Annotated in this window: 57 protein-coding genes; 29 read left to right on the top strand and 28 right to left on the bottom strand. The window is 65.5% G+C overall.

What is annotated here, in order from left to right:
* The first annotated feature begins 95 nt into the window (after nucleotides 1–95).
* The 6 genes from VXJ37_RS02715 (at nucleotide 96) to VXJ37_RS02690 (ending at nucleotide 4830) form a co-directional block, all read left to right on the top strand.
* Nucleotides 96–797, top strand: a complete 702-nt coding sequence (locus tag VXJ37_RS02715) for a hypothetical protein (protein ID WP_331321531.1) — start codon at nucleotides 96–98, stop codon at nucleotides 795–797.
* A 592-nt stretch (nucleotides 798–1389) separates the two neighbouring features.
* Nucleotides 1390–2046 (top strand): hypothetical protein, encoded by a 657-nt coding sequence (locus VXJ37_RS02710; protein WP_331321530.1) that lies wholly within the window; start codon nucleotides 1390–1392, stop codon nucleotides 2044–2046.
* Nucleotides 2047–2093: 47 nt separating this feature from the next.
* Nucleotides 2094–2483 carry a hypothetical protein gene (locus VXJ37_RS02705; RefSeq protein ID WP_331321529.1) on the top strand — a complete coding sequence of 130 codons (390 nt, stop codon included), beginning with the start codon at nucleotides 2094–2096 and terminating at the stop codon, nucleotides 2481–2483.
* Between the two features lie 229 nt (nucleotides 2484–2712).
* Nucleotides 2713–3105, top strand: a complete 393-nt coding sequence (locus VXJ37_RS02700) for a nuclear transport factor 2 family protein (RefSeq protein ID WP_331321528.1) — start codon at nucleotides 2713–2715, stop codon at nucleotides 3103–3105.
* Nucleotides 3106–3288: 183 nt separating this feature from the next.
* Nucleotides 3289–3726: a VOC family protein gene (locus tag VXJ37_RS02695; RefSeq protein WP_331321527.1), complete on the top strand. Its 438-nt coding sequence runs from the start codon at nucleotides 3289–3291 to the stop codon at nucleotides 3724–3726.
* Between the two features lie 90 nt (nucleotides 3727–3816).
* On the top strand, nucleotides 3817–4830 hold the full coding sequence (locus VXJ37_RS02690; RefSeq protein ID WP_331321526.1) for a DUF808 domain-containing protein: 1014 nt from the start codon (nucleotides 3817–3819) through the stop codon (nucleotides 4828–4830).
* Nucleotides 4831–4858: 28 nt separating this feature from the next.
* On the opposite strand, the gene VXJ37_RS02685 is transcribed toward VXJ37_RS02690, so the two are convergent.
* Nucleotides 4859–5923, bottom strand: a complete 1065-nt coding sequence (locus VXJ37_RS02685) for a spore photoproduct lyase family protein (protein WP_331321525.1) — start codon at nucleotides 5921–5923, stop codon at nucleotides 4859–4861.
* 208 nt (nucleotides 5924–6131) lie between these two features.
* On the opposite strand from VXJ37_RS02685, the gene abc-f reads away from it, so the two are divergent.
* Nucleotides 6132–7730 carry a ribosomal protection-like ABC-F family protein gene (gene abc-f, locus VXJ37_RS02680; protein ID WP_331321524.1) on the top strand — a complete coding sequence of 533 codons (1599 nt, stop codon included), beginning with the start codon at nucleotides 6132–6134 and terminating at the stop codon, nucleotides 7728–7730.
* Here the strand turns inward: abc-f and VXJ37_RS02675 are convergent.
* From VXJ37_RS02675 to VXJ37_RS02660, 4 genes are read right to left on the bottom strand one after another with little or no spacing between them, the layout of a single operon-like run.
* The gene (locus VXJ37_RS02675; protein WP_331321523.1) at nucleotides 7727–8200 is read right to left on the bottom strand and encodes a YbaK/EbsC family protein; all 474 of its coding nucleotides are present in this window, start codon (nucleotides 8198–8200) and stop codon (nucleotides 7727–7729) included. The genes abc-f and VXJ37_RS02675 overlap by 4 nt on opposite strands.
* 3 nt (nucleotides 8201–8203) lie before the next feature.
* Nucleotides 8204–9082 carry an SURF1 family cytochrome oxidase biogenesis protein gene (locus VXJ37_RS02670; protein WP_331321522.1) on the bottom strand — a complete coding sequence of 293 codons (879 nt, stop codon included), beginning with the start codon at nucleotides 9080–9082 and terminating at the stop codon, nucleotides 8204–8206.
* Nucleotides 9083–9346, bottom strand: a complete 264-nt coding sequence (locus VXJ37_RS02665) for a hypothetical protein (RefSeq protein WP_331321521.1) — start codon at nucleotides 9344–9346, stop codon at nucleotides 9083–9085.
* Nucleotides 9343–9774, bottom strand: a complete 432-nt coding sequence (locus VXJ37_RS02660; protein ID WP_331321520.1) for a DUF3099 domain-containing protein — start codon at nucleotides 9772–9774, stop codon at nucleotides 9343–9345. Before VXJ37_RS02660 ends, VXJ37_RS02665 begins: the two co-directional genes overlap by 4 nt.
* Before the next feature lie 153 nt (nucleotides 9775–9927).
* Here VXJ37_RS02660 and VXJ37_RS02655 point away from each other — a divergent pair, with 153 nt between their 5' ends.
* Nucleotides 9928–10653, top strand: a complete 726-nt coding sequence (locus VXJ37_RS02655; RefSeq protein ID WP_331321519.1) for a beta-ketoacyl-ACP reductase — start codon at nucleotides 9928–9930, stop codon at nucleotides 10651–10653.
* Between the two features lie 140 nt (nucleotides 10654–10793).
* Entirely contained in the window at nucleotides 10794–11558 is a 765-nt protein-coding gene (locus VXJ37_RS02650; RefSeq protein ID WP_331321518.1) for an SDR family oxidoreductase, read from the top strand.
* A gap of 76 nt (nucleotides 11559–11634) precedes the next feature.
* Here VXJ37_RS02650 and serB read toward each other — a convergent pair whose 3' ends face one another.
* Entirely contained in the window at nucleotides 11635–12528 is an 894-nt protein-coding gene (gene serB / locus VXJ37_RS02645) for a phosphoserine phosphatase SerB (protein ID WP_331321517.1), read from the bottom strand.
* 125 nt (nucleotides 12529–12653) lie between these two features.
* On the opposite strand from serB, the gene VXJ37_RS02640 reads away from it, so the two are divergent.
* The 5 genes from VXJ37_RS02640 (at nucleotide 12654) to VXJ37_RS02620 (ending at nucleotide 16690) form a co-directional block, all read left to right on the top strand.
* Entirely contained in the window at nucleotides 12654–13439 is a 786-nt protein-coding gene (locus VXJ37_RS02640; RefSeq protein ID WP_331321516.1) for an ABC transporter ATP-binding protein, read from the top strand.
* Nucleotides 13440–13459: 20 nt separating this feature from the next.
* Nucleotides 13460–14245 (top strand): sulfite exporter TauE/SafE family protein, encoded by a 786-nt coding sequence (locus VXJ37_RS02635; protein WP_331321515.1) that lies wholly within the window; start codon nucleotides 13460–13462, stop codon nucleotides 14243–14245.
* Nucleotides 14246–14252: 7 nt separating this feature from the next.
* Nucleotides 14253–15062: a TrmH family RNA methyltransferase gene (locus tag VXJ37_RS02630; protein ID WP_331321514.1), complete on the top strand. Its 810-nt coding sequence runs from the start codon at nucleotides 14253–14255 to the stop codon at nucleotides 15060–15062.
* Between the two features lie 175 nt (nucleotides 15063–15237).
* Entirely contained in the window at nucleotides 15238–15495 is a 258-nt protein-coding gene (locus VXJ37_RS02625) for a type B 50S ribosomal protein L31 (RefSeq protein WP_018761303.1), read from the top strand.
* Between the two features lie 97 nt (nucleotides 15496–15592).
* Nucleotides 15593–16690, top strand: a complete 1098-nt coding sequence (locus VXJ37_RS02620) for a lipoate--protein ligase family protein (RefSeq protein ID WP_331321513.1) — start codon at nucleotides 15593–15595, stop codon at nucleotides 16688–16690.
* Between the two features lie 90 nt (nucleotides 16691–16780).
* On the opposite strand, the gene pepN is transcribed toward VXJ37_RS02620, so the two are convergent.
* Together pepN and VXJ37_RS02610 are read right to left on the bottom strand one after the other, a co-directional pair.
* Nucleotides 16781–19438, bottom strand: coding sequence for an aminopeptidase N (pepN, locus tag VXJ37_RS02615; protein ID WP_331321512.1), 2658 nt, complete (start codon nucleotides 19436–19438; stop codon nucleotides 16781–16783).
* Between the two features lie 33 nt (nucleotides 19439–19471).
* Nucleotides 19472–20530, bottom strand: a complete 1059-nt coding sequence (locus VXJ37_RS02610; protein ID WP_331321511.1) for a YeiH family protein — start codon at nucleotides 20528–20530, stop codon at nucleotides 19472–19474.
* Nucleotides 20531–20643: 113 nt separating this feature from the next.
* Here VXJ37_RS02610 and VXJ37_RS02605 point away from each other — a divergent pair, with 113 nt between their 5' ends.
* Genes VXJ37_RS02605 through VXJ37_RS02595 form a run of 3 tightly spaced genes read left to right on the top strand, consistent with a single transcriptional unit; the run spans nucleotide 20644 to nucleotide 24035 of the window.
* Nucleotides 20644–22200 carry a circularly permuted type 2 ATP-grasp protein gene (locus tag VXJ37_RS02605; protein WP_141941304.1) on the top strand — a complete coding sequence of 519 codons (1557 nt, stop codon included), beginning with the start codon at nucleotides 20644–20646 and terminating at the stop codon, nucleotides 22198–22200.
* A gap of 60 nt (nucleotides 22201–22260) precedes the next feature.
* Nucleotides 22261–23187, top strand: a complete 927-nt coding sequence (locus VXJ37_RS02600) for an alpha-E domain-containing protein (protein WP_141941306.1) — start codon at nucleotides 22261–22263, stop codon at nucleotides 23185–23187.
* A complete protein-coding gene (locus VXJ37_RS02595; protein WP_141941308.1) occupies nucleotides 23184–24035 on the top strand; it encodes a transglutaminase family protein in 852 nt (283 codons plus the stop codon). The genes VXJ37_RS02600 and VXJ37_RS02595 overlap by 4 nt, the downstream gene beginning before the upstream one ends.
* 65 nt (nucleotides 24036–24100) lie before the next feature.
* Here VXJ37_RS02595 and VXJ37_RS02590 read toward each other — a convergent pair whose 3' ends face one another.
* From VXJ37_RS02590 to glgC, 3 genes are all read right to left on the bottom strand, one after another.
* Nucleotides 24101–24571, bottom strand: a complete 471-nt coding sequence (locus VXJ37_RS02590) for a pyridoxamine 5'-phosphate oxidase family protein (protein ID WP_331321510.1) — start codon at nucleotides 24569–24571, stop codon at nucleotides 24101–24103.
* Between the two features lie 18 nt (nucleotides 24572–24589).
* Nucleotides 24590–26041: an SDR family NAD(P)-dependent oxidoreductase gene (locus VXJ37_RS02585; protein WP_331321509.1), complete on the bottom strand. Its 1452-nt coding sequence runs from the start codon at nucleotides 26039–26041 to the stop codon at nucleotides 24590–24592.
* 87 nt (nucleotides 26042–26128) lie between these two features.
* Complete coding sequence (glgC, locus tag VXJ37_RS02580) at nucleotides 26129–27538, bottom strand: glucose-1-phosphate adenylyltransferase (RefSeq protein ID WP_331321508.1); 1410 nt, start codon at nucleotides 27536–27538, stop codon at nucleotides 26129–26131.
* Between the two features lie 102 nt (nucleotides 27539–27640).
* Between glgC and glgA the strand changes: the two genes are divergently transcribed.
* A complete protein-coding gene (gene glgA / locus VXJ37_RS02575; RefSeq protein ID WP_331321507.1) occupies nucleotides 27641–28846 on the top strand; it encodes a glycogen synthase in 1206 nt (401 codons plus the stop codon).
* Nucleotides 28847–28952: 106 nt separating this feature from the next.
* On the opposite strand, the gene VXJ37_RS02570 is transcribed toward glgA, so the two are convergent.
* Complete coding sequence (locus VXJ37_RS02570; RefSeq protein WP_331321506.1) at nucleotides 28953–31067, bottom strand: acyl-CoA dehydrogenase family protein; 2115 nt, start codon at nucleotides 31065–31067, stop codon at nucleotides 28953–28955.
* Between the two features lies 1 nt (nucleotide 31068).
* The gene (locus VXJ37_RS02565) at nucleotides 31069–31836 is read right to left on the bottom strand and encodes a TetR/AcrR family transcriptional regulator (protein WP_440589769.1); all 768 of its coding nucleotides are present in this window, start codon (nucleotides 31834–31836) and stop codon (nucleotides 31069–31071) included.
* Nucleotides 31837–31855: 19 nt separating this feature from the next.
* On the opposite strand from VXJ37_RS02565, the gene VXJ37_RS02560 reads away from it, so the two are divergent.
* Genes VXJ37_RS02560 through VXJ37_RS02550 form a run of 3 tightly spaced genes read left to right on the top strand, consistent with a single transcriptional unit; the run spans nucleotide 31856 to nucleotide 35468 of the window.
* The gene (locus VXJ37_RS02560) at nucleotides 31856–33211 is read left to right on the top strand and encodes an acetyl-CoA C-acetyltransferase (RefSeq protein ID WP_331321504.1); all 1356 of its coding nucleotides are present in this window, start codon (nucleotides 31856–31858) and stop codon (nucleotides 33209–33211) included.
* A gap of 8 nt (nucleotides 33212–33219) precedes the next feature.
* Nucleotides 33220–34560, top strand: a complete 1341-nt coding sequence (locus VXJ37_RS02555; protein ID WP_331321503.1) for a 3-oxoacyl-ACP reductase — start codon at nucleotides 33220–33222, stop codon at nucleotides 34558–34560.
* Entirely contained in the window at nucleotides 34557–35468 is a 912-nt protein-coding gene (locus VXJ37_RS02550; protein ID WP_331321502.1) for a MaoC family dehydratase, read from the top strand. The genes VXJ37_RS02555 and VXJ37_RS02550 overlap by 4 nt, the downstream gene beginning before the upstream one ends.
* Before the next feature lie 22 nt (nucleotides 35469–35490).
* Here the strand turns inward: VXJ37_RS02550 and VXJ37_RS02545 are convergent, their stop codons facing one another.
* From VXJ37_RS02545 to VXJ37_RS02525, 5 genes are all read right to left on the bottom strand, one after another.
* Nucleotides 35491–36543, bottom strand: a complete 1053-nt coding sequence (locus VXJ37_RS02545; RefSeq protein ID WP_331321501.1) for an FUSC family protein — start codon at nucleotides 36541–36543, stop codon at nucleotides 35491–35493.
* 93 nt (nucleotides 36544–36636) lie between these two features.
* A complete protein-coding gene (locus tag VXJ37_RS02540) occupies nucleotides 36637–37746 on the bottom strand; it encodes a serine hydrolase domain-containing protein (protein WP_331321500.1) in 1110 nt (369 codons plus the stop codon).
* Nucleotides 37747–37792: 46 nt separating this feature from the next.
* On the bottom strand, nucleotides 37793–38875 hold the full coding sequence (locus VXJ37_RS02535) for a glutathione S-transferase family protein (RefSeq protein WP_331321499.1): 1083 nt from the start codon (nucleotides 38873–38875) through the stop codon (nucleotides 37793–37795).
* A gap of 29 nt (nucleotides 38876–38904) precedes the next feature.
* Nucleotides 38905–39645, bottom strand: coding sequence for a M50 family metallopeptidase (locus VXJ37_RS02530; protein ID WP_331321498.1), 741 nt, complete (start codon nucleotides 39643–39645; stop codon nucleotides 38905–38907).
* Nucleotides 39646–39808: 163 nt separating this feature from the next.
* Nucleotides 39809–40111, bottom strand: coding sequence for a DUF4193 domain-containing protein (locus VXJ37_RS02525; RefSeq protein WP_018761323.1), 303 nt, complete (start codon nucleotides 40109–40111; stop codon nucleotides 39809–39811).
* 205 nt (nucleotides 40112–40316) lie between these two features.
* On the opposite strand from VXJ37_RS02525, the gene VXJ37_RS02520 reads away from it, so the two are divergent.
* The 4 genes from VXJ37_RS02520 to VXJ37_RS02505 all read left to right on the top strand — a co-directional run bounded on the left by VXJ37_RS02520 (nucleotide 40317) and on the right by VXJ37_RS02505 (nucleotide 43074).
* Nucleotides 40317–41459 carry a glycosyltransferase family 9 protein gene (locus tag VXJ37_RS02520; protein ID WP_331321497.1) on the top strand — a complete coding sequence of 381 codons (1143 nt, stop codon included), beginning with the start codon at nucleotides 40317–40319 and terminating at the stop codon, nucleotides 41457–41459.
* A complete protein-coding gene (locus tag VXJ37_RS02515) occupies nucleotides 41456–42424 on the top strand; it encodes a glycosyltransferase family 9 protein (protein ID WP_331321496.1) in 969 nt (322 codons plus the stop codon). The genes VXJ37_RS02520 and VXJ37_RS02515 overlap by 4 nt, the downstream gene beginning before the upstream one ends.
* Before the next feature lie 74 nt (nucleotides 42425–42498).
* Nucleotides 42499–42729, top strand: coding sequence for a hypothetical protein (locus VXJ37_RS02510; RefSeq protein ID WP_331321495.1), 231 nt, complete (start codon nucleotides 42499–42501; stop codon nucleotides 42727–42729).
* Between the two features lie 153 nt (nucleotides 42730–42882).
* Nucleotides 42883–43074, top strand: a complete 192-nt coding sequence (locus VXJ37_RS02505; RefSeq protein WP_331321494.1) for a three-helix bundle dimerization domain-containing protein — start codon at nucleotides 42883–42885, stop codon at nucleotides 43072–43074.
* A gap of 14 nt (nucleotides 43075–43088) precedes the next feature.
* Here the strand turns inward: VXJ37_RS02505 and VXJ37_RS02500 are convergent, their stop codons facing one another.
* The 3 genes from VXJ37_RS02500 to VXJ37_RS02490 form a co-directional block, all read right to left on the bottom strand.
* Nucleotides 43089–44114, bottom strand: a complete 1026-nt coding sequence (locus VXJ37_RS02500) for an NADPH:quinone reductase (RefSeq protein ID WP_331321811.1) — start codon at nucleotides 44112–44114, stop codon at nucleotides 43089–43091.
* 150 nt (nucleotides 44115–44264) lie between these two features.
* A complete protein-coding gene (locus VXJ37_RS02495) occupies nucleotides 44265–44540 on the bottom strand; it encodes a hypothetical protein (protein ID WP_331321493.1) in 276 nt (91 codons plus the stop codon).
* Between the two features lie 106 nt (nucleotides 44541–44646).
* Nucleotides 44647–46254: a phospholipase D family protein gene (locus VXJ37_RS02490; RefSeq protein ID WP_331321492.1), complete on the bottom strand. Its 1608-nt coding sequence runs from the start codon at nucleotides 46252–46254 to the stop codon at nucleotides 44647–44649.
* 125 nt (nucleotides 46255–46379) lie between these two features.
* Between VXJ37_RS02490 and VXJ37_RS02485 the strand changes: the two genes are divergently transcribed.
* Nucleotides 46380–46841 carry a GatB/YqeY domain-containing protein gene (locus VXJ37_RS02485; protein ID WP_331321491.1) on the top strand — a complete coding sequence of 154 codons (462 nt, stop codon included), beginning with the start codon at nucleotides 46380–46382 and terminating at the stop codon, nucleotides 46839–46841.
* 59 nt (nucleotides 46842–46900) lie between these two features.
* On the opposite strand, the gene VXJ37_RS02480 is transcribed toward VXJ37_RS02485, so the two are convergent.
* Both VXJ37_RS02480 and VXJ37_RS02475 read right to left on the bottom strand, forming a co-directional pair.
* The gene (locus VXJ37_RS02480) at nucleotides 46901–47623 is read right to left on the bottom strand and encodes an alpha/beta hydrolase (RefSeq protein ID WP_331321490.1); all 723 of its coding nucleotides are present in this window, start codon (nucleotides 47621–47623) and stop codon (nucleotides 46901–46903) included.
* Nucleotides 47624–47728: 105 nt separating this feature from the next.
* Nucleotides 47729–47902, bottom strand: a complete 174-nt coding sequence (locus VXJ37_RS02475; protein WP_141941346.1) for a CsbD family protein — start codon at nucleotides 47900–47902, stop codon at nucleotides 47729–47731.
* A gap of 1126 nt (nucleotides 47903–49028) precedes the next feature.
* On the opposite strand from VXJ37_RS02475, the gene VXJ37_RS02470 reads away from it, so the two are divergent.
* Both VXJ37_RS02470 and VXJ37_RS02465 read left to right on the top strand, forming a co-directional pair.
* Nucleotides 49029–49409 carry a DUF7793 family protein gene (locus tag VXJ37_RS02470; protein ID WP_331321489.1) on the top strand — a complete coding sequence of 127 codons (381 nt, stop codon included), beginning with the start codon at nucleotides 49029–49031 and terminating at the stop codon, nucleotides 49407–49409.
* Nucleotides 49410–49693: 284 nt separating this feature from the next.
* Nucleotides 49694–50161: a hypothetical protein gene (locus tag VXJ37_RS02465; RefSeq protein ID WP_331321488.1), complete on the top strand. Its 468-nt coding sequence runs from the start codon at nucleotides 49694–49696 to the stop codon at nucleotides 50159–50161.
* Nucleotides 50162–50255: 94 nt separating this feature from the next.
* Here VXJ37_RS02465 and VXJ37_RS02460 read toward each other — a convergent pair whose 3' ends face one another.
* The 4 genes from VXJ37_RS02460 to VXJ37_RS02445 form a co-directional block, all read right to left on the bottom strand.
* Nucleotides 50256–50780 (bottom strand): redoxin domain-containing protein, encoded by a 525-nt coding sequence (locus tag VXJ37_RS02460; RefSeq protein ID WP_331321487.1) that lies wholly within the window; start codon nucleotides 50778–50780, stop codon nucleotides 50256–50258.
* Nucleotides 50781–50819: 39 nt separating this feature from the next.
* The gene (locus VXJ37_RS02455) at nucleotides 50820–51923 is read right to left on the bottom strand and encodes an NADH:flavin oxidoreductase (RefSeq protein WP_331321486.1); all 1104 of its coding nucleotides are present in this window, start codon (nucleotides 51921–51923) and stop codon (nucleotides 50820–50822) included.
* A 135-nt stretch (nucleotides 51924–52058) separates the two neighbouring features.
* Nucleotides 52059–52739, bottom strand: coding sequence for a haloacid dehalogenase type II (locus tag VXJ37_RS02450; protein WP_331321485.1), 681 nt, complete (start codon nucleotides 52737–52739; stop codon nucleotides 52059–52061).
* Between the two features lie 10 nt (nucleotides 52740–52749).
* Nucleotides 52750–53094 (bottom strand): hypothetical protein, encoded by a 345-nt coding sequence (locus VXJ37_RS02445; protein WP_331321484.1) that lies wholly within the window; start codon nucleotides 53092–53094, stop codon nucleotides 52750–52752.
* Nucleotides 53095–53359: 265 nt separating this feature from the next.
* Here VXJ37_RS02445 and VXJ37_RS02440 point away from each other — a divergent pair, with 265 nt between their 5' ends.
* Nucleotides 53360–53665, top strand: coding sequence for a hypothetical protein (locus VXJ37_RS02440; RefSeq protein ID WP_331321483.1), 306 nt, complete (start codon nucleotides 53360–53362; stop codon nucleotides 53663–53665).
* 59 nt (nucleotides 53666–53724) lie between these two features.
* On the opposite strand, the gene VXJ37_RS02435 is transcribed toward VXJ37_RS02440, so the two are convergent.
* Entirely contained in the window at nucleotides 53725–54363 is a 639-nt protein-coding gene (locus tag VXJ37_RS02435; RefSeq protein WP_331321482.1) for a PAS and ANTAR domain-containing protein, read from the bottom strand.
* Nucleotides 54364–55070 lie beyond the last annotated feature (707 nt).

The following is a 55070-nucleotide window of genomic DNA, read 5'->3' as shown; positions in this document are numbered from 1 at the left end:
GTAAGGGATCCTTTACCGGGCGCTGCCTCACTGCAGCACAGTTGTCATGTATGGCAAGGCTTCCGGGACGCGTTCAAGCCAGTAAAGTGCGATTCATGACATCGGGGGATGCTGTACCAGGCCTTGCTCGCCGGCCATGGGCGTTCGCCGGGGTGTGCGTGATGATCGCTTCGCTGACGCTGCTGGTGTTTGGACTGTCCCAGGTGCCCGTGATGCAGCTACTGCCCTGGTATGTGGACGCATATCTCCTGATCGGTGCGTGCATCTTCGTCCCGACCAGGAGGCTTCCGTCGCTGCGACAGGCCGCGGCATTCCTGCTGCCTGGTGCCCTGCTCGTGGTCCTGGCGTTGTTGAACATCGGCCTCTGGGCCGGCGGCTGGCTGCTTGGACTGCCGGCCTGGGGGCTGCTGCTGAGCCGATGGACACCGGCGAACCCACTCCCCGTGCTGCAGGTCCTGAAGCTCTTGGGCCTGCTGGTGCTCGGCCTGCTCATCTTCGCGTTCAACGTGATCTTCGTGGTCTTCAGCCCTGGATTATTCGTACTGCCTATCATCCCCTTGGTTCGGCTGGTCTACCCCGAGTACCGCGCCCGGCCGTTCCAGGCCGGCATGGAGGTTCTGCTGGGGCTCGCGGTGGTGGTGCTTGCCTTTGCAATTCCCACCCCAGAGGGATCTTGGTCGTCGTCCTGGATTTACGCGGGAGGGGCCGCGACAGCTGGACTCATGATCGCATTTTGGGCCCGCGGGCTCCCGCGCCGCTCCAAGCGCCTACAGCTCAACAACGGAGCCATCGTCTAACCACTGCCCATCCCTATCGGATCTCATCCGCGCCCGGTAAAGGATCCCCCAATGTACGCTGCGGCAATGCGAACCGAGTGGAACGCAAGGAGCCACGGCTCGGAGTTTGCGAGACGCGGCAGCTTGCGTCAGCGACTTTGGGGCTGTCCAGAATCCGAGCTTCAGGGTTAAGCTCGCGGAATGAAGCTCCGGGGGCTACTTCTGATTGCGATTGGTGTTCTGGCGGTTGCCGTGGCCCTGGGTGTGTTGGTACGGGGTGGCGTAAGCGTTGTCTGCCCCGCGGTTGGGTACTCCTACCAAGGCGACCTGGAGTTGGTGTTTACACATGATCCAGCGTTGGTTTCGGCCTGCTTCGGGGAGAGCTGCACCCCGGCCGCAGTAGTGAGGAACCCGGACGGCAGGTGGCTGGTGCCCCAAGCAGGGCCTTACCTCGTGCCGCCCGTCAGTGTCACCTCTGTCTTCGTGGACGCTGTGGACAGTTCAGGCCTCCGTATTGCACGCGTGCTATCGGTAGAAACAGAGACGACGGGCGAGCACCCTTACGGCCCCGAATGTGGCGGCCCCTGGCGGTTCAAACCAGTTCAGGTGCCGCTTGGGTGACAACCCGTGGCCTTACTGGGCTTACAGCGAGTCCAACGAGCGCTGGACAGTGGCCATGCGGCGAGCCGAAGGCGTCCAGGACAACGGTCTCGGTGAGGCCATAAAGACGTATTACATCCGCTACCTCCCGCTTGGACTGGCCCTCTCAGTGGCTGTGGGGGCAGCAATTGGAGCCCTGATTTTTCCCGATACTGCAGACAAAGGACCTATCCTCCTGGCACTTGGGATTTCACTTGCCGCATGCACTGCCTTGATTGGCGGACTGGTCTACAACACGAAGAAGGTTGTACCGGCTGTGCAGTTCGGAAGGATCGACGTACTGCTCTCATTGGAGAGCGACGAACGAAAGCGCATCCGCCAGCAGATCGCGGGAAAAGCATCAATAGATACGGAGCACCTTCCGGTCGTCAGGGCCGCTGCGGTACAACTCCGCAAGAAGGTTGCCACCCAGCTACTGTTGCAACCGATGATCCCGCTCTTCTTCATTCCTCAAGCCGTAAATTTCGCTAGACGTGGAGATGGCCCGTTCGGGTGGTTCATGACCATCGGCGCGGCAGTATTGGTCCTGGGCCTTGGGTTCCTAGCCCGTGACTTTCGACGTGCGGGCCGTTTCTTGGCGACAACTGGCGAGCAAGCCCGGCCAAGCTGACGCGCCGCGCTGACCAGGCCGGGGCGTTCCTGCTACCCGGATCCCTGTTGTTCCTCTTGGCGGTGCTGAACCTGGGTTCTTGGGCAGGCGGGTGGCTGCTTGGCCTGCCGGCATGGGGGCTGCTGCTGAGCCAGTGGTCGCCGGAGAACCCACTCAGGGTGGTCGCGGTTCTCAAATTCCTGGGCCTTCTCGTTCTTCGCGTCGCGATCTTCACTTTCAACGGGATTTACCCGTTCCCCAGCCTGGGACTGTTCCTGCTCCCGGTTATTCCCCTGGTCCGCCTCGTCTACTCTGAGTATCGAGTCAGGCCGCTGCAGATCGCAGTGGAGGTGCTCGTGGGCATCGTCACCGTTGCGGCGGCTTTCGGGATTCCGACCACTGACGGCTCGTGGTCCTCACCTTGGACTCTTGCTGGCGGGGCGCCACCGTCGGACTGATGGTCGTGGCTGCATGGGCATGGCCCTCCATCCCCTCCCGCGGGATTGCTGCGCTGCTTCCGCCGGAACCAGAGCGACGACGACTGAACCTGGGCCGAAACACCCACCCCTAACGGGCCGCAGCCCGATAAGTAGGGGGAATGCAGGGGGCCGGCGCCCCTCGACTGCGCCACCGCCTGGTCCTATTCTGGCCCCGCAAGAACCCGACAAGACGGACGGAGGGTCCGACATGGGAGCACAGGAAGATGCCGCACTGATACGGCGCGGCTACGAGGCGTTCATCGCGGCAGATATGGACACCCTGAAGGATCTGTTCACGGAGGACGCGGTCTGGCATACGGGCGGAACCGGCGCCCTGTCCGGAGACAAGAAGGGCAGGGACGCAATCCTCGGCTACTTCGGCGAGCTCATGTCGCGATCGCAGGGAACTCTCAAGCTGACCCTGGAGGACGTAGCTGTGGGTGAAAGGTACGTCATCGGCCTGCAGTCCAATCAGGCACAGCGCGACGGCAAGTCCCTTGACCAGCACACGGTCATCGCATTTACCGTCTCGGGCGGAAAGGTTGTCGAAGCGCTGGAGATGGCAGAGGACACGGCAAAATCATCCGAGTTCTGGTCGTGACGCCCGGCAGTAGAAGGGGCCCCGCCCATGGTCGCCCCACGTCTTGCGAGCCATAACGTAAGTATCTTTCCTGTCGCTGCAACCGAAGGCGGCCGGGCGCTTCAGGATCGTGGAATGGTCGGCTACCCTTAATTCCTCTTCATCCGAAGTGGTCGGGGCCCCGCTCTTGATAGCGTGTGGGACATGCCGATCAAACTCGAGAACGTAGGCATTGCCGTCAGCGACCTGGAAGCGACGATCGCCTTCTTCACCGATCTGGGGCTTACCGTCCTGGGCAGGGAGACCGTCAGCGGAGGCTGGGCCGACACCGCCGTCGGCCTCGACGGCAACCACGCCAAAATTGCCTTGCTCCAGACCCCGGACGGCAACGGCCGCCTTGAACTCTTCGAGTACATCCACCCTGAGGCAATCCCGACAGAGCCCACCCGTCCCAACGAGATCGGCATGCACCGTGTTGCCTTCTCAGTGGACAACATCGACCAGGCACTGGAGATCGCGGCACGGCACGGCTGCCACCCGCTTCGGGGCGTGGCAACCTACGGGGATGTCTATAAACTCACATACCTCCGCGGCCCGAGCGGCATCATCGTGATGCTCGCCCAAGAGCTGACCAGAGGCTGATACCGTCCTGCCATATACTCCGAAGATGCCACTCTCGCACCCACCCAGCCATACCCAGCGCCCCGCTCCCACCCAGCGCGGAGGCCAAAAATGAGCGGCGGCCTCGTCGCCCTCCTGGATGACGTAGCAGCCCTCGCCCGCATCGCCGCCGCCTCGGTGGACGACGTCGCGGCCGGAGCCGCCAAGGCAGGGGCCAAGGCCGCAGGCGTCGTGATCGACGACGCCGCCGTCACCCCGCAGTACGTATCCGGCTCGGACCCGTCCCGCGAACTGCCGATGATCAAGAAGATCTTCTGGGGCTCCATCCGGAACAAGCTCCTCATCATCCTTCCGGCCCTTCTGCTCATCAGCGCCTTCGTCCCCTGGATCATCCCGTTCATCCTCATGCTCGGGGGCACGTACCTCTGCTACGAGGGCGCAGAGAAGGTCTGGCACAAACTCCGCGGCGGCCACCATGAGCCTGAGGAAGCGCCGGCCGTGGAACGCGGGCACGACGCGGAAGCCAAGGTAGTCAAGGGCGCCATCACCACGGACTTCATCCTGTCCTGCGAGATCATGGTCATATCGATGAACGAGGTGGCTACAGAGTCCATCTGGGTCCGCGCCTTGATCCTGGTCCTGGTGGCCTTCGCCATCACTGTGCTCGTGTACGGCGCCGTCGCACTCATCGTCAAGACGGACGACATCGGCGTCCACCTGGCCGCCAAGGACTCTCCCCGCGCCAAGCGTTTCGGTCATCTGCTGGTCAGGGGAATGCCGGCCGTGCTCGCTGCGATTACGTTCGTGGGGACCATCGCCATGCTGTGGGTGGGCGGCCACATCATGGTGCAGGGGGTTCACGACCTTGGCTGGCACGCACCCTATGACCTGATCCATGCCCTTGAGCACCCGGTGGCCGGCGTTGCGGTGGTGGGCGGCTTCCTGGCCTGGCTGGTCGACACCCTGTGCTCGGCAGTTATCGGGCTCGCCTGGGGACTCGTCGTCCTGGCCATCGTGGGTCCGCTGCTGAAGGTGCTGCCCTTCGGCAAGCCGAAAGGCGCCCCCAAGGAGGCAGCCACTCCGGCAGGGAACGGCGGGCCCCGGCCCGCAAAGACCGACAGCTGACAGCAACCGGCCGCATCCGTTGCGCCTCTCAGAAGGCGTAGCGGATGCGGCAGTACGGCGCGACGTCCTGGATCAGGGCGGTCAGCTGCCGTACATAGGCCGCCTTGGCCCGTGACCGGTAGCGGACATTGTTGAAGCCGTTGGACGAGGTCTTCGACTCCTGAAGGTCGGGGCGCCACAGGACGTTCTCGGCCTGGGGGTGCCATCCCAGGTTGACTTCGTGAAGCTGCTCATTGTGGGTAAGAAAGATAACCTCGGCCGCAAGCTGTTCCTTGGCGGCCGGTGTCAGGGCCGCGTCGAGCTGGCGCAGAAGTTCCTCCCAGTCCGTGAGCCAGGTGTCGGTGATGATGACGGGGGAGAAGTTCACGTGGACCTCGTAACCGGCCTCCACGAAGTCATTGATCGCGTCCATCCGCTCCGCCACGGGGGAGGTCCGCACGTCCACTGTCTTCGCGAGGTCCGCGGGCATGAGCGAGAAGCGGATCCTGGTGTGGCCACCGTGGTTCCACTCCAGCATCGCTGGATTGATGAACTTGGTGGCGAAGGACAGCTTCGCGTTGGGCAGTTCCCGGAACAGCGTGACAAGTTCCTCAACGTTGTCGCTGACCAGGGCGTCCAACGAGCAGTCGCTGTTTTCGCCGATGTCATAGACCCAGAGTTCGGGGTCGCACTGGTTGGGTTCGAGCTTAATCCCCTGCCGGGTGGCGTGCCGCTCCACCGCCCCGGCGATCTGGTCGATGTTGGCGAACACCGTGACCGGGTTGCTGTAGCCCTTGTGCCGGGGAACGTAGCAATAGGCGCAGGCCATGGCGCATCCGTTGGCCGTGGACGGCGCGATGAAGTCCGCGGACCTGCCGTTTGGCTTGACGGTCAGCGATTTCTTGACTCCGAGGACCAGCGCCTCAGTTTTGATGCGGGACCAGCGCGGCACGTTGGTTTCGTCCCCGTGCAGGTCAGGGATGTTCCAGTGGTTTTCCACCGGCACGACGTCGGCGTCCGGCCAGCGTGCCACGATCTCCCGTCCGCGGGGCAGCTCCAGCGCGGCAGGCTGGGCGTAGATGCGCCGGATCTGGAGCAGCCGATCGAATTCCATGCCCTCATTGTCCTTGAACACATGGCGCCGCAGCGCCCAGTTAAGCCCACGGCATCCGCCGAAATCATCCAGGGGTGCCGTTGAAAGATGGGCAGCCTGCCGGACGGTAGACTGGACTGTGCCGTTCTCACGGCCACTCTGCCCCAGCGTCCCTTCGCACACCGTGCGCGGACTGTGGCGTTCCCTGTTGTGAAAGGCCTTACCTGTTGTGATTACTGTCCAGGATCTTGAACTGCGCGCCGGTGCCCGGCTCCTGATGGACCAGGTGAGCTTCCGCATCGACAAAGGGGACAAGATCGGCCTGGTGGGCCGGAACGGAGCGGGTAAAACCACGCTGACCCGCGTCCTGGCAGGCGAAGGCCTTCCCGCCGCCGGCAAGGTGACCCGCAGCGGGGAAATCGGCTACCTGCCCCAGGACCCGCGTACTCCGGACATGGAGCAGCTCGCACGTGACCGCATCCTGTCCGCCCGCGGCCTGGACGTCGTCGTGGGCAAACTCCGCAAGGCGCACGATGAAATGGCCAGCGAGGACGCGGAAGTCCAGCGCAAGGCCATGGGCCGGTACGACAGGCTCGAATCCGAATTCCTCGCAGCCGGCGGGTACGCGGCAGAGGCCGAGGCTGCCTCCATCTGCTCCAACCTGGCCCTCCCGGACCGCCTGCTGAACCAGCCGCTCAAAACGCTGTCAGGCGGCCAGCGCCGCCGTGTGGAGCTGGCACGCATCCTGTATTCCGATGCCGAGACGATGCTCCTCGACGAGCCCACCAACCACCTCGACGCCGATTCCATCGCCTGGCTGCGTGACTTCCTGAAGAACCACCAGGGCGGGCTGATCGTCATCAGCCACGACACCGACCTGCTGGAAGCCACCGTCAACAAGGTGTTCCTGCTGGACGCCAACCGCGCCCAGATCGACTTCTACAACATGGACTGGAAGCGCTACCTCCAGCAGCGGGAAACCGACGAGCGCGCCCGCAAGCGCGAACGCGCCAACGCCGAAAAGAAGGCCCAGGTCCTCATGGACCAGGCCAACAAGATGCGGGCGAAGGCCACCAAGGCCGTGGCGGCGCAGAACATGGCCAAGCGTGCCGAGCGCCTGCTCAGCGGCCTGGAAGCAGTCCGGGAGCAGGACCGGGTGGCAGCGCTGCGGTTCCCGGACCCTGCGCCCTGCGGCAAGACACCGCTCACCGCGGACGGGCTCAGCAAGTCCTACGGCTCGCTGGAGATCTTTACGGACGTGGACCTGGCCATTGACCGCGGCTCCAAGGTGGTCATCCTGGGACTTAACGGCGCCGGCAAGACCACGCTGCTGCGCATGCTCGCCGGCGTGGACGCCCCTGATACCGGCGAGGTCATCCCCGGCCACGGCCTCAAGGTTGGCTACTACGCCCAGGAACACGAAACCCTGGACCACAACCGCACCGTGCTGGAGAACATGCGCTCCGCAGCGCCCGACATGAAGGACGCCGAGGTCCGCGGCATCCTGGGCTCCTTCCTGTTCTCCGGCGACGACGTGGACAAGCCCGCCGGCGTGCTCTCCGGCGGTGAGAAGACGCGCCTGGCTTTGGCCACCATCGTCGCCTCTAGCGCCAACGTGCTGCTCCTCGACGAGCCCACCAACAACCTGGACCCCGCCAGCCGCGCGGAAATCCTGGGCGCCCTGCGCAACTACACGGGGGCCGTGGTCCTGGTCAGCCACGACGAAGGCGCGGTTGAGGCCCTGAACCCCGAGCGCGTGGTCATGCTTCCCGACGGCGTGGAAGACCTCTGGAACGAGGACTACCTGGACCTGATCACGCTGGCTTAGCGCACCTGCAGTTCCAACGCCCCGGTGATCCTGAGCAGGTCCCGGTACGTGATGCTGAACATCGAGTTGTGGTCACCTGCTCCTGCCCACAGGATCCCGTGGGGCTGCAGGGACTCGTCCAGCAGCGTCCTGATTCTCCTGGGATGCCCTACGGGTGCAACGCCGCCCACCTCCTGGCCGGTGTGTTCCAAAACGAAGGCGGGGCTGGCACGGCGGATCCTGCCGGTGCCGAGCCGTGCCGCCACCAGTGCCGTGTCCACCCGGGCGGCGCCGCTGGCAAGAATCAGCAGGGGCTCGCCGCTAAGGTCGAAGATGAGGCTGTTGGTGATGGCCGCGAGATCGCATTCCAGCGCCTGCGCAGCTGCCGCCGCTGTGGGGACACCGGCCGGAAAAGTCTTCACAGTGTCGCCGATGCCTGCCGCCACCAGGGCAGAACGCACCCGGGCGACCGGGCCGGCGTCGTACTCCATCCCTCAGTACCCCTGCGCGTCCAGGAGGGCGTCTTCCTCTTCCTCAGCCGTCGCCCTTTTGCGCTTGCGCGGGGCAGGCGGCCGACGCCGGGCGGCCGGGACTGCTGAGTGGATGGCGCCGTCCTGCAACTCCTCTTCCTGGTCCTCGGCGTCAATGGCGGCATTGCGTGCCTGTTGCCGGGCAGCGTAGCCGAAACCAACAAACATCAGCACGCCGAAGGCGAACCACTGGAGTGAGTAGGACAGGTGCGTCCCCTCGTCCGTGGACGGCTTGGGGAAGGCGACGGGCATGTCGGCGGCGGGAGGCGTTTCGGAGGCGAGCTGGCCGTAGGCGCCCGTGAGCAGCGGATAGCCCAGCTGCGCGGCGTAGGCAGGGAGGTCAATGGAGGCAAGCTGGCCTTCCGGGGCTCCGCGCTGGAGCTGCGGCTCACCCGGCTTAAGACGCACGACGGCGGTGACCTCACCGGATGGGGGCGCCGGCACGGAGTCGGGGCTGCCGGGGTTCTTGTTGCCGATGGGCAGCCAGCCGCGGTCAATGACCACCGTTTCCCCCGTGTCCAGACGGAAGGGGACCACCACCTCATACCCGGGTTGTCCGTTCAGCGGCCGGTTGCGCACGATCCGGCTGCCGGCAGGATCGTAAGTTCCCTTCAGCTCAACCTGGGTCCACTCCCTGGCCGGATCCATCCGGTTGAACTGGTCGCGTGCCTGCGCGAAAGGGATGGGCGTCGCCGAGTAGTTGGTGACCACGCGGTTGATCTCGGCGAGCGTTTCGGCGCGCCGGTCCATTTGCCACCTGCCAAGGAAGACGCAGGCAGTGGCGAAAATTGCGGCCAGCAGGAGGTAGCCCAGCCACTTGCTGGAAAAAAGGAAACGGTACATTCAGATGTCCTGCTCCAGGCGTTCGCCATCCCCGGCCGCCAGGGGCCGCGTTTCCTTCCAAAGCCCCCGGGTCTGCAGGTAGTCCTCCAGCCACTCGCGGTGGTCGGCGCAGGCCAGCCAGGTCTTGCGCCGCTCGGGCGTGTGGATTTTCGGGTTGTTCCAGAGCAGCTGCCAGGAAGCTGCTGCCCTGCACGCCTTCCGTGAGCAGACGGCCCCGGCTTCAGCTGCGGTGTCTGTTCCTGCCGCGAAGTCAAAAATACTCATGATGCCGGCCGCTCCTCTCCGGGCTTCGCCTCGTCCTCATTCACCAGTTCGCCCTGCAGCACTGCGCTTCCTGCCTCTTCATCTGCCGCCGGGGGAGGCGGGCTTTCAATCTCCGCAAGCGGTGCCGAATCCAGCAGCAGGTCACTGGGCGTCTCCGCCTTGTCGCTGCCGTTGGCAATTACCACGGCGAACCACGGCAGGAAGACAGCGCCCACCACCGGAATGATCTTGAACCACCCATCCACCACGAAAATCAGGATCAGGCACACCATGCGGATACCCATGGCCAGGGCATACTTGATCATCCGCTGCCGCATATCCTCCGAATGCGCGCCCGCGGCGTCCGTGATGCTGTGGACTTCGGTGTCGCCGGAGAACCGGCCCGGTTCTCCAGGCACGGAACGTCCCGCATGGTTTTCAAGGGTCACGGTGAATGATCACGCTCCAAAGGCTTCCCTTAATTCTCGCACCATCGGCAGTGCTGCCCAAACGCGCCGCGGGGCTGCCGCTAAGATCGGAGGCAGCCCACACCACACCCCGCTATCGCGGCGCAGTCCGCCGCAGAATTCCGGAGCCCCTCCATGACTGAAACAGCTTCCGCACCCCGCAGTGTCCTGGTGACCGGCGGCAACCGCGGCATCGGCCTTGCTATTGCCCAGGCGTTCCTGGCCAACGGTGACAAAGTGGCCGTGACCTACCGCAGCGAGAGCCAGCTGCCGGAAGGCATCCTCGGCGTCAAGGCTGACGTCACCGACGAAGCATCGGTGGACGCAGCGTTCAAGGAAGTGGAAGCAGCCCACGGCCCCGTGGAAGTGCTGGTGGCGAACGCCGGCATCACCAAGGACACCCTGCTCCTGCGCATGAGCGAGGACGATTTCACCTCCGTCATCGACACCAACCTCACGGGTGCCTTCCGCGTCATCAAGCGGGCGTCCAAGGGCATGATCCGTCTCCGCAAAGGCCGCGTGGTACTCATCTCCTCGGTCTCGGGCCTGTACGGCGCACCGGGCCAAATCAACTACTCAGCCTCCAAGGCCGGCCTGGTGGGCATCGCCCGGTCACTCACCCGCGAACTTGGTTCCCGCGGCATCACGGCGAACGTGGTGGCTCCCGGCTTCATCAACACGGACATGACCGCCGAACTCCCCGAAGCCACCCAGAAGGACTACCTGGCCAGCATCCCCGCCGGCCGTTTTGCCGAGGCCGCCGAGGTGGCCAGCGTCGTCCGCTGGATCGCCAGCGACGAAGCCGCCTACATCTCCGGTGCCGTCATTCCGGTGGACGGCGGCCTGGGCATGGGCCACTGACCCACCAGGATCCGACCCTGCAGGAAACTAGCCAGGCGGTGCTTATTTGTCGAAGTCGGACAAGGGGTACCCGCGCCGGCCGCTGGCATGATGGATTGCAGACCACAACGTTTTAGATGTTTCGAACAAAGGAAGCTTGCATGGGACTGCTGGACAACAAGACGGCGATCGTCACCGGATCATCGCGGGGCATTGGTGCTGACGTAGCCAGGATCCTGGCCTCGGAGGGTGCCGCCGTCGTAGTCAACTACCGCCAAAAGGCGCCCCGCGCCAACAAGGTGGTGCAGGGGATCGAAGCTGCCGGCGGCCGTGCCGTTGCCGTCGGCGCAGACCTGACCACCCAGGAAGGCGTCCAGGCCCTCGCCAGCGCCGCCATGGAGAACTTCGGGTCCCTGGACCTGCTGGTCCTCAACGCCTCCGGCGGCATGGAGACCGGGATGGGGGAGGACTACGCCCTCAAGCTCAACCGCGACGCCCAGGTGAACATGCTCAACGCTGCCGTGCCCCTGATGAAGGAAGGCTCGCGCGTGGTCTTCGTGACCAGCCACCAGGCCCACTTCATCAACAGCGTCCCCACCATGCCGGCCTACGAGCCGGTGGCCCGCAGCAAGCGCGCCGGCGAGGACGCCCTGCGTGAACTCATCCCCCATCTTGCCGACAAGGGCATCTCCCTGGTGGTCGTCTCCGGCGACATGATCGAGGGCACGGTCACCGCCACTCTGCTGGACCGCTCCACCCCGGGTGCCATCGAGGCGCGCCGCGCCGAGGCAGGAAAGCTCTACTCTGTGGAAGAGTTCGCCCAGGTTGTGGCGGGCATGGCCACGGCCGACGTCGAATCCGGCCACACCGAGTACGCCGGCGGTGCCGACTACTTCGGCAAGGGCGGCCAGGAAGCCTCCAACTAAGCAGCAGCGGGCAACTGGCCCCCTCCGCCGGGAAATCCGGTGGAGGGGGCCAGCTTGTTTTGAGGCGTTGCGGGGGTCAGACCCCGGCGACGTGGCGGACGGCGTCCAGGTACGGCATGTTCAGGGCGGCGTCGGCCACGGCACGGACGGCCGGCTTGGCGTTGAAGGCCACCCCGATGCCTGCAGCACCCAGCATGTCCAGGTCGTTGGCGCCGTCGCCTACAGCCACGGTGTGTTCGAGGGCGATCCCCTCGGCGGCTGCCCACTCGCGCATGTACTTTTCCTTGGCGGCCCTGTCCACGACGGCGCCCAGGACCTTGCCGGTCAGCGCGCCGTCCACGATTTCGAGTTCATTGGCCTGCCAGTAATCCAGGCCCAGCTCCGCGGCGATCGGTTCGAGGATCTGGTTGAAGCCGCCTGACACGACGGCCACGGCGTGGCCGGCGGCCTTGAAGGCGGCCACCAGCTGTCCGGCGCCTTCGCTGAGCTTCACTTCCTTGCGGACGGAATGGACGACGTCGGAAGGCAGCCCCGCGAGCACCGCCACCCGGGCGTGGAGGGACTGGGCGAAGTCCAGTTCACCGCGCATGGCCGCTTCCGTCACGGCCGCGACTTCCTCCCGCTTTCCGGCATACGCGGCCAGGAGTTCGATGACCTCCTGCTGGATCAGGGTGGAGTCCACGTCCATGATCAGCAGCTTCCGCACGGCGGAGCGAAGGCCTGCAGGCACCAGTGCGGTATCAAAACCGCCGACTGCCGCGTCTGCCACGGACCGGCGGAGGGAGGCAAGCCCGGCAGCGGTTGCGTCCGGAAGGGCCAGCTCCAGGACGCGGACCTGGTAACGGTCGTCTCCCGCCTCGGATTCGGACAGCACCTCGGCGCCGTGAGAGGAAAGGACGGAACGCAGCTGCTCCAGGCCGGCGGGGGTTACATTCAGGCCATAGCTGACCGCAGTCACGTTCGAAGTCATGCCTGCAATCTTAGTCAGCAGGGGAGGGCTGGCCTTAATCGATTGCGGGCCCCGGTCGCGATGCCATTAGGGTGCCTTCACACCGGTTATCAGTCATCTTCTGTTTTGTCCTAGTGTCTACTCCTATGAGTGATGTTCTGGAACTGGACTCCGTCAGCGTGGTCCGAGGCAAAAAGACCCTGCTGGACAACGTTGACTGGCAGGTCAATGAGGGTGAACGGTGGGTCATCCTTGGCCCCAACGGCGCAGGCAAGACCACCCTCCTCCAGATCGCGGCGGCCCGGCTGCACCCGAGCAGCGGCACCGCAGGCATCCTCGATGAGGTCCTTGGGCGCGTTGACGTCTTCGAACTTCGGCCGCGGATCGGTCTTTCCTCGGCGGCCCTTGCCACCCAGATTCCCGAACACGAGAACGTCCTCAACGTTGTGGTCACGGCTGCCTACGGTGTCACCGGCCGCTGGCGGGAGGGGTACGAGCGCGACGACGAACGGCGCGCCTTCCGCCTCCTGAACGACTGGGGCATGGGTCCGCTGCTGAACAGGACCTTCGCCACGCTGTCCGAAGGCGAGCGCAAGCGCGTCCAGATTGCCCGCGCGCTCATGACGGACCCGGAACTGCTGCTGCTGGACGAGCCCGGTGCCGGCCTGGACCTGGGCGGCCGTGAAGAACTGGTCCACAAGCTGGGCGAGCTGGCCCGCGACGAGGCGGCCCCGGCCATGGTCCTGGTCACGCACCACCTCGAGGAAGTCCCGCCGGGCTTCACGCACGCCATGCTGCTGCGCGACGGCGGCGTAGTGGCAGCCGGCCCCATCACGGAAGTACTCACCGAGGAACACCTGAGCACCACGTTCGGACTGCCGCTCGCGGTGACCGAGAACGCGGGACGCTATACCGCCACAGCGCGCCGCTAGACCGCGCCCGCACCAGCGCCGTGGAATTCTTCAGCAGCATCATTGTGTTCATCGCCGGCCTGTGGGCCGGCACCATCAACGCGGTGGTGGGTTCAGGGACCCTGGTCACCTTCCCGGTCCTCATCGCCCTGGGCGTCGCCCCCGTTACAGCCTCCATGAGCAACGCCATGGGCCTGGTCTTCGGCACGGGCGCCGGGGCCTTCGGGTATCGCCGCGAGCTGGCCGGCCGGGGGCGGCAGGTCATGCGCCTGCTGCCGGCGTCCGTCCTGGGCGGCATCACCGGCGCGTGGCTGCTGCTGCACCTGCCGGAAAAGGTCTTCCACTATGTGGCGCCCATCCTGCTGGTCCTGGCCATGTTGATGGTCGTGTTCCAGCCGCGGCTGCAGGACTGGGTGCGCAACCGCGAGGCCAACCCCGAACACGCTGTCCGGGACAAGCGCCACGGTGTCCTCCTGGTGGTCCTGGTGTACCTGGCCGGGGTGTACGGCGGCTACTTCGTCGCGGCGCAGGGCATCCTGCTGGTGGGCATCCTGGGGGTATTCCTCACCGGCACCATCCAGAACGCCAATGCCATGAAGAACTTCCTGGTCCTCGGCGTGAATTTGGTCGCCGCCATCTCCTACCTGCTGTTCGCCTTCGACCGTGTCAACTGGCTGGTGGTGCTGCTGATCGCCGTGAGTTCCACCATCGGCGGCCTGATGGGCGCCAAGGTGGGCCGCAAGTTGTCGCCCCGCGTCCTGCGTGCGGTGATCTTCAGCCTGGGCATCGTGGCCCTCGGCGTCATGATCGCCAACCTGCTGCAATAATCACCCGGTGACTTTCCACTACCTCGAATCCGCCGACGACCCCCGGGTCAGCGATTACACCACCCTGACCGACGTGCACCTGCGCAAGCTTCGCGAACCGGCGGAGGGCATGTACATTGCCGAATCGTCGCGGGTACTGCGCCGGGCGCTGGCGGCCGGGCACCAGCCGCGGTCGTTCTTCCTCGCCGAAAAGTGGATGGCAGACCTCGACGACGTCTTCCAGGCGTACCCCGACGTTCCGGCCTTCATCGGTTCGGCTGCCCTGTTGGAGGAAATCACGGGATTCCACCTGCACCGCGGCGCCATGGCGGCCATGCAACGCCCCGCGCCGGTGCCGCTTCCGGACCTCCTGGCCGGGGCCCGCCGCGTGGCGGTGCTGGAGGACATCGTGGACCACACGAACGTGGGCGCCATCTTCCGGTCCGCCGCCGCCTTGGACATCGACGCCGTCCTGGTTTCCCCTCGCTGTGGCGATCCGCTCTACCGCAGGAGCGTCAGGGTCAGCATGGGCACGGTCTTCCAGGTTCCCTGGGCGCGCCTGCAGGACTGGCCGGGCGACCTTAAGGTCCTCAAGGACCACGGCTTCACCGTCGCGGCACTGGAACTGACCCCCGATGCAGAGGATGTCGACGCCGTCGCATCCCGCAACCTGGACAAGCTCGCCTTGGTGCTTGGCACCGAAGGTGCCGGCATGAGTCCGGGGACTCTCGCCGCCGTCGATCTCGCCCTCAAAATCCCCATGCGCAATGGCGTCGATTCACTGAATGTGGCCGCCGCCTCAGCCGTGGCCTTTTGGGAACTGCGGGCGCGCGGCTGACCTGGGCAGGCAGGCGGTAGGCGCCCCGGGTCCGGTTCGTCACGGCACCCCGCATCGGCTATGATTGATAGCTGGTTGTCCTGCTTTTTCAGCTTCGGCTGATGCAACAGCGTCCAGCCATCCCATTCATACCTGGCAGCTGGCAAAATCCAGCTGCGTGAACAAAGGTCCCATTATGAAGTCTGATACCCACCCGAAGTACGAAGCTGTTGTCTTCAACGACCTGGCCTCCGGCACCAAGTTCCTGACCCGCTCCACCGTGTCTTCCTCCAAGACCATCGAGTGGGAAGACGGCAACACCTACCCGGTCATCGACGTCGAAATCTCTTCCGAGTCCCACCCGTTCTACACGGGCAAGCAGCGCATCATGGACTCTGCAGGCCGCGTCGAGCGCTTCAACGCTCGCTTCAAGGGCTTCGGCGGCAAGAAGTAATTCCTTCGCCCAAGCTTGTTACAGAAGGCCCGCACCGTTTCCGGTGCGGGCCTTCTGTGTTAACCGCGCCCGCGCTTTCTGCGGCAGGATGGGAAGCATGACCGAGTCACCCTCTCCTGCCACCAATGCCGCCCGCAACCAGCGCCTCCACGGCGAGTACAAGGTCCCCGGCGGCAAACTGGTGGTGGTGGACCTCGACGTCGTGGACGGCCGCCTGGCGGACGTCTCCCTCAGCGGCGACTTCTTCCTCGAACCGGACGAGGCGCTGGAGGACATCAACGGCGCGCTGGCCGGACTTCCCGAAGGTACGCCGGCCAAGGACCTCGCGGCCGCCGTTACCGCCGCCCTGCCGGCCGGGGCCGTCCTGTTCGGGTTCTCCGCTGACGCCGTGGCCGTCACAGTCCGCCGTGCGCTGGCCAAGGCCACTTCCTGGGCAGACCACGAGTGGAACATCATCGCGCCCACCGTGCTGCCCACGGAAATCAACGTGGCTTTGGACGAGGTGCTCACCGAGGCCGTCGGCGCCGGTGAACGCACCCCCACCCTGCGGTTCTGGGACTGGCAGGAACCTTCGGTGGTGATCGGAAGCTTCCAGTCGGTGCAGAACGAGGTGGATCCCGAGGGCGTGGCCAAGCACGGCATCAACGTGGTGCGGCGCATCAGCGGCGGGGGAGCGATGTTCATGGAGGCCGGCAACTGCATCACCTACTCGCTCTACCTGCCCCAGACCCTCGTGGACGGGCTGAGCTTCGCCGACTCCTACCCGTTCCTCGACGCCTGGGCCATGGCCGCGCTGGAAAAACTCGGCATCAACGCCTTTTACATCCCGCTCAACGACATTGCCACGGACCAGGGAAAGATCGGCGGCGCTGCCCAGAAGCGCCTGGCCAACGGCGGCATGCTGCACCACGTCACCATGAGCTACGACATCGACGCGGACAAAATGGTGGAGGTCCTGCGGATCGGCAAGGAAAAGCTCTCCGACAAAGGCACCCGCAGCGCCAAGAAGCGCGTGGACCCGCTCCGCCGGCAGACCGGCCTGGCCCGCATGGCCATCATCGAAGCGATGATCGAGGTGTTCAGCGAGCGCTACGGGGCAACGCCGTCACAGCTGGCAGGCCACGAGCTGGCTGCCGCCGAGGAACGCGTGGCGGCCAAGTTCGGCACCCGGGAATGGCTCCACCGCGTCCCCTAGTCCCATCGAGTGCTGCGTAATTGTCCTTTTGGCGCCCCAAAACGACGGTTACTCAGCAACCGATGAGTGGGCCCACGCCGGCAGGGTACCCTAGCCGAGCGCAGCGAGGTTAGGGGGCCGGTGGGGAACGACGGCGGCCTGCGCCGTGAGTGCCCGCAGCAGGTGGCTGCGCTGCTCAATGATGATCCGGCGGAGGGCATGCGGGGCGTCCGCGTTGGCGGCAAGCCAGTCATCCGTCCGCAGGACGACGGGGTGGTCCCCGGGGCGGACACCGGGCACCAGGTCCTGGGCGGCAGGGTAGAGGCCCCGGACGATCCGGCTGGCGATTTCGATGCTGCGCGTGTCCCAAACAGTCCGCAGGCAGTCGAAGTAGGGTTCCACGTAGGGCTCCAGGAGCGCCGGCGGGGCTGTGGTGAAGCCGCTGATGGTGGCGGTGAGTAGCTGGTTGGACAATTCGGTCCCGTGGACGGCTGCGTCCCAGGCCGCGGCCTTGACGGCAGGGTCCGGCCGGGATGCCATGGCGGTCGCGTGCCCGGCCCGGCCGGAGGCGGTGGTGTCGCGGGCCAGTTCGGCATCCAGCTCACCAGCGGTGGCCTGGCCATGGGCGGCCAAGGCGTGCCAGAAGTGCCAGCGAAGTTCGGCGTCCACCGCCAGCCCCTCGACGGCGGACGTTCCGTCCAGCAGGCGGCGCAGCCGGGGGAGCAGGGCATCGTCATGCCGGCTCAGGGCGGCAACGGTGCGGGCCCAGGCAAGCTGCTGGTCCGAGCCCGGCGCAGCCTCATCCAGCTGGGCAGCGGCCGCCGCCAGGAAGGATGCACGGACGCTGCCGCGGGTGCCGGCCGCTGTGTAGCGTTCGACGGCGGTCGCAGCGTTGTCGAGGATGTTCAGGAGTACGCCGATGCCCGTCTCCGCCGGGGCGAAGGCGGTCACAGCGTCGACGTACAGGGATGCGGGGCTTTCGCCGTCCCGGGCCGAGTTCCAGAGCGACGTCCAGCAGAGCGCGCGCGCCATGGGGTCTTTGATCCTGTCCAGCGACGACCGGACGGTAGCTTCGGAGACCGGGTCCAGCCGCACCTTGGCGTAGGTGAGGTCGTCGTCGTTGACCAGCAGGAGCGCAGGCCGCGGCTGTCCTGCGAGCTGGGGGAGTTCCGTCCATGCGCCTGCCACGTCGGTTTCGATGCTCCCGGTCCGCACCAGGGCGCCATCGGCGTCGAAACCGTAGGAACCCACCCGCAGGCGGTGGGGGCGCAGTTCGTCCCGTCCAGTGACCGGATCCGTCGCCTCCTGGACGATTGCCGGCCGGCCCAGCACGCCGGCGTCGTCCGCTTCCGTGCTGCCGGAGCCGGTGTCCAGGGACAGCGTTGATATCCCCGAGGTCTGCAGCCACTGGCGGGCCCAGCCTGTCAGCTCCCGGCCGGAGGCGGCATCCAGGGCCGCCAGGAGGTCTGCCAGCGACGTGTTTCCGTAGGCGTGCTTCCGGAAGTACTTCCGTGACCCCGCGATGAAGGCGTCAAAGCCCACGTACGCCACCAGTTGCTTGAGCACCGAGGCACCCTTGGCGTAGGTGATGCCGTCGAAGTTCTGCTTCGCCGCCTCCAGGTCGGGGATGTCGGCCACGATGGGGTGCGTGGTGGGCAGCTGGTCCTGGACGTAGGCCCATGCCTTGCGCTTGTTGGCGAAGTTCACCCACGCGGTGTCCCAGTCCGTGGCCTGGTCCACGCCGAGGGTTCCCATGTAGTCGGCGAACGATTCCTTGAGCCACAGGTCGTCCCACCACTGCATGGTCACGAGGTCCCCGAACCACATATGCGCCATCTCGTGCAGCAGGGTGTTGGCACGCCCCTGGTACTGGGCGTCGGTGGCGCGGGAGGTGAAGACGTAGCTCTCCGTGAAAGTCACCAGTCCCGGGTTCTCCATGGCGCCGAGATTGTATTCGGGCACGAAGGCCTGGTCGTACTTGCCCCACGGGTACGGGAAATCGAAAAGCCGGTTGAAGAAGTCCAGGCCCTTCTTCGTGAGGGTAAACAGCTCTTCTGTGTCGAAGGACGCCGCCATCGACGCCCGGCAGTAGAGGGCCAGCGGCACATCAAGGTGCGTGCCGTCGTCGAGCGTTGCCTGCCAGCGGTCCTCTGCCTTGAAGTAAGGGCCGGCCAGCACCGTGGTGATGTAGGTGGACATGGGCAGCGTTGGGGCGAAGTCCCAGCAGGCCGTGGCGGGGTCGCTGGTGAGCAGGGTGCGCTGCACTTCGGTGCCGTTTGAGGCAACCTGCCAGTGGGCGGGAGCCATGACGTGGAAGGTGAAGGTGGCCTTGAGGTCCGGCTGTTCGAAGTTGGCGAAGACCCGGCGGGCGTCGGCAGGCTCGTACTGGGTGTAGAGGTAGCACTGGCCGTCGGCGGGATCCACGAACCGGTGCATGCCCTCACCGGACCGGCTGTACAGGGCCGTTCCGGTGACGGTGACCTGGTTCTCTGCCCGCAGGTTGTCCAGCCTGATCCGCGCGCCCTCCACCACGTCCTCCACCGGAAGGCCCTTGCCGTTGAGGAACACGCTGTGCACGTCGCTGCCGATGAAGTCCAGGAATGTACTTGCGCCCGGTTCTGCAGTGAAGGTGATGACGCTGCGGCTCGTGTAGCCCGGGACTGCCGGATCCGCAGCCTGCCGCACGTCCAGGGACACGTCGTAGCTGGTGGTGCTGATCAGGGTTGATCGTTCAGCGGCTTCGCGGCGCTGCAGATTCTCATGTGACACCCGGCTATCTAATCACGGTGCCGTTTCATCGGCTCAGCCGGCGATGAGGAACGCCGCGCCCAGGCCCAGTATGGCAATCAGGAGCCAGGAAGCCAGGGCTGCCAGGAGGGCCTGTCCGCCGGTGTGCAGCAGGGTCCGGATCCGCACCGCCGAGCCCAACCCGAACAGCGCGGCACCCAGCAGGATGTCCTGCAGCGTTGCCCCCGCATCGAGCCAGGGCGAGGGCAGCCAGCCCGTGGACCGGAGCGCCACCATGGCCATGAACCCCACGACAAACAGCGGCACTATGGGCGGCATTTTCGATTTGCTTCCATCCGCGGCACCCACGTCACGCGCGCGGACCCGGTGGTGCGCGCCCGCCATCGCGGCCACAGGTGCCAGCAGGAGCACCCGGGTGAGCTTGACGACGACGGCGATCGCCAGGGCGGCGGTTCCGGCGGTTTGCGCCGTGGCCACCACCTGGCCCACGTCATGCACGGACGCCCCGGTCCAGGCGCCGAACACAGCGGTCGAAAGGCCCAGCGGGTGGGCGAGCAGGGGAAGGACCCCGATGGCCAGGGTGCCGCAGAGGGTCACCAGGGCCACGGGCAGGACCGTATCGGCATGCCGGATGCGCCGGACGGCGGCCACGGCGCCGATCGCGGAAGCCCCGCAGATGGAGAACCCGGTGGCCACCAGGAGCGAGGTCACCGGCGGCAGGTGGAAGAGGCGCGAGATGGCGTAGGTCCCCCCGAAACTGGCCGCCACGACGGCCACAATCAGGACAAGGGCCAGCCACCCCAGGTGCAGGACATCCATGATGCTGACCTTCAGGCCCAGAACCACGATCCCGGCACGCATCAAATGTTTCCCCGCGAAATCCAGTCCCGGCCGTGCCCGGCCGCCGGTCCATGTACTGGTGCCGGGGAGGTTGGCCGCAAGGACGCCGAGCACAACGGCAAGGGTCATCGCGGGCAGCGCCGGGACAAGCCCGTGCAGCATGAAGGCGGCCGCGACGGCAGCTGCGGCTGTCACCAGGCCGGGCAGCAGGCGTCCCAACCTGGTCCCGGAACTGCCGGAACCGGGCTCTGGGAGTCTTCTGCTGACGGGCACTCACCTACTGTGCCTGAAAGGCCCAGTAAAGTACGAACCGGGCCATTGGCGCCAACACGCCAGAATGGATGGCAGTAATGAACTCGAAACAAAAAGATGGTTGGCTATTGGACATGTCAGACCTATTCCAGGATTACTCCGAGGCCGCCGGCCGCACCGGAGCCTACGACGAGATGTTCGCCCCGGGGCAACAGGCGAGGGACTCGTACGGGCAGGTGGCGGAGGCACTCCGGAAGCTCTCCTTGGCGGACGTGAGCGCGCGCGCCGATTCCATGGCGCGGACCTTCCTGGACCGCGGCGTCACGTTCGACTACGCGGGCGAGGAGCGGCCCTTTCCGCTCGACATCGTGCCCCGGGTCATCCCCGCAGCTGAATGGGATGTCCTTGAGCGGGGCGTGGCCCAGCGCGTGCGCGCCCTGGAAGCCTTCCTGAACGACGTCTACGACAAGATGACCGTGGTGTCCGACGGCGTGATACCCCGCCAGCTCGTCACCACCAGTGCGCACTTCCACCGGCAGGTCCATGGGTTCGAGCCTGCCGGCGGCGTCCGCGTCCACATCTCGGGCATTGACGTGGTCCGCGACGCAGCAGGGACCTTCCGCGTCCTGGAGGACAACGTCCGCGTCCCCTCAGGAGTCAGCTACGTCCTGGAGAACCGGCGCGCCATGGCCAAGGGCCTTCCTGAAGCCTTCGGCCAGCAGCTCATCCGGCCTGTGGAGGAGTACCCCCGCCGCCTGCTCTCGGCCCTGCGCAAAACCGCACCGGCGGGCGTTGACGATCCCACCGTCGTCGTCCTCACCCCGGGCGTCTTCAACAGCGCCTACTTCGAGCACACCCTCCTTGCCGGCCTCATGGGCGTGGAACTGGTGGAAGGCCGCGACCTCATTTGCCGCGGCAACCGTGTCTACATGCGCACCACCGCCGGTGAGCAGCGCGTGGACGTGATCTACAAGCGGATCGACGACGACTTCCTGGACCCCCTGCAGTTCCGGTCCGACTCCATGCTGGGCTGCCCTGGACTGGTCAACGCCGCCCGCGCCGGCGGAGTCACCATCGCCAACGCGGTGGGCAATGGCGTTGCCGACGACAAACTGGTTTACAGTTACGTCCCTGACCTGATCCGCTACTACCTCAGCGAGGAGCCCATCATCGCCAACGTGGACACCTACCGGCTCGAGGAAAAGGAAGCCCGGGAGTACACCCTGGACAACCTCGCGGAACTGGTGGTCAAACCCGTGGACGGCTCCGGCGGCAAAGGACTGGTCATCGGCCCCGACGCCTCGCCGGACGAACTGGACGCCCTCCGCCAGCGGATCATCGCCGACCCCCGCGGCTGGATCGCCCAGCCCGTCCTGCAGCTGTCCACCGTCCCCACCCTGGCCGGCGACAAGTTCGGCCCCCGGCACGTGGACCTGCGCCCCTTCGCCGTCAACGACGGCGACAACGTCTGGGTGCTCCCCGGCGGCCTCACCCGCGTAGCGCTCAAGGAAGGCTCCCTGATCGTCAACTCCAGCCAGGGCGGTGGCTCCAAAGACACCTGGGTCCTGGCCGATTCGCCGCAGATGCCGGTGGAAACCGTGCCCCGCCAGTCCGTCACGGTCCGCGAGCGGGTCTCCGTGTGGCCGGTGGAAAGCAACTGGCGCGACCGTCAGTCGGAGCAGCAGCAGTGAGCCGCTCCGCCGTCGTGCATGTCTTTTACAACGTTCCGGGCGCGCAGGAGGTAGCCGCGAATGCTTAGCCGAATTGCCGAGTCCCTGTTCTGGATCGGCCGCTACGTGGAGCGGGCGGACGGTACCGCCCGAATCCTCGACGTGCACCTGGAACGCCTGAACCACCTCCCCATGGAGGAGCGCAAAAGCGTGGCCCAGGAACTCCTGGCGGTCATGGGCGCCCGCCCGCAGAGCGAGGACTTTGGGCTGCCCGAACTGCTCCACGCCCTGGCCTACGACAAAACCAGCGCCACGTCCATCGCAGGCTCCCTGGGTGCTGCCCGCGAGAATGCACGCCGTGCGCGTGAGACGGTGTCCTCGGCCCTCTGGGAGAGCCTGAACACCACCTACTACGGCCTGAGCCAGCACCGCAAGGACGTGGTGGGCACTTACCGTTTCTGCAACTGGACCCTGGAGCGTACAGCCATGGTCAGCGGCCTCGCCGACACCACGGTGAGCCACGACGAAAGCTGGCTGTTCCTGGTCCTGGGCCGTTCCCTGGAACGCGCGGACATGACAGCCCGGATGCTCTCCACCCGCGACGTGCTGTCCGCCGGCATGTCCTGGGTCAACATGCTGCGCTGCGCGGGCGCCTACGAATCGTTCCTCCGCACCCGCCGCGCGGCGTTCGGTGACCAGCACGCCGCCGAATTCCTGCTCCTGGACCGGCTGTTTCCGCGGTCCATCGTGTATGCGCTCCGTGACGCCGACGAGTGCCTGGCCAAGCTGGACCCGTCCGCGCAGCGGGTGGGCTTCATCAACGACGCCCGCCGCATTGTGGGACAGGCCAGGACCTTCCTGGAGTTCCACCGGACGGACGACCTCATGTCCGAACTTCCCGAGCACATGGAACGGGTCCAGAAGGCAGTGTCCCAGGCTTCGGACGCCATTTCCCGTAAGTACTTCAATCAGGCGGACGAACTTGCCTGGGTGGGAGAACTGTCATGACCCGGTTGAGCATCGTCCACAGGACGGCCTACAAGTACAACAAGCGGGTGACCCTGTCCTACAACGAGGCGCGGATGACCCCGCTGACCGACTCGCAGCAGGTGGTGTTGGAGTCTGTGGTCAAGGTGTCCCCGTCGCAGGCGGCTGTGAGCACCTACCGGGATTACTGGGGAACCAGGGTCACCGCCTTTGACATGCAGATGCCGCACGAGAACCTTGAGGTGGTCTCCAACATCACCGTGGAGGTGCACCGGGCGGAAAAGATCCCGGCCGAAGCTGACATCGTGGGCTGGGACGACCTGAAGTCCCCGGAGACCCTTGACGCCTTCAGCGACTGGCTGCCGCAGTCCCGGCTCAGCGGCCCGGGCGACGAAGTGCTGGGCATCATCCCGGACGTCGTGGCGGGAAAGAACCCGCACGAGGCAGCCATGGCCATCTTTGCCTGGATGCGCGGTGAAATGACCTACATGTCCGGCTCAACGGCCGTGACCACCAACGCCGAGGAGGCCTGGGGCCAGCGCCAGGGGGTTTGCCAGGACCTGGCGCACCTGGCCATCGGTGCCCTGCGGAGCTGCGGTATCCCGGCGCGCTACGTCTCCGGCTACCTGCACCCGCGGTCAAGCGCCGGAATCGGCGAGACCGTGGCCGGGCAGTCGCACGCGTGGCTTGAGTGGTGGGACGGGGACTGGCGCAGCTGGGACCCCACCAACCACAAGCCCGCCGGCGACTTCCACGTCACGGTGGCCAGGGGCCGGGACTACCGGGATGTATCCCCGCTGAAAGGCATTCTGTCCGGTGGCGGCGGGTCCGCGCTGAAAGTCAGCGTGGAGATCACCCAGCTCGCCTGACACGGCGGCTTCCCCGGCCGTCATGGCCGGGGAAAACGCCAGCCGGCCAGCTGGGGTCCAGGTGCCTACTCCGGGGCCGTCCGGGCTGAGCTGTTGATCTGGGTCCACCAGGTCATGGGATCGGTGACTTTGAAGCGGCGCCCCGTCACCGAGTCCGGGGTGATGCGCACAAATGCGTCTTTCCGTCCGGACTGCCAGGGGAAGAGGTACAGGCGGGAGGTCTCCAGCACCTCTTCGGTGCTCTTGACCAGGGCGGCTGTGCCCTTCACCACCACGCTCCACGCCAGCCCGGTATCGGGGTCCACGCCGTCCGCTTCGATGGCGACGGCGGCATCGCCGCCGGTTGCTGCGGACAGTTTGGTTCCCTGTGCCGTCCGGAAGACCAGCGTGCCGCCGTCCACCGTGTAGTTGACCGGGAAGATATCCGGACGGCCGTCAGCCAGCACGGCCCGTCTCCCCACGGACACCGTCCGAAGCAGGGCCCAGCATTCGTGGTGTTCGAGGTTCTGCACTTGGCTTGATGACTCGTTGCTCATGCCGTGAGCATACGCCCATCACCAGGGGCTGGGCTTGTAATCCTTCAGGAAGACACCGTACTGGTCCTCGCCCTGTTCACCCATGACGATCGGATCGTAGACCCGGGCTGCCCCGTCCACCAGGTCAAGGGGTGCGTGGAAGCCTTCCTCCATGAGGCGGACCTTGGTGAAGTGCGGGCGTTCGTCCGTGATCCAGCCCGTGTCTACGGCGGTCATCAGGATGCCGTCGGTGTCCAGCATCTCCCGGGCGCTGGTGCGGGTCATCATGTTCAGCGCCGCCTTGGCCATGTTGGTGTGCGGGTGCCCCGGGCCCTTGTAGGCCCGGGAGAACTGGCCCTCCATGGCGGAGACGTTCACGATGTACTTGCGCCGGGCAGTGGAGCGCCGCATGGCATCGCGGAGCCGGCTGACCAGCAGGAACGGCGCGGTGACATTGCAAAGCTGGACCTCGAGCATTTCGAGCGGATCGACTTCGTCCACTACCTGGGTCCAGCTGTTGATGGTGGCCAGGTCCGGCACCAGGCCGCCGGCGTCGATCGCAGTGCCCGTGGCGATGCGTTCCAGGGATGCGGACCCGGTGGACAGCGCCAGTGAGGTGATGGCGTCACCGGCCAGGACCGGGTGGTCGGTGACACTGCCGGCAAGGGCCAGCGGGTGCTTGTCGTGCGCGTGGCCGAAGGTCAGGAGCTCGGGGCCGCCGTTGGCCTGTTCCAGTGCCGCGGGGAGGGGTTCGTCCTCCGCGTCCACCAGCGGTTTGTAGGCGTTGCCCGAACGGCGCACGGTCTGCGCGGCGTTGTTGATGATGATGTCCAGGGGGCCGGCCTCATTGAGTGAGTCGGTCAGGGCCATCACCTGGGCGGGGTCACGCAGGTCGATCCCCACGATCCGGAGCCGGTGCAGCCACTCGCCACTGTCCTCCATGGCAGCGAACCGGCGGGCCGCATCTTTGGGGAACCGGGTAGTGATGGTGGTGTGGGCACCGTCCCGCAGTAACCGGAGGGCGATGTACATCCCGATCTTGGCGCGGCCGCCGGTGAGCAGCGCCCGACGCCCCGTCAGGTCGGTCCGGGCATCGCGCTTGCTGTGGCTGAACGCGGCGCATTCCGGGCACAGCTGGTGGTAAAACGCGTCCACCTGGGTGTAATGCTGCTTGCAGATGTAGCAGGGGCGGGAGCGGATGAGGTGGCCGGCGACCTTGCCGGTGGCAGACGGTGCGAGCTTGTTGCCGCGGGTCTCGTCGTCGATCCGGTCCGGCGCGGCGGTGGCTGTCTGGGCGATGACGGCGCGGTCGGCCTCGGCGATGGTATCGCGCTTGGTGACGCGGCGGTGGCGCTTGACGGCCTTGAACATCTTTCCGGTGGCGCGGCGCACCGAGATGTAGTCCGGGTGCTCCTCGTCGTACGCGTGGATGGTGTTCAGGACCTTGAGGCAGGCCTGGATGTCCTCAGGGGTCAGATCGGGGGAGCTCATTGGGAAAATTTTACCGTGAACGCCGCAGGCCGGGACACCATGAGTGGTGTCCCGGCCTGCGGATGCCATAGAGGTCCGTGGTCCGGGTCAGGAGATTCGGGCTCCGGGTGTCGCTTCAGCCGCTGCGGCAGCATGTGTGTCTGCCACCTTGTCCACCGTGTCCCGCACGTCCGGGTACTGGTCCGCGGCAGCCTTTACGGCGGCCGGCAACTGGCTCAGGTGCCGTGCGGCAAGCTGGCGTTCCTCGTCCCCGGGTTCCGGTACTTCCTGCCCCTTGGCAAGGACAGTGATGCCGGACTCGGTGACCTTGAAGCCGCGGGCCCGGTCAAGATCCGCGTCAAGGCCGATGGCCGCACCGGCGGGAACTTTGACGTTTTTGTCCAGGATGGCCCGGTTGACGACGGCGCCTTCGCCGACCTGCACCTTGTCCATCAGGACCGAGTCGATGACCCGGGCACTGGTGGCGACGTAGACGTCGTTGGACAGTACCGAGCCCTCCACAACGCCGCCGGAAATCACCACGCCGTTGGCCACGATGGAGTCCAGGGCCGTGCCCACCGTGTTGTTCTGGCCCCGCACGAACTTGGCCGGCGGCGAGATGCTCTGGCGGGTGTAGATGGGCCACTCGGAGTTGTACAGGTTGAAGACCGGCAGCGGCGAAATGAGGTCCATGTGGGCGTCGTAGAAGGAATCGATGGTGCCTACGTCGCGCCAGTAGGTGCGGTCGCGCTCGGTGGAGCCGGGGATGTCGTTCAGCGTGAAGTCGTAGACGCCTGCCTCGCCGCGGTTCACAAAGTAGGGGATGATGTCCCCGCCCATGTCGTGCTTGGTGTCCAGCCGCTCAGCGTCCACGTGCAGCGCGGCCACCAGGGCGTCGGCGTCGAACACGTAGTTGCCCATGGAGGCAAGGAACTGGGAGGGGTCGGCGGCAAGGCCGGGAGTGCTGGCCGGCTTCTCGACAAAGGCCGCAATTTTCTGGGGATCGTTCTGGTCCACCTCAATGACGCCGAACTGGTCCGCCATGTGCAGCGGCTGCCGGACGGCCGCCACTGTGGCCTTGGCGCCGCTGTTGACGTGCTGCGCCACCATCTGGGCAAAGTCCATGCGGTACACGTGGTCGGCGCCGACCACGACGACGATGTCGGGGTTTGCGTCGTGGATCAGGTTCAGGGACTGGTAGATGGCATTGGCGCTTCCCAGGAACCAGCTCTTGCCCACGCGCTGCTGGGCAGGAACGGACGCGACATAGTTGCCCAGCTGGGTGGACATGCGCCAGGTTTCGGAGATGTGGCGGTCAAGGCTGTGCGACTTGTACTGCGTCAACACGACGATCTGCAGGTAGCGGGAATTCACCAAGTTGGACAGCGCGAAGTCGATAAGGCGGTAACTGCCGGCAAACGGCACAGCGGGCTTGGCCCGGTCTGCCGTCAGTGGCATCAGTCTGTTTCCCTCGCCGCCTGCGAGGACAATGGCCAGGACTTTTTTGGTCAACGGCATAATGGTCGCTCCTGTACGCCTTCGTAACTCCCCAAGACAGTCCGGTAGGCCCGGACTCCTTCACACTAGAACAGTTATCCGTGAACGACTACCTTGGGTCTTGTGCGAATAGACATTGTGACTAAAGAGTTCCCGCCAGAGATCTACGGTGGCGCCGGGGTGCATGTAGCCGAATTGAGCAGGGTGCTTAGTAAGCATGTTGACCTGCAGGTTCGTGCTTTCGGCGCTCCCCGCGATGCCGATTACCACGGAGCAACCGTGACGTCGTACCAGGTTCCCGAGGACCTGGGCGGGGCCAATGCCGCGGTGCAGACCCTGGGTGTGGACCTGCGCATTGTGCCGGATGTACAGGGTGCCGACCTGGTCCATTCGCATACCTGGTACGCCAACATGGCCGGCCATCTGGCCTCCTTGCTGCACGGAATTCCGCACGTTCTCAGCGCCCACAGCCTCGAGCCGCTGCGGCCTTGGAAGGCCGAGCAGCTGGGCGGCGGCTATGCCCTGTCCTCCTGGGTGGAAAAGACGGCCTACGAAGCGGCAGCGGCCATCATCGCCGTGTCCGAGGGCATGCGCCAGGACATCCTGCGCAGCTACCCCAACGTGGACCCGGAAAAGGTCAGGGTGGTCCACAACGGCATCGACGTGGAGCTGTGGCAGCGTGACGAAAACGACGACGCCGTCCGCGCCCTGGGCATCGATCCTGCCAAACCGAGCGTCGTCTTTGTGGGAAGAAACACACGCCAGAAAGGCGTCCCGTACCTCCTTCGGGCAGCCGCGCAACTTCCGGCGGACGTCCAGTTGGTGCTGTGCCTCGGTGCTGCGGACACCCCGGAACTGGCAGCGGAAACCGCCGCTTTGATCGAGGACCTGCAGAAGCAGCGGACCGGCGTGGTGCTCATCGAACGCATGTTGCCGCGCCACGAGCTGATCCAGGTCCTCAGCCACGCCACTGCCTTCGCCTGCCCGTCCATCTACGAACCGCTGGGCATCGTCAACCTCGAAGCCATGGCCTGTGGCGCGGCAGTGGTGGCCAGCGCAACCGGCGGCATCCCCGAGGTTGTCGACCATGGCCGCACCGGCCTTCTGGTTGACCTGGAACAGGTGACTGACGGCACGGGGACGCCCCTGGACCCCGAGAAGTTCGTCCGCGAGTTCGCCGACGCCCTCATTGAGGTGGTGTCCGATCCCGAACGCGCCCGGGCCATGGGGCAGGCGGGCCGGGAACGGGCTGAGAAACACTTCTCCTGGGAGTCCATCACCGAGACCACCCTTGAGGTCTACCGCTCAGTGCTCCCGGCCGGAGCCTGAGCGTCCCGGCAGCGCAACGCACGACGGCGCCGCTTCCCTTGGCAGGGGAGCGGCGCCGTCGTTGTTTCCGTGCTTCGGGGCATGCTGTTTAGGCCCGGGCGACGACTCAGCCCTTCCGGTCCGCCGCGGTCCGGGCGATCAGGACCTTCTCGTCCACCGGCGACTGCCCGCTCGCCCGCGCGTTGCGGAAATACTCGCGGGCTTCATCCTGCCGCACCTTCTCCGCACCGGTGGCGATGGCTGCGCGAACATGGTCATCGCCGTACCCGAAGGCGTCCACCAGATCCAGGGCGTGCGGGCGGATCTTTTCCAGGAGCCGGTTAATGTAGCCGCCCACGGTGCGTGCGCGCTGCATGGAGAGGCGCCCGTTCATGAGGTACCAGGACAGGTTCTTCTCGATCAGCGACAGGCCGAACAGGTCGCGCAACCACGTCAGAACCTTCCGGGTCCCCGGGTCCTCCACTGTCTGGAGTGCGTCCGTGAACGCCTCCCACTGCAGCAGTTCGGCATGGGCCTGCGCAGCGTCGATGAGTTCGTTCTGGTGCCGGTTGAACAAGGCCGCGCCCTTGTCCTGCGGCATTCGCTTGCTGCCCTTGAGGGCGGCTCCCGCCTCTGCCACCATGGTCTGGACCCTGTCAGTCAAGAGCGCGCGCTGGCTGTCCTCATCCCGCAGGGCGATGGCGGCCTTCTGGACCGAGCCGGTGTCCGCCATGAATTGCGCCACCTGCCGCAGGCCGGTCCGGTGGACCGCGGCGCCCGCCGCCTGGGTCACCACGTAGCGGGCCAGGACGCCGAAGTCCACGTTGCGGAACTCCTTGGCGTAGTCGGCAAGCAGTCGCTTGGCCACCAGTTGGAGCAATACGGTGTTGTCGCCTTCGAAGGTGGCGTAGACGTCCAGGTCTGCCCGCAACGAGGCGAACCGGTTCTCAATCAGGAAGCCGGCGCCCCCGCAGGCTTCCCGGCATTCCTGCAGCGTGTCCAGTGCGTGCCAGGTGCTCAGGGGCTTCAATGCCGCCGCCAGGGTCTCCAGGTCCTGCCGGTCCGCGTCGGTGTCATGGGCGCCGGAGAAGACGTCGTCGAATTTCTGCAGGAGCTGCTCGTGGGCGAAACTTGCCGCGTAGGTGGCTGCGAGGCGGGTGAACAGCCTGCGCTGGTGCCGCTGGTAGTCCAGCAGGACCTCCTCTTCGGTATGGGAGGAGGCGTTGAACTGGCGGCGCTCGGTGGCGTACTGGATGGCTGCCTTCAGCGCTACCTTGGAGGCAGCGACGGCGGCTCCGTCCAGGGAGACGCGGCCCTGGACCAGGGTTCCGAGCATGGTGAAGAAGCGCCGGCCCGGGCTGGCGATGGGTGAGGTGTAGGTTCCGTCCGCGTCGACATTGCCGTAGCGGTTCAGGAGGTTGGTCCGGGGAACGCGGACATTGGTGAAGTGCAGCCGGCCGTTGTCGATGCCGTTCAGGCCGCCCTTGATGCCGTCGTCCTCCCCGCCGATCCCGGGCAGGAATTCCTTGGTGTCCGGGTCCCGAAGGTCCACATAGAAGGCATGCACTCCATGGTTGACGCCGCGGGTAACCAGCTGCGCGAAAACGACGGCGCCCAGTCCGTCATTTGCGGCGTTCCCGATGTAGTCCTTCCAGGCGGCGCGGAAGGGGGTGTTGACCACGAATTCTTCGGTGGCGGGGTCATACGTTGCCGTGGTGGCGATGCTGGCCACGTCTGAGCCATGGCCGGTTTCGGTCATGGCAAAGCAGCCGGGGATTTCCAGGTTCATGATGCCGGGCAGCCACTTGGCGTGGTGCTCCTCGGTGCCCAGATGCATCACCGCCGAGCCGAAGAGTCCCCACTGGACGCCCGCTTTGATCTGCAGCGACGGATCAGCCACCACGAGCTCCTCGAACCCGGCAATGTTTCCGCCGTGGTCGTCGGAGCCGCCCAGTTCGGTGGGGAAAGCCCGGTGTACGGCTTCATTGTCCACGAGGTACTTGAGCTGCCCGAAGACGCGTGCACGGTGGTCCGTGTGCGTCAGGCCCTCGACCTTGTGCAGTTCCGGCCTCGCGGCCAGCTCCCTTGCCTGGAGCCGAACGTCAGCCCATTTGCCCAGGAGCTGCCGGCCCAGTGCCTCGACGTCGATGGCGGGTTCAGGGTTTATGGCCGGGATGGTGGCTGCAAAGGTTGCCGCGGGGCGGGGGCCCTTGCCGGCGGGGCGGTCCACTACGTCAGTCATGTCATAGTCCTTCTTTGGCGGATAACTTGGTGGTCGGTGAGGCCAGTGAAACTTCAGGGGCAATTCCCACGCACAGCCAGGCGGTGATTTGGCGGGCCATGCTCTCCTGGCTCGGCTTGGCCGGGGAGTCCGGCGTGCTGAGCCATTGTTCGCCGGCATTGCGCACCAGGCCGATGGCCGCCTTGGGCCAGTAGCCGATGACGGTCTGGTCAACATCGCGCAGATGCGAGCGCATGGGCGTGGCAATCATGTCCGCGATGGCTTCGAAGAAGTGGCCCAGCGGGCCCCCGGCGGCATTATGCGGCGGGTTCGCGGGTTCGCCGGGAGCATAGCTGGTGACGAATGCGTAGACGTTGGGGCTGGTGTCGGCCATCTGGAGATAGGCCGAGACCATCGCCAGCAGGCCCTCCCGCGGCGTGAGCGCGCTTTGTGCTGCTTCCTGGATGCGGTGCTGCATCTGGTTGAGGACCACTTCGCCCACTGCCTGCTGAAGTCCGGCCTTGTCCCCGAAGTAACGGTAGAAGACGGATTTCGAGGTACCCGCGGCTGTGGCGATGTCCTCCATGGACGCGTCACTGCCCAGCGCATGCACGGCACGCCGGGCCTGCTTGATGAGGTCCCTGCGCCGTTCCTCCCTGTGGCTTTGCCAGCGCGAGGAACGGCCGTCAGGGCTGGCGGGAGAAGCCAGTTCGACGGCCAAGGGGATGTTCGTGTCCAGAAAGTTCACGATACCCAGCGTATCAGGTACGCTGGGTATCGGTAACCACATGTGACCAGAGGAGCCATCCATGTCCATAGACGGACAGACAACCCCCGCCCCCGAGGGACCGGCCGCAGCCGCCGTCCCGGCAACCCGCAGGGCAGTGATCGTCGGCGGCAACAGGATTCCGTTCGCCCGTGCGGGCGGCGCCTATGCAAAGTCCTCAAACCAGGACATGCTGACCGCCGCCCTCGACGGCCTGATTGCCCGGTTCGGGCTTCAGGACGAGCGGATCGGCCAGGTCGCCGCGGGTGCGGTACTGAAGCACTCGCGGGACTTCAACCTCACCCGGGAAGCCGTCCTGGGATCAGCGCTCTCCGCCGAGACCCCCGTGTACGACCTCCAGCAGGCCTGTGCCACGGGCCTCGAAACCGTGGTGGGCCTGGCAAACAAGATCAAGCTGGGGCAGATCGAGTCCGGCATTGCCGGCGGCGTGGATTCCGCTTCCGATGCGCCGGTGGTGGTCAGCGAAGGACTTCGCGAGGTCATCCTGGACCTGCACCGCGCCAGGACGCTGCCCCAGCGCCTCCAGATCCTGAGCCGCCTGCGTCCCAAGGACCTGGCACCACTGGCCCCCGGCACGGCAGAGCCCCGCACCGGCCTGACCATGGGTGAGCATCAGGCCCTGACCACTGCGCAGTGGAAGATCTCCCGCGAGGCACAGGACGAACTGGCGTTGAACAGCCACCACAATCTCGCCGCAGCCTACGAGTCAGGGTTCTTTGATGACCTCATGACCCCCTACCGCGGACTGACGCGAGACGCGAACCTTCGTGCGGACACCTCCATGGAGAAGCTTGCCTCCCTGAAGCCCGTCTTCGGCCGCAATCTCGGGGCCGACGCCACAATGACGGCCGGAAACTCCACCCCGCTCACCGACGGTGCGTCGACCGTGCTGCTTGCCTCCGACGAGTGGGCAGATGCCCGCGACCTCCCTAAACTGGCAGCCGTCGTGGACGCCGAGGCCGCGGCCGTGGATTTTGTCCACGGCAAGGACGGGCTGCTGATGGCCCCCGTCTTCGCTGTGCCGCGGCTCCTGGCCCGCCAGGGCCTGACGCTGGCCGACTTTGACTACTTCGAAATCCACGAGGCCTTCGCGGCCACGGTCCTCAGCACCCTGGCCGCATGGGAAGACGAGGAGTTCGGGCGAACCAGGCTCGGCCTGGATGGCGCGTTCGGCAGCATCGACCGGACACGGCTCAACGTCAATGGGTCTTCGCTGGCAGCGGGCCACCCTTTCGCGGCCACCGGTGGCAGGATCGTGGGCACGCTTGCAAAAATGCTCCACGCCAAGGCAGCTTCCACGGGGCGTCCCGCCAGGGGCCTGGTGTCCGTTTGCGCAGCAGGCGGCCAGGGCGTCGTCGCAATTATGGAATCTCTGTAGGGGGCGGCGTGGCAGATACATACACCCAAATGGTCAACAGCAGCCTGGGCCGCAGTGTTGCCAGAAAGCTGGGCCTTCCGCAGCCCGCCGTACTGCGCCGCTACAAGTCCGGCCAACCACTGGTGACCGGACCCGTCGTCGTCGTAGGAGACACGCCGGGCGCAGACAAACTCGCTGCCGAACTGCTGTCCTGGGACCTTGACATCAGGCGGCACGCCGTTCCGGCGGAGAAGCTGGCGGCCATCATCCTGGTCCTCGACGAGGTGGAGCACCCGGGGGAGCTTGAAAGGCCCGTGCTGGCAGCGGCCGGCTCACTCCGCGACCTGCAACCCTATGGGCGGGTCATCACGCTGTCACGGCCGGCCGCAGAGGCGTCTTCGCCCCATGCTGCGGCTGCACGGCAGGGAGTGGATGGCTTCCTGAGGTCGCTTGCCAAAGAACTGCGGGCAGGCGCAACGGGAAACGGGGTGCTTCTCGGCGACGGAACGGCGACCACCAGCACCAGTGTCCTGGGCGCCCTCAGGTTCTTCCTGTCGGCCCGCTCGGCGTTCGTGGATGGCCAGTTCCTGGCGGTCTCCACGGAGGACGGGGCGCTTCCCGCAGATCCCGACCGTCCTCTGGCGGGGAAGGTGGCCGTAGTCACCGGCGCAGCCCGGGGCATTGGGGCTGAAATTGCCCGCACCCTGCACAGGGACGGCGCCACCCTGGTCCTCGTGGACATTCCGGCAGCAGGTGACCAGTTGGCAGCCGTCGCCAATGAGGTGCGGGGGACCGCCCTGCAGCTGGACATCACCGGCGCCGACGCGGGGCAGCGGATCATCGACCATGCCGTGCAACGGCACGGTCGGCTGGACATCGTCGTTCACAACGCCGGCGTCACACGGGACAAGCTCCTGGCCAACATGGACCAGGCGCGCTGGAACATGGTCATCAACATCAACATTGCTGCGCAGCTCCGCATCAACGAGGCCCTGCTGGCCTCCGAATACTTCCGGTCAACTCCGCGTATTGTTTCAGTTGCCTCCACCAGCGGCATCGCTGGGAACCGGGGGCAGACCAACTACGCAGCGTCCAAGGGGGGAGTGATGGGAATGGTGCGCGCCACCGCTCCGCTGCTCGCCTCTGCCGGCGGTACCATCAATGCCGTCGCCCCCGGATTCATCGAAACAGACATGACCGCACGCATCCCCTTTGCCGTCCGTGAAGTGGCGCGGCGCCTGAACTCGCTGCAGCAGGGCGGACTGCCATCCGACGTTGCAGAGACCATAGCGTTCCTCGCCAGTGACGCGGCCGGTGGAATCAACGGGCAGGTGCTGCGTGTATGCGGGCAGAATCTGGTGGGGGCATGACGCTCCAGCAACCGGTGGTCCTGGCAGAGATGCCCTCCCTGTCCAAGCTTTATGTCAATGCCGCCGCGCAGGCGGCCCGCCGCAGGCTGCTGGGAACCCACGACTCCGCCGTGCTTCCGGCTGAAAGCCACGAAGTCCGGGGCGTTAGCGTCGACGTGGGAAACCTTACGGCCTACCAGCACCTGATAGGCGAGACGGCAAGCGACGTCCTGCCGGCAGGCTTCATCCACGCAATCGCCTTCCCGCTGGCCATGAGCGTCCTGAACCGCGACGACTTTCCGCTTCCCCTCTTGGGGATGATCCACCTACGCAACCGGGTGGAGCAAAGGGCGCCCCTGGTCTTCACCGACACTCTGGATATGACGGCGAGGGTTGAGAATCTTCGTGGCCACCGTGCGGGTACGCAGGTGGACGTTGTGGCGGAAGTGCGGCGCTCGGGCTCATCGGACGTCCACTGGCGGGGAGTCTCGACATACCTGGCCAAGGGTGTGTTCCTGCCGGGGATAGACAAACCCACGGCAGTTCCGCCCAGGCCGGACTTCACAACGCCGGACCCAACGGCGCTGTGGCACCTTGGAGTAGATACGGGCCGGGCATACGCAGCAGTGTCGGGAGATTTCAATCCGATCCACCTGAGCGTGCTCTCGGCCAAGGCGCTGGGCATGCGGCGTTCCATAGCGCACGGAATGTACCTGGCATCACGTGCGCTCGCAGATGTGGGGCCGGCCCGCGGAGATTCGTTCACTTGGGACGTCGAGTTTGAGGCCCCGGTCTTCCTTCCCTCACGGGTTGCATTGGAGATCACCTCGGAACAAAGCGGGGCAGGGGCGTGGAAACGGTCCGACTATGTTGCCTGGAGCCCCCGCACCGGACGGCGCCATTTCAGCGGGACGGTCACCGCCGTCTAGCCAGGGCAACAGCCGGACGCGCCTAGCCCCTGGGGCGGATGACCCGCAGGATCCGGTGGAGGCTGAGAAGGACCGACTCAGAGGCAGGCACCGTCCCGTGTGCCGCCTGCCTGCCGGCGGTGGAGGCCATACAGGCCTCCACCGCCGTCCTGGCGGCTTCGTAGGCGTCTTTGTATGCGCGCTCGCCGCTGTCGCTGTGGATCGAGAGCAGTTCTCCCGTTGCGTTGATGGCATCCGCCAGCGGCTCGTTGTCCTGCAGGGGGATCGCGTACGGCACTTCGTCTTCCCAGATCACGTCTGAAAGGACATCGGTCATGTCCTGGATGTGGAAGGTCACGCGCTCCAGGTTCTGCAGGTCGCGGTAGTCCTGGTCCACGTCGCGCGGGTGGAGTTTTCTGCGCGGGTTGGCCCGGCGGCTGGCGTCGGCTTCCTTGACCAGGTGCCGCACTGAACTTGCTGCCTCGGACAGTTCGTCTGACCGGCGCGACCAGTCCTCGTGCTCAGGCGGCCACTTTTCCTTCAGCGCCGCGGCCATGTCCGTCAGTTGGCGCCCGAGGGCCTGCCGCAGGTCCGCGAGGCTGGAGGCGGCCGCACTAAGGTGCAGTGGCGGAAAGATCAGGAAGTTCACAGCGATGCCGACCACCACGCCCGCAGCCATCTGCACCAGGTAGCCGTAGGAGAAATCCTCGGCGTTTCTGCCGCCCACCAGCAGAACCAGGAGGGCCGCCGTCGGAATCCAGTCGCTGCCTGAGCCGATGCCCGGCAGGCCGCCCAGCAGCACGCCTATTCCCATGAACAACGCCACGGTCAGCGGCGAGGGCTCCGCGATGCTGACAAGGATGAAGGAAAGTCCGATGCCAACAGCCAGCCCGGCGAGCGCCTGGAGCCCCTGCCGGACCGACCCGGCCACGTTGTGGTACATCGCCACCAGCGCGCCCAGCGGCGCATAGTATGCGTAGTGCGACGCCGCGCCGGGCATGTGCGGCGCAATGGCAAAAGCCAGCCCGGCTGCCAGTGCGGCTTTAGCCGCAAGTTGCAGCCGCTGCTCCGCGAAGGCAGCGGAAAGTCCAGCCACCGATTGTTTGAGAAGTTGGGTCCCCCGAGCCCACCGTGCGTCCGGCCGTGCTTGAGTATTGCCCATCCGGACAACAGTAGGGCCGGCGGTGCGTCAGGACAAACCTGCTGTTGAGCGGCGTACGGCAGCAGCCAGCCGGTGGGCGCGGCCCTGAGTGCGCCCTTCTTCCGCGCGCCGGGGAATGTAGCCGAAAGCCAAACGGTAGGACGGGTCGGCAAAACCGAGGGCAGCGTTTGCCCCTTCGTGCCCGAAGGCCCGGTGGCTGCCGAAGTTCCGCGAAGGGTGGGGTTTCATGAAGACCACCGCGAACGCGTTGTCCAGCCCGGAAGACCGGTCAAGTCCCCACACCTGCTCCCGCGTCATTGCAGCGACGGTTTCCTCAGTGAGGAAGGGACTGTCGGTTCCAACGCCAGTGGTGGCTGCGGCATACAACCGGGCCAGGCCGTCGGCAGACCCCACACCCCCGGCGGCGGACATCCCGGCGGCCCTGACTGACCGGATGTTGGGCAGTTCCATGATGCTGCTGACCGGGGCGTTGCTGTTCAGGCCCTCAAGGCTGAGCGGGTCGACCCACGGCTGTGCCGCATCTGCCTCATACAGGACATCCCGGTACCGGGACTCCTGGTCTGCCGGCAGCCCAAGGAAGAAATCGACGTCGTGCGGCTCACGAATTCTTCGGTTGTAAATGTCCTGCAACGCCTCGCCCGTGGTCCGGCGGCACAGTTCCTCCATGAGGATGCCGATGGTGAGCGCGTGATAGCCGAACTGCCGGCCCGGTTGCCAGGCAGGTGCAGTCGCGGCGAGCCGCGATGCGGCTCCCGACGTGGTGAACTCGTCCAGGCCGAATCCGCCCTCAACCCCCAGGAGGCCTGCCTGGTGCGACAGCGCCTCCCTGACCAACAGCCGGTCCTTTCCGTGGACGCCGAATTCCGGCCAATAATCCGCGACCGCCTTGCCGAGGTCCAGGACACCGTCCTGCACGAGGAGCCCGATGACCATTGCGGCCACTCCTTTGGAGCAGGAATAGGCGCCCGTGAGGGTATCGGCATCCATGCCAGGGCCACCGGTCAGGCTGAGTACCGGCACACCGTCACGATAGGCGGACACCTGCGCGCTGTAGTGGGGATCTTCGGCGAGGAAGGATTCGAAGAGGGCCAGGACGTCCTGGTAGACGGGAGCCACGAAGCCCAGGGAAGTAAGCATGCCGCCCAGTGTAAGCGGAAAACGATTTCCTGTCCGGTCCGGGAGCCTATGCTCCGTGTCCCGGGGCCACTTCCTCGCCAGCCCGGACCGGTCCCGGCGGTGTTCCGTCCCCAAAGGGGCGGCCGCCCAGGGATTCCCGGCCGTGGTCCTCCAGCCATCCGCTGAGGTCCGGGCCGGCGGGGACGATCCCTGTGGGATTGATGTCCTCATGCACGATGTAGTAGTGCTGCTTGATCTGGACAAAGTCGATGGTGTCGCCGAATCCCGGAGTTTGGAAGAGGTCCCGGGCGTAGCCCCACAGGTTGGGCATCTCGCTCAGCTTCTGCCGGTTGCACTTGAAGTGGCCGTGGTACACGGGATCGAACCGGGCCAGTGTGGTGAACAGCCGGACGTCTGCCTCAGTGATCGTGTCGCCCACCAGGAAGCGCTGCCGGGACAAACGGTCCTCGAGCCAGTCCATGGCGGCCCACAAGCGTGCGTATGCCGCGTCATAGGCTTCCTGCGAACCTGCGAATCCACATCGGTAGACGCCGTTGTTGACCTCGGTGAAAACGCGCCTGTTCACTTGGTCGATTTCCTCCCGGAGGTGCTCGGGGTAGAGCTGCGGTGCACCTGGCCGGTGGAAATCCGTCCACTCCGTGGAGAAGTCCAGGGTGATCTGGGGGAAGTTGTTGGTGACCACTTCACCGCTGCGCACATCAACGATTGCAGGCACCGTAATGCCGCGGGGGTAGCCCGGAAAACGCTTGAAGTACGCTTCCTGCAGGCGTTCAATACCCAGGACCGGATCCACGCCGTCCGGATCGAGGTCGAATGTCCAGGACCGTGCATCATGGGTGGGACCCGGCTGGCCCAGGGAGATGGCTTCTTCCAGTCCGAGCAGCCTGCGGACAATGACGGTGCGGTTCGCCCAAGGGCAGGCCCTGGCCGCAATGAGGCGGTAGCGCCCGGCCTCCACTGGCCACCCCGGCTCGCCGTTGCTGCCCGGGGATGCGTTCCTGGTGATGCGGTCCTCGATGTAGTTGGTATCCCGGGTGAACTCGGCCCCGCCCGTTACATAGGCACCGCGGGTGCTGTGTTCGCTGGTGCTGCCGGTCGCTGCGGTGGTGCTTTCGGATTCCTGGCTCATGCCCCAAGCCTATGCGCCGCCGCTGCCGTCTACCGGCGTTGCAGCAGAATTGCCGAGACTGGCTGCCAGGCCACCAGCCATGCGCCGGCCACCACGAGCGTGAACAAGGCAATCCAGATCCCGGATGGTACAGCGGTGGCACGGTAGAGGAGGTAGGCGTCGGAGGTGCTGAGGCGGTCGCGGCGTCGGAGGTGGACGTTGGTGAGTTTGATCAGGTCCCGGACGGCGGCCACCAGGAGGGCAAGGCCAAGAACGACTGATAGGTGGCCCGCCACGGAACCGGAAGCAAGGAACGCCAGTGCGGCTGCACCCGCTATGGCCCCGATGGTGATGGCTAATCCGGCAAAGTTGCGGAGGAAGACAAGGGATGCAGCGAGAACCAGCGAACTGCCGGCCATGGCAGCGGGGCCCCAGCCAGCGATTCCGCACCACACGAAAGCGGCCCCGACCATGGCGGGTACGGGGTAGCCCCAAAAGCATGACCATGCGGCCGCCAGCCTGCTCCGGCTGTATGTGGTGGTGGTCCCTGAGTGGTCCAGCCGAAGCCGGATTCCGGACAGCCGCTGCCCGGAGGTTACGGCGGCAAACGCGTGGCCCAGTTCGTGCGTGGCGGTGGCAAGGAGGCCGAAGTAGCGCCAACTGCGGCGCGGGATGGAAAGGGCGACGGCGGCCGCCAGGGACAGGAGCATCTCACCCCACGTGACGGTGGGAACGTTTGTTTGGGTGAAGGCTGCGCTGAACGCGCTCCAAAAGTTGGCGGGGATGTCCACCGGTGCCTCCTGGCTGCCGCCCCCCAACGAGGGTGCCGGCGTCGAACGTATTGCGCCCAATGCTACGGACGCGGGCTGGATGAATGCTTAAAGACCGAGAGGCACGCCGCAGGCGTGCCTCTCGAAAGGGATCGTAGTGCCGGCCCCCAGGAAAGCTTGCTGACTAGCCTTCGCACTCGGTGCAGTAGCTGTGGCCGTCTTTTTGCCGGGCGATCTGGGACCGGTGCCGGACCAGGAAACAGGAGTAGCAGGTGAACTCATCCTCAGCCTGCGGGATGACCTGGACTACGAGCTCCTCAGCGACGAATTCGCCGCCAGGGACGCCGGCGCCGTCCAGCCCGTCAGCCTCGTCCAACTCCTGCACAACACTGCGGGCGTCGGGAGCATTTGCTGACTGGAGCTGCTCGAGTGAGTTGTCCTGCGATTCCTTGACGTCGGAACGCAGTTCATCGTAATCGGTTGCCACTTTGGGTGCTTCTCTTTTCTTTGATTGGCTGTCGGGTATGAAACGTACAGCATAAGGCCGGTATTCCCCAATAAGGAGCGTAGATCTGCGGCCGGCTGGGTAAAGGTTCAGGGGAGCAGCCGCGGGTTTTCCCACCGCGTTGCGGCTGCGTTGGTTGTGGAGGGATGGCCGGTGCTTTTCCTCTGCGTGACGGAAGGGGCAGATCGTGGAGCAACTCACCGCAGAGTTCGGCGGTGCGGGACAGGTTGGCGTGGGCGTCGGTCCGGTACTGGAGAAGTTCGACGGCGTGTGCAGGATCGTTGTCCTGCGCGGGGGCGGGCTGGGCGACCTGATTTTTGCCATCCCGGCGATGGCTGCGCTGAAGGCCGCCTACCCCTCTGCAACGATCACCTTGCTGGGTACCCCTGTACACCAGGCGCTGCTGGGGGCGTTGAAGAGCCCGGTGGATGAGGTTGTGGTGCTGCCGTTCGCAGAGGGTGTCAGGCCCGGGGAAGAGGATGCCGGCGAGCTGGACCGCTTCTTTGCGGACATGCGCAGCCGGCACTTTGATTTGGCAGTCCAGCTTCATGGAGGGGGACGGTATTCCAATCCCTTCCTTTTGCGGCTGGGAGCGCGGCACACGGTAGGGACCAGGACGGCTGATGCAGCAAGCCTCGAACGCACCATCCCCTACATCTACTATCAGCATGAACCGTTAAGGGCGCTGGAAGTCGCAGGGTTCGCCGGTGCATTTCCCATAGATCTTGAAGCCCGGCTGGCGCCCGCCGATGACGGGGCCGTGCCCGAAGCGGCGGATGGCGGTGCCGGCCAGCCGCTCGTGGTGATCCATCCCGGCGCCACGGACCCCCGCCGCCGTTGGCCTGCCGAAAAGTTTGCCGAACTTGCCGGCGCTTGCGCATCTGACGGCTCCACCGTGGTGATCATAGGGGACGGCAGCGAGCAGTACCTCGCGGAGGACATCGCCGCGCGGGCCGGGTCAGCCGCGGTCCGTTCCACGGCGGGCCGACTGGATATGGCGGGACTGGTGTCGCTGCTGGCAAAAGCCGATGTGGTGGTGGCAAACGACAGCGGCCCCAGGCACCTTGCGCAAGCGCTTGGCGTGCCCACGGTCGGTATCTTTTGGGCCGGCAATGTGATCAACGCAGGCGCACTGGGCCGGAGCCTCCACCGCATCCACACGTCATGGGTGACGGCCTGCCCCACCTGCGGCATCGATGTCACCCAGGTCGGCTGGACGGCACCGCGCTGCGTCCATGATGACTCTGTAGTGGCAGGCATCGGGGTGTCCGGGGTCTACGAGGACGTCCGGAGCCTGTCGGCCACCACTTTGGCAAAGCAGGACGCATGAGCGGCGTCCACGCTGCGGGGGAGTCCGCCCTCATCCCCGCCGACGGCAAACCGGAACTCCTGGTCCTGCGCGCCCTGAAGCTTGGGGACCTGTTGGTTGCCGTGCCTGCACTGAAGGGCATCCGACATGCCTTTCCGGAGCACCGCCTTCGCTACGCGGCCCAGGGCTGGCTGTCCGAAGCCCTGGGCCTGGTGGGTGGCTACGAACTCCTGCCAACGCACGGCCTGGACGAACCGCTGGCAATGGAACCGGGCGCAGTGGATGTGGCCATCAATCTCCATGGCAGCGGCCCGGAAAGCCAGGGACGCATTGAGGCCCTGAAAGCCCGGCGGACCGTGGGGCACCAAAGCCTGCACCGGGACGGGCCCCCGTGGCGGCCCGAATTGCACGAGCGAGAACGCTGGGTCAGGCTGCTCGAATGGCATGGAATCGAGGCCGATCCCCTGGACGTGAAGCTGAACACCCCCCACATGCCCAGCCCCGTTCCGGGCGCGACCGTACTGCACGTGGGGGCAGCCTACGGAAGCCGGCTGTGGCCGGCCGGCCGGTTCGCGGCAGTGGCATCAGCGCTCGCGGAAGCCGGGCACCAGGTGGTCTTCACCGGCGGCACGTCGGAAAGGGAACGTGCCCAGGAGGTGTGCCGCCTTTCGGGTCTTCCGGACACCGCCATGCTGGCCGGTGTTCTGGGCCTGGGTGAGTTTGCCGCCACGATCGCTGCCGCACGGCTGGTGGTCTCTGCCGATACGGGTGCTGCACACCTGGCGTCGGCGTACGGGACTCCGTCTGTGGTTCTCTTCGGTCCCGCCCCACCCGAAATCTGGGGTCCGCCGCCCGGGCCCCATGTGGTGCTCACCCGCGCCGAACTGCGGCGCGGGGACACGTTCGCCGCCCAACCTGATCCCGCCCTGCTTGCAGTCCAGGTGTCTGACGTGATGGCGGCCGTCAGGGAGCTGGGGCTTCTCTAGGTACTGTGGATTTGCGGCCAATGATGTGGATCCCCAGGGGGTGGAGAACACGCGCCCGGGCCTAACATTGTGGTATGAGCACTGAGCTGGAAATTGCTTTTGTGTTGGGGACGGCGTTCCTTTGGATTAGCGTAACGCTGACCATTTTGTCCGCCATCGACCGTCCCGAGAGGAAGGCCCGGCGGCAGGAACGGCGCGACCTCAGGACGGAAAAGCGGCGGATTGAGTACCGTCCGGTCGCTGCCGGGACCCGTCCGCAGGGACGGAACCGGCATCCCCGCACCAGAAGGCTGCACCCGCACTGACCACCTTGGAACGTGCCCGCCGCCGGTCAGCACCTTCGATGGATGGACGTGCATAGCCAGGCGTCCGCCGTCGTTCGGCGGACCATCGGGGGCGGCACGCAAGGCAATCTGTCAAGCCTTGACGGGCGCTCCCTGAACGCTGACACTTTCCCGATGGGAGTAAGCGAAGAGTTGCGCGCGCTGGCCGACGTGGTGGACCGGCTGGCCGCGAAATTTCCTGGAATGTCGAGGGAACACATCGAAGACGTGGTCCAGCAGGAGCATAGCCTGCTGGACGCAGGCAGGGTCCGCGCGTTCATCCCCGTCCTGGTTGAACACGCTGCAAGGGACCGCCTCTCCGGCTAGGCGGGGCGCGCAGGTCAGGGTGCCGGTGCGACGTCTATGACTACTTTTCCGATCGTCCCCTGTTCCACTGCGTCATGGGCGGCGGCCGTTTCCGCGAGCGGGAACCGCGACAGGGGCAGCCCATGTTCTGCACCAACCCTGAGCGCTCCTGCAGCAAGCGCGTCGCTGACCGCCGCCACCGCTTGCTGCTTTTGGCCGCCCGTAACCGTGTAGGTCAGGATGAACTGGTAGCGGACGTTCCTGGTCATGCTTTCGCGGATGGGAATGTTGAGGGATTCGCCGGGATTTGCTGCATAAATGGAGATGGTCCCGCCAGGTTTCAGCACCTGGAGGTCGGTTTCGATGTTGGCAGGCGCGTTGACCTCCACGATAACGTCCACGCCTTCTGCGGCTGCTTCCCTGACCGCGCGGACGACGTCGTCCTGCCGGTAGTTGATGACTGTTTCCGCGCCCGCCCGGCTGGCAAGTGCAGCCTTCCGGTCGCCGCTGACGGTGGTGATGACAGTGGCGCCGGCCCACCGCGCCAACTGGATGGCGGCATGCCCCACAGCTCCGGCGCCTCCGGTCACCAGCACGGTCTTGCCCGCCAGGGCACCGGGTGCAAGCCTGGCCGGTCCGTCCTCGTTGGATGTCAGGGCCCGGTGGGCCGTCAGGGCAGGGATACCCAGGGAGGCGCCGGTGTCGAAGGATTCCGTGTCAGGAAGTGCTACTACCTTCTGGGCCGGCAGCACCACGTACTCCTGGGCTGTGCCTTCGGTGCCGCCCCAGGCCACATCCCACAGCCACACGCGGTCGCCCACCGCAAACCCTTCCACGCCGGAGCCCAACTGGTCGACGATGCCGGCTCCGTCCTGGTTTGGGACCTTCGGAGCGTCCAGAGTGTGGCTTCCGCTTCCGGACCGCGATTTCCAGTCGGTCGGGTTCACTCCCGATGCCACCAGGCGCACCCGCACTTCCCCGGGGCCCGGGGCAGCCAGCGGTTTGTCCTGGAGCTTCAGCACCGATGAGGGACCTGTTGCTTCATACACGATTGCCTTCACGTCTGCTCCCATGGCCGGATAGAGATTTCCTGTCGCTTCCAACCTATCGGAAGCAGCAAAAGTCGCGGCGGCCGGTGGCGGCGTTCCACTGGGCTCAGTACTGGCAGCGGCCGGGGAGCTTAGCGGGGCTGGTTTCCAACGGCGCTGGTTCTAGCGGCCCAGGATCCAGGAACCATCGGCATCCCGTTCATTCCCGGGACGCCGCAACCTCCGGAACAGAATGATGAACGGCAGCAACAGCAATTGGACGACGCCGGCTGCCACCAGGAGGGCAACGAACAGCGCGAGGACCGGGAGATAGAGGAGAAATACGCCCGCGAGGGTGGCAACGTACCCTGCCATGAACCCGAGTACTGAGCCGGCATCCATGTCCGCTCCCTGGGACATCCCGAGCGGGATGCGATAGGTGGAGGTAGCCAACTGCACGACTTAAGGATGATCCAAGATCTTCCAGCACCTGGTGTCAAGGGGAGGGAATTCCGGGTGCTCGAATACCGGTACCAGCTAAAGCCTGGACGTGTGCTCTCGTTGACTAGAACGTGGAGGTGCCCCGCAGTTTCCGCGGCCGGCCGTCCGGATCGACGATGAACCGGTAGATTGGATCGGCCCAAACGCGCTGGAAGCGCCCTACCGGACTTGGGGTGTGGTGCCGGACTTGTCCGGCCGGGCGGGGGGACCGGCGGCCGCTGCGGTGCCACTGGTCGAGGGCCTCCGCGGTGCTGTTCCAGAGCTCAAGTTGGCCCTGGTCCGACTGGAGCCGGGGATTGTCGTGTTCCAGGCCGAGATGTTCGGCCCAGAGCTGGAGCCGCAATTCCCTGGCGAGAGGTTGGGACGGCTGGGCTTCATTGCCCTCACCCGCAGGCCCGGGGGCCGCGGTGTCCATCACGGCGCAGGTGAGCTCGCTGTCAGTGGTCCAGGACCGGCGGTTGAAGTTGTCTGATCCACAGGTGAACCAGGTGTCGTCGATGATGCAGATTTTGGCGTGGACATAGATGGGCGTTCCCTCACTGTTTTCAAGGTTGAACACACCCACCCTGTCCGGCGCTGCCCGTCGAAGCACGCTGAGGGCGCGCAATTGCCCCAGCCGGCGGGGCGGCCCGCCCACGGCGCCGTCCGAGTCCGGGTACCTGGGCACCACTATGATCACGTGCAGGGCGTGGTTGTTCTCGAGCGCGGCTGCAATTCCGTTTGCCACCTCCCTGGACCACAGATATTGGTCCTCGATGTAGATGAGCGACCGGGCCTGGGCGAAGGCCTTGGCATAGGCCCGGGCGATGCTCCGCTCGCCCTGCGGTGCGAACGGGAAGGGTGGGTGCTTCATCCCGTAGGTGCGCAGCAGTTGCACGGCGTGCGGGCCGGCAGGCGGCGGTGGGGGAGCGGCCTCCGGGAGCGGCCTGGGGTGCCGCGGCATCCGGGCCAGCCGCTGCAACAGCATCCGGTAAGGCGTGTGCCGGTCCAACGGGTGGGGGTCGTTCCACCGTTCCGCGAACACGGCCAGCACGTCAGCCACTACGGGACCACGGAGCTCAAGGGCCGCGTCATGCCACGGTGGTGTCTGCCCGTAGTGCGGATCCATCGTCACCGCCTGGGGGTCACCCAAATGCCGGGAATCGTCCCTGCGGCTGTGTGACAGGTCGACTCCACCCACGAAGGCGACGTCGCGTGAAGGATCGTCGCGACGGCGGATTACCACCAGTTTTTGGTGATGGGAGCCGAAGAGACGCACGCGCTGATCCAGCAATGCCTCACCGCCGGCATCGTTGATCTTCCGGCTGAGGAGCTCGTTGGAGCGACCGCTGATCGGGGCCGAGACGCGTTCGCCGTGGGATCTCCAGACAAGGCCGCGCACTTCCACCCCGGACCTGGCCAGGCCGGCAAGCAAACCGCCGATCGTGGGCCCCCTATCCTCGAGCTTCTCGTCGGCGTCGCCCCGCCAGTCCGTGAACCAGACCCGGTCTCCCGCCTTCAGGTCCCGGAGCTCCTCATGCAACCGGGAGAAGTACGTTGCACCATGAACCAGGGGGCGCACCAGGTTTCCCTCGGACCAGGACGCTGCCCCTGCATCCCGTGACTGGATGGCGGAAGCAGGGTTTCCCCGCTCAGCGTGGTTGAGGAACCATTTGCCTGCCGTGCTGTCCACCCGGTGCTCCTTTCGGGCCCGGAAGTCCGGGCTGCTGGATTTCCAAACTAGCCTATGAAGATGGCGGTCCGGCCGCCCCGGGTGCGCAACACCACCCGACTACCTAGGAAGAACAAGGCGGAAGCATGTCATTGAAGGAAAAGTTGAAGGGCGACGTCGTCGTGCACATGAAAGCCGGCAATAAGGTGGCCCTGACCACGGTGCGCAACGTTTTGGGTGAGATCGAAACGCGCGAGAAGTCCGGCAAGACTCCGGTGGACCTTGATGATCTCCAGGTGACGGCATTGCTGCAGAAGGAGGCCGCCAAGCGGCGCGACACCGCGGCAACCTACTCGGCCGCAGGCCACCAGGACCGGGCGCAGGCCGAAATTGCGGAGGCTGAGGTCATTGAGGCGTACCTGCCCAGGGCCTTGACCCGCCCGGAAGCCGAGGAAATCGTCGATGGGGCCATTGCGGAGCTGGGAGCGGCCGGCGCCGGGCTGACGATGCGCTCCATGGGTGCCGTCATGAAATTGGTGACGCCGAGGATCGGCGGCCGCTTCGACGGCAAAGCCGTCAGCGAGATCGTGAAGTCCCGCCTGGCGTGACCCCCGGGTGGCCGGCCTGGTCTCCGATGGCTGCCGACACTTCGAGGATCTGCTGGTTGTTATTCAGCCGGAAGAGCTTCTTCGAGGATCACTTCGGCAACAACATCGGGGCGGTTGAACAGCATGAAGTGGTCGGTGTCGATGTCCCGGACGTCCGCGACAGCCTCGCGTGCCCACGCCCTCTGTTCCTGCCCCGTCAGGTTGTCCCGCAGACCGAGGAGGACGGTCGTGGGAATTTCTGCCCACGCCTGAGCGGGGACGGGATCGCTGCGGGTCTTTTTGGTGACAAATCTGCGCGGGTGACGTCTCAGGAATGCGCGCACCTCGTCCGGGAGCCTTGACCCGGCTTCATCCTGGCTGAGCCACCAGTCACCGTCCAAAGCGAACCGGCCGTACTCGTCCCGGAGCATATGGTCCATCGCATCCACCCAGCGCACATCACGCACTTCGGGTTGCCCCTTCAAGGGAGGCGAGGAAACATATACGAGGTGGCTCACGTTCGGCTTGCCGTGGGCGGCAATTCCGACAACATCACAGCCATAGGACCAGCCGACGACGACGGTGGGCGCCGGGCTTGCCGCGATGGCCGTCCGGACCTCGTCCGCGTCCTCAAGCAGACCGGCTTCGGGCGAGCGGTGCGAGGGAAGGTCCGGTGCGAGCACCTCCAGATTGGGCTGGTGCTTTTCAAGTTCACGCCGGACCCATGTCCAGTCTTCCGGTACACCCCACATGCCATGTACCAGGACTACGCCCTGCGGCAACAACCCCTGCCTGCCAGCCATGAAGGGACTGTAGGTCCACCGAGGGGAGCGGTCAAGTGGTCCGGATGGGAATGCATGGGAAGGGCGCGCCCCGTTCGCTGAGCGCGCCCTTCCCGCAAATACCCGTCAGTGCTTGAAGGCGTCCTTGACCTTCTCGCCGGCCTGCTTCAAGTCACCCTTGGCCTGGTCCGCCTGACCCTCGGCCCGCAGGTTCTCATCGCCGCTGGCGGCGCCGGCAGCTTCCTTGGCCTTGCCGCCCGCCTTCTCGGCAGCATTGTCAATCTTGTCGCCCAGTCCCATGGTGCTTCCTCCTCTGGTTCGGCAGCCGTTCGTTGTCGGCTTTATCTATAGTAAGCATGCTTAGGTTCCGGATATCAAGTAGTCCGGCAACTTCGCAGCGTTTGCCCGCAGCTCCGCAACTGCCACGCGGCTATCAATTAATCACCGCGGTTCAGTCCCTGTTGGCGACCAGGCCACCTGCCGTTCAGTCCGCATCATGAGACTCGGGCGGTGACTTCACCATGTAAAGCCCACGAGGCTGAAAGTGTCTTTNGTGAAGGCCAGGTAGGCGAAATCGGCGTACCGGGGTGCTGTCTCCTAGTGACGCCCTGAGATCGAACTTTGTCTGCACTTTACCGCTGAGGGCCTCATCGTTCACTCGGCTGAGACACTGGCGTCATGAGGCTGGGACAAGTCAAGGGCCCGAGTAAGACTCGATGCCGGCGGAGGGATTTCATGATCAGCGTCAGCATGTCACGCAATGTCAGTCAGCGCATGGCTATGCTCTGATCACAATCCGTAGGCGCCTGTCAGCTCCAGGCCAGCAAGATCCCCCAAGTTGTTCTCCTCCCTATTAGGGGCGCATGCGAGTTCCCAGATTGCACAGGGAAACCCGAGGCCATAAGCCCCCGTACGCAATCGCGATACCTGTGTACCAGATGCTTTGCGGCTTCTTCCGCGCCGTGTCGCCTGAAGATTACCGGAATATGATGTCGCAAGCCCTGATACTGGCCGCTCCGGGCTCTAGTGGGCGGCACTGCACTCGTGCTTATAGTGCTCACTTGCCCATTTTCAGGAGAGGATTTCCATGGCCGTTGAAGACTACTTCCTTCACCGCCACCGCGACACGTATAACCCCGAGGACACCCTCAATGTGTGGCGCCCGATCCACACCTCGGACGCCTGCATTCAGATCGACCAGGCGGACGGCATCTCTGCAGCGGTGGCATACCCGGCCCGAGCACGCCCCGGCCCTGGCACGGGCGATCCTCGAAGCCGTGGCTCTGGATCCCCGGACCGTTTTCGCAGACGAGCTGCCGGAGCTGACAACCTGGGTCTGATTCGCGGTGGTGGGAGTGTCCTATCGCATGAGGGATGACGTTCCGCTAGCGTCGAAGGCTGGATTCGGTCAACGACGGGGAAGTACATGAGCACGGTGGACATCAAGGGCAAGGGCACGCTGGAGTTGTACGGCGGCGTCCTTCGCCTGCGCTGGAAGCAGGGGACCTACATCGGCATCGACGTCGCCACCGCGGCTCTGGCCGCCATCGAGACACTCTGCCGGGGCAACCAGCTGCCGATGCTGGTCGAGATCGGGGGAGTGACCCACTCCGCGGCCGCCCGCAAGCTCTTTCCCTCCCGCTCCAGCATCTCGCGCATGGCGCTGGTGGGGACTTCCCCCGTGGATCGCGTGATCGCCATGTTCCGGTTGCCCCTGGCGCCGTCCGGGTTCTCGATCGCGTACTTCACCACCAAGGAGAGGGCCCTGGCGTGGCTGCTCCATGACGCGGGCGAGTCGTCTGCGTGACGCTGTCTTCCTAGGCTTCGTCTCGGGTTCCGAACCGAACTCATCGCTATCCCCCGACAGCCGATGCCCCTTGTACGCCGGGGCCGACTAAGCCGGAATCCATTCCGGACCCAGGTGCGGTATGGAGTCGTGCAAAGAGCCCAATGGCCCTATCTGCGACAGGGCTTCGTCTCTAAAATCATGGCGTGACACGCTGGTGGGCGCTGTGCCTGAAAAGCGCCCCTCTAAGCGGAAGTGTTCTGGGCCTTCCGACGGTATAGAGGAACTGTCAAACGGAGCAGAATATGAAAACGTCAGGAACCTTCTCAGCAGGCCGCAAAACAGCCTTGGCACTGTGGGCATCACTCGCGGCAGTGGCTGGCGGTCTAAGCTTGGCCGCTCCGGCCTCAGCCTACGGCGGGAACGCGGCGATGTACCAGATCGAAATCTCGGCCAACATCAGCGGTCACGACGGCGGCGGTGTGTGGCTATGGATCGAACTGGACCAGAATGGGACCGGCGACTACAAGGGATCGGACTGCGGCCACGCTGGGCAGGGCGCTGTCGCCGACTCCGGGGATGTTTGGTGGACCGACAATGGTACGACGCTCACCATCACCGGTGTCGCACTAAACGGTCTGGGAGGGTTCCCGACGACCATCACTGTGCCTGACACCTACGGCCACTACACCGGCACTATCGGCAGCTACATGACACTGCCAGGATTCATCCCGCCGTTCATTGGCAACACCCAACTCCAGGTCGCACCGTGACCTGGAAGCGCCGGGCCTAGGAACGACAGCCGGGAAACCGAAGGAACGACAAGGGCGCGCCCGGAGCGCGCCCTTGTCGTGGATACGCGTGGTCTTAAGCAGCGCCCCGGGCCGGGTAGTCATGCTCCTGGGCGTATTTGACTCCCGCGATCACGTCATCCAGGGACGGACGACCAAAGGGCATGGTTGCGGTGCTGGACCAGAAGAGCGTGCCGTCCTCATCGAGGATGAAGATGCCTGGTTCGTTGAACAGGTCCGGTTCGCCGTCCTTGATCGCGTGGGAGAGGTTTAGGCCCCACGCCCGTGCAGCTTCCTCGGTCAGGCCGTAGGCTGCGGGCAGGTTTGCCACGTGCCACCGGTCCACGACCTGGTGGCTCCGCTCAGCGGTCTCCATGCTGACTGCGACGACGTGGCCTATGCCGGTGCCTTTCAGGTCCTCGATTCGCTTGTCGATCTCGGACAGCTGCTTGCGGCAGATCGGGCAGTGCAGGCCGCGGTAAAAGACGACGAGGCTGAACCGGCCGCCGTCCCCGGTGCCCAGCTTCAGATCATCGGTGCTTCCCCCGCCCACGAGGGGCAGGCCAAGGGCGGGTGCACTGTGCGTTGGAATGAGCGTCATGGTTTCCCTCCAGCTGTGAATGACTGATCGGTCAGGGTGTTAGGCGGTGTGTTCGAGTTCCCAGTCTTTGACGTCGGCGACGGGCGCGAAGACGCTGCCGTCCAGTTCCTCCAGGCTCTCGTTACTGCGGGCCCGGCGGGGCCAGTCGCGCGTGGCGAGTGCTGCCTTGCCGAGGGCGATGACGTCGGCTTGCCCGTCAGCGATCAGGGCCGCGGCTGCTTCCGGTTCGTCAAGGCTGCCGTTGGCAATGACGGTCAGTCCGGTGTGTTCCTTGGCCAGGGCCGCGAGGGAGGGCCCTCCCTCGCCGAAGGCCGGTGCGTCGGCCCGATATTCGGTGGTGTGCACGTAGTCGATGCCGGTCGCTGCGAGGGCAGTGAAGATCGCCTCCGCTTCATCGGCTCCGCCGGCCCATTTGTGCCTGTAATCACTGACCTTGCCTTGGGAGATGCGGATACCGACGCTCATGTCGGGTCCGACGGCGTCACGGACGGCACGGCTCACCTCAACGGCCAGCCGGACCCGGTTTTCGGGTGTGCCGCCGTACTGGTCGGTGCGCTGGTTCAGGTAGTCCGTGAGGAACTGGTCCAGCAGGTAGCCGTTCGCGCCGTGGATCTCCACGCCGTCGAAGCCGGCGGCCTTGGCGTTCAGTGCACCGGTCACGAAGCCGTCGCGGACCTCGTTCAGCTTTGCCGGCGTGGCCTCTTCCGGTTCCCGGTAGGGTCCTTCGCCACGGTAGAAGCCGAGCTGTTCCCCTTTGGGCGCCACAGTGGAAGGACCGAGGGTGGAGTCAACAAACCGGTTGCCCTGGGACTGGGCGCCCGCGTGCATCAGCTGGGCGAAGATACGGGAGCCGCGGGCGTGGACGGCATCCACGACCTTGGCCCACGAGTCGGACTGTTCGGTGGTGGCCAGGCCCGGCTGGAACAGGTAGCCCTGGCTGTGGGCGGTGTCGGTGTAGATGCCTTCGGTGATGAGCAGACCGAAGCCGCCGGCCGCGAAACGCGAGTAATAGGAAGCCATCCGCTCGGTTGCGTGGCCGTCTTCGGTGGCGCTGACACGGGTCATCGGCGCCAGCGCGACACGGTTGGGCAGCTCGGTGGACCCGATACGAAGTGAGGTCCAGAGGGATTCGAGATTGGGCATGAAAGTGTCCTTGAAAGTCTCGGGGATTGTTCCTTGGCATGGGCGGTTGACGAAAAGGCCCGTATTAGCGGTAAGACCGAGCGGCGCTATTAAATTCCCTGCCGGGCGACCCTTCCCGCCCGTCGCGATCTTGCTTTAGTGGGGTGCTGCCAAGGCAGGCGCCAGCTCCGTCAGGGCGGAAACGGTGAAGTCAGGGGCCTCAAAATAGGCCGGGTAGCTCTCCCCGGTCCTGTTCAGCCACGCGGTTCGGAGGCCGGCGCGGGCGGCACCCTGGATGTCCCAGGGGTGTACCGCCACGAGCAGCATGCTGCCGAGGTCGGATCCGGTAGTGGCGGCCGCATATTCGTACGAACTGCGGGCAGGCTTCCAGGCGGTCGCTTCCTCGACCGACAGCAGTGACTCAAATTCGTCGCGGATCCCGGCCTCGCTGAACAGCTTTCCCGCGATCTGGGCCGAGCCGTTGCTGAGCGTCACCAGCCGCAGCCCTGCGGCGCTGAGGGCTCTAATCCCGTCGGGCACGTCAGGATGCATCCCCAGGGCTCCCATGCCGCCCATGACATGGTCGACCGCCTCGTCAAGGGGCCGATTGAGATCCGTATTGCTGAACAGTCCCCGGAGGACCTCCGCGCCAATGCTGGAGAACGAACCGTTGTCTCCACTGGCTGCCAGCGCGAAGCCATCACGCAGCAGGGTCGCGAACCATAGCTTCGCCATTTCGGGCGCTACCCCAACCTCGGCGAAACGCTGTGTCATGGGGGACATGTCCGACAGGGTTTCATTCACATCAAAGACAATGACCGAGGTGGTGCGGGTCATGGTTACTCCTTCACTTCGTCGGTTCAAGACGTCCCGCGGTGTGCTCACGGGCCGGTTCCACATTCGTGCGCGCCAACAGTGCTTCCACGACTTCGGCGACCAGGTCTTCCTTCTCCCGGCGCTTGGCGTCCTCCTGCTGCGCGACCTCGACCCGGGCAGCCTGCCAAGCGGACCAGTGGCCGGAGACCAGGGCCCAGAGCGAGAGCGCAGAGACATACACGACTGAGTCCAACCAACCCATCATCAGCGAGAGGGGGATCATGACAATCCAAAAGATGGCAAGCCAACCGTTGATCCTCCGCATGAACACGGGATCGCCCTGGACCATGGCCCAGAGACTCTTGATGGGGCCCACATGCACTCCTTGATTCTTAGGGGCGGAGGATCCGCCGACCGGAACGTACCCACCAACCCTTGGAGAAAGCTGGGAGCAGATAACCTTCGAGTGGACGCTGCCTCCCGGGCGCCCGAGCGGGAGCCGACGCGGTGTCGCCGTTCCCGAATCTGGACACAATGCGAAGCTGCACATATCTTCGGACCAGCAATGTCAGGTGCTGACGCCGATCCCTTGGGAGCGCCCCGTGAGAATCTTTGGTCGATGGCCCCAGACCGGAGACACCATGCACTTCGACGCGTTTCTGCGCGAAGCGGTCAGCGCGGTGCCTGGCAGCGACACAGGGCTGAGCCGTGACGAGCTGTTCGGCGTCTACACGAGCTGGTGCCTGCTGTCGGGACGCCAACCGCTGCCAGACAAGGCCCTGTGGCAGGCGCTCAGCCGGCGGGGGATCACACCCGGCAACAACATGCTGGCGATGAAAGGTGCCGCCGCAGCGGACTACATCATCTGGAGCGCCCCAAGCCTGAACGGGAAGCCTCGCCGTCGACGCCTGGACCGGACATGGGAAAGGGTGCGCCCCGTTCGCTGAAGTCGGCGTGGAGAACTGCATCCGCGGCAGCCGCTGGCTTTTCCCGGGGCCTGTGGCCATCAGGACTGGGCCGGCTCGGCCCATGACCAGGCCTTCACCACTTCCGCTGCGTTGCCCGCGCTGATCGTCTCGATGAGGCTGGCTGCCAGGGTGGGGAGTCTCGTGTTTGTCCGCTGGCTCTGACAGGCAAGGATCCCGAAAGCTCTTTCCGGGCAGACCGTCAGAACAGTCATGACGATGCCTTTGGCCTGCTCGATGACCGCGTTGTTGGCCAAGGCACCGTTGATTGCGTCCCGCGTTGCCTGGCGCGTCTCTTCGTGCATGGTGCGGGTCAGGTCGGCCATGAAGCCTGTAGCCCGTTCAGGGATGCCGCTTGCCATCACGTCGGCTTGCACTGACGAGAAGACCTGGCGTTGGCGTCCCCTGCTGTCGATGACCCTGTGGAGCAGGGCCGCCTGGCCGCCGCTGGCCGACAGCTTGGTCAGCAACGTCTGGAATGGCCCGCGGTCGTCAGGGTGCAGGTGAGTCAGCAGAAGGCTGAAGGTGGGGACAACCTGCCCGGGCTTGAAGCCGTGGATGTCGTACAGGCCCTTGGTCCAGGACATGCGGCCAGTACAGAAGTCCAGTTCGAAGGTTCCGGCCGGGCATGCGCCCTTGGCCACCAGGGGGAACAGGTAAGTGTTCAGCTCAACAGTCATCAGCAGCGTCTCCCATCTCCCGGACGCTCCTGACCATCTCTTGGCTGAACGAACTGGGTTCCCATTATGTGCATCCCGAACCGCCGGCGCAGTAAAACGTCACGACCGCCGGGTGCAGGAAAGCCCCGCCGCGGGGAGCGATCCGGCGGCGGGGCTCGAGGCAATTGCCTGAGTCCTGAGATCGAGGTGCGTCAGCCACATCAGATCCAGGGACGTCGCGTTCTGCTACACAACGGCTACCATCTTGACCCCTTCAAATGCTGGATTCGGGCAATTTTGCTCAAGAAAGCATCAAGCTTCGCGAAGTTCTCTCCCTGCCGCTCTTCGAGGCGCGGCCCAGATGTGCTTAGAGGACGGTGCAAGAGCGACACTCGTTGCACTGTCCTCTTCTCTGCCCAAACGGCAATGAAACAAAGCCGGGGCACTGTCCGGGCGGCCTGCTTGGCGTACTTGCACAACTGCTACGTTGCTACCAATTAATTCCCGTGGTTCAGCTGGTGTTTGCCATCAAGTGGCCTGCTGTTCAGTCCGTATGGTGAGACTCGGGCGGTGAGTTCCCCATGTAAAGCCCACGAGGCTGAAAGTGTTTTCCTGTCCCCTTCCCGCCGCGGATTCCTCGCCGCCGCGCTGGCCGGCGCTGTCGTGACCCTTGCCCCCGTGTCTTTTGCCGCTGCCGATACCGGCGCCAGCAGGACCAAGACGATCAC

The organism is Pseudarthrobacter phenanthrenivorans, from assembly GCF_036455295.1.
GTDB classification, from domain to species: Bacteria; Actinomycetota; Actinomycetes; order Actinomycetales; family Micrococcaceae; genus Arthrobacter; species Arthrobacter phenanthrenivorans_C.
Note: the sequence above shows the minus strand (reverse complement) of the source record. Positions and strands in the feature narration are given on the sequence as shown.

What these genes read in the sequence shown, in the direction of transcription:
- VXJ37_RS02450 (WP_331321485.1), bottom strand. Translation starts at nt 52,739, where the DNA reads ATGACCCGCACCACCTCGGTCATTGTCTTTGATGTGAATGAAACCCTG.
- VXJ37_RS02465 (WP_331321488.1), top strand. Translation starts at nt 49,694, where the DNA reads ATGAAAACGTCAGGAACCTTCTCAGCAGGCCGCAAAACAGCCTTGGCA.
- VXJ37_RS02605 (WP_141941304.1), top strand. Translation starts at nt 20,644, where the DNA reads ATGTCAGACCTATTCCAGGATTACTCCGAGGCCGCCGGCCGCACCGGA.
- VXJ37_RS02670 (WP_331321522.1), bottom strand. Translation starts at nt 9,082, where the DNA reads ATGTACCGTTTCCTTTTTTCCAGCAAGTGGCTGGGCTACCTCCTGCTG.
- VXJ37_RS02600 (WP_141941306.1), top strand. Translation starts at nt 22,261, where the DNA reads ATGCTTAGCCGAATTGCCGAGTCCCTGTTCTGGATCGGCCGCTACGTG.
- VXJ37_RS02655 (WP_331321519.1), top strand. Translation starts at nt 9,928, where the DNA reads ATGACTGAAACAGCTTCCGCACCCCGCAGTGTCCTGGTGACCGGCGGC.
- VXJ37_RS02470 (WP_331321489.1), top strand. Translation starts at nt 49,029, where the DNA reads ATGAGCACGGTGGACATCAAGGGCAAGGGCACGCTGGAGTTGTACGGC.
- VXJ37_RS02540 (WP_331321500.1), bottom strand. Translation starts at nt 37,746, where the DNA reads ATGCTTACTTCCCTGGGCTTCGTGGCTCCCGTCTACCAGGACGTCCTG.
- VXJ37_RS02435 (WP_331321482.1), bottom strand. Translation starts at nt 54,363, where the DNA reads ATGACTGTTGAGCTGAACACTTACCTGTTCCCCCTGGTGGCCAAGGGC.
- VXJ37_RS02560 (WP_331321504.1), top strand. Translation starts at nt 31,856, where the DNA reads ATGTCCATAGACGGACAGACAACCCCCGCCCCCGAGGGACCGGCCGCA.
- VXJ37_RS02550 (WP_331321502.1), top strand. Translation starts at nt 34,557, where the DNA reads ATGACGCTCCAGCAACCGGTGGTCCTGGCAGAGATGCCCTCCCTGTCC.
- glgC (WP_331321508.1), bottom strand. Translation starts at nt 27,538, where the DNA reads ATGCCGTTGACCAAAAAAGTCCTGGCCATTGTCCTCGCAGGCGGCGAG.
- VXJ37_RS02440 (WP_331321483.1), top strand. Translation starts at nt 53,360, where the DNA reads ATGCACTTCGACGCGTTTCTGCGCGAAGCGGTCAGCGCGGTGCCTGGC.
- VXJ37_RS02455 (WP_331321486.1), bottom strand. Translation starts at nt 51,923, where the DNA reads ATGCCCAATCTCGAATCCCTCTGGACCTCACTTCGTATCGGGTCCACC.
- VXJ37_RS02690 (WP_331321526.1), top strand. Translation starts at nt 3,817, where the DNA reads ATGAGCGGCGGCCTCGTCGCCCTCCTGGATGACGTAGCAGCCCTCGCC.
- VXJ37_RS02650 (WP_331321518.1), top strand. Translation starts at nt 10,794, where the DNA reads ATGGGACTGCTGGACAACAAGACGGCGATCGTCACCGGATCATCGCGG.
- VXJ37_RS02625 (WP_018761303.1), top strand. Translation starts at nt 15,238, where the DNA reads ATGAAGTCTGATACCCACCCGAAGTACGAAGCTGTTGTCTTCAACGAC.
- VXJ37_RS02620 (WP_331321513.1), top strand. Translation starts at nt 15,593, where the DNA reads ATGACCGAGTCACCCTCTCCTGCCACCAATGCCGCCCGCAACCAGCGC.
- VXJ37_RS02595 (WP_141941308.1), top strand. Translation starts at nt 23,184, where the DNA reads ATGACCCGGTTGAGCATCGTCCACAGGACGGCCTACAAGTACAACAAG.
- VXJ37_RS02585 (WP_331321509.1), bottom strand. Translation starts at nt 26,041, where the DNA reads ATGAGCTCCCCCGATCTGACCCCTGAGGACATCCAGGCCTGCCTCAAG.
- serB (WP_331321517.1), bottom strand. Translation starts at nt 12,528, where the DNA reads ATGACTTCGAACGTGACTGCGGTCAGCTATGGCCTGAATGTAACCCCC.
- VXJ37_RS02665 (WP_331321521.1), bottom strand. Translation starts at nt 9,346, where the DNA reads ATGAGTATTTTTGACTTCGCGGCAGGAACAGACACCGCAGCTGAAGCC.
- VXJ37_RS02460 (WP_331321487.1), bottom strand. Translation starts at nt 50,780, where the DNA reads ATGACGCTCATTCCAACGCACAGTGCACCCGCCCTTGGCCTGCCCCTC.
- VXJ37_RS02640 (WP_331321516.1), top strand. Translation starts at nt 12,654, where the DNA reads ATGAGTGATGTTCTGGAACTGGACTCCGTCAGCGTGGTCCGAGGCAAA.
- VXJ37_RS02565 (WP_440589769.1), bottom strand. Translation starts at nt 31,836, where the DNA reads ATGTGGTTACCGATACCCAGCGTACCTGATACGCTGGGTATCGTGAAC.
- VXJ37_RS02480 (WP_331321490.1), bottom strand. Translation starts at nt 47,623, where the DNA reads ATGGCTGGCAGGCAGGGGTTGTTGCCGCAGGGCGTAGTCCTGGTACAT.
- VXJ37_RS02590 (WP_331321510.1), bottom strand. Translation starts at nt 24,571, where the DNA reads ATGAGCAACGAGTCATCAAGCCAAGTGCAGAACCTCGAACACCACGAA.
- VXJ37_RS02695 (WP_331321527.1), top strand. Translation starts at nt 3,289, where the DNA reads ATGCCGATCAAACTCGAGAACGTAGGCATTGCCGTCAGCGACCTGGAA.
- VXJ37_RS02485 (WP_331321491.1), top strand. Translation starts at nt 46,380, where the DNA reads ATGTCATTGAAGGAAAAGTTGAAGGGCGACGTCGTCGTGCACATGAAA.
- VXJ37_RS02510 (WP_331321495.1), top strand. Translation starts at nt 42,499, where the DNA reads ATGAGCACTGAGCTGGAAATTGCTTTTGTGTTGGGGACGGCGTTCCTT.
- VXJ37_RS02700 (WP_331321528.1), top strand. Translation starts at nt 2,713, where the DNA reads ATGGGAGCACAGGAAGATGCCGCACTGATACGGCGCGGCTACGAGGCG.
- VXJ37_RS02475 (WP_141941346.1), bottom strand. Translation starts at nt 47,902, where the DNA reads ATGGGACTGGGCGACAAGATTGACAATGCTGCCGAGAAGGCGGGCGGC.
- VXJ37_RS02715 (WP_331321531.1), top strand. Translation starts at nt 96, where the DNA reads ATGACATCGGGGGATGCTGTACCAGGCCTTGCTCGCCGGCCATGGGCG.
- VXJ37_RS02535 (WP_331321499.1), bottom strand. Translation starts at nt 38,875, where the DNA reads ATGAGCCAGGAATCCGAAAGCACCACCGCAGCGACCGGCAGCACCAGC.
- VXJ37_RS02505 (WP_331321494.1), top strand. Translation starts at nt 42,883, where the DNA reads ATGGGAGTAAGCGAAGAGTTGCGCGCGCTGGCCGACGTGGTGGACCGG.
- VXJ37_RS02515 (WP_331321496.1), top strand. Translation starts at nt 41,456, where the DNA reads ATGAGCGGCGTCCACGCTGCGGGGGAGTCCGCCCTCATCCCCGCCGAC.
- VXJ37_RS02685 (WP_331321525.1), bottom strand. Translation starts at nt 5,923, where the DNA reads ATGGAATTCGATCGGCTGCTCCAGATCCGGCGCATCTACGCCCAGCCT.
- VXJ37_RS02570 (WP_331321506.1), bottom strand. Translation starts at nt 31,067, where the DNA reads ATGACTGACGTAGTGGACCGCCCCGCCGGCAAGGGCCCCCGCCCCGCG.
- VXJ37_RS02675 (WP_331321523.1), bottom strand. Translation starts at nt 8,200, where the DNA reads ATGGAGTACGACGCCGGCCCGGTCGCCCGGGTGCGTTCTGCCCTGGTG.